The organism is Lysinibacillus sp. FJAT-14222 (assembly GCF_001278875.1).
Taxonomy (GTDB): Bacteria; Bacillota; Bacilli; order Bacillales_A; family Planococcaceae; genus Lysinibacillus; species Lysinibacillus agricola.
In genome coordinates this window covers 1-42027 of the sequence record NZ_LIYL01000013.1, presented here as the reverse complement: position 1 = coordinate 42027, position 42027 = coordinate 1, and the positions used below count along the sequence as shown (strand labels likewise).

47 protein-coding genes and 1 pseudogene are annotated in these 42027 nt (G+C 36.8%); 41 read left to right on the top strand and 7 right to left on the bottom strand.

Translation table 11 applies throughout. The annotated features are described in order from the left end of the window. The first annotated feature begins 133 nt into the window (after positions 1 to 133). Positions 134 to 454, top strand: coding sequence for a PH domain-containing protein (locus tag AN161_RS06270; RefSeq protein WP_053593513.1), 321 nt, complete (start codon positions 134 to 136; stop codon positions 452 to 454). Between the two features lie 379 nt (positions 455 to 833). Beyond that, positions 834 to 1832 (top strand): WYL domain-containing protein, encoded by a 999-nt coding sequence (locus AN161_RS06265; protein ID WP_053593512.1) that lies wholly within the window; start codon positions 834 to 836, stop codon positions 1830 to 1832. Between the two features lie 126 nt (positions 1833 to 1958). On the opposite strand, the gene AN161_RS06260 is transcribed toward AN161_RS06265, so the two are convergent. Further along, entirely contained in the window at positions 1959 to 2387 is a 429-nt protein-coding gene (locus AN161_RS06260) for a hypothetical protein (protein WP_053593511.1), read from the bottom strand. A gap of 93 nt (positions 2388 to 2480) precedes the next feature. Between AN161_RS06260 and AN161_RS06255 the strand changes: the two genes are divergently transcribed. The 7 genes from AN161_RS06255 to AN161_RS06225 all read left to right on the top strand — a co-directional run bounded on the left by AN161_RS06255 (position 2481) and on the right by AN161_RS06225 (position 9302). After that, positions 2481 to 4169 (top strand): AAA family ATPase, encoded by a 1689-nt coding sequence (locus AN161_RS06255; protein ID WP_053593510.1) that lies wholly within the window; start codon positions 2481 to 2483, stop codon positions 4167 to 4169. A gap of 623 nt (positions 4170 to 4792) precedes the next feature. Then, on the top strand, positions 4793 to 5317 hold the full coding sequence (locus AN161_RS06250) for a TetR/AcrR family transcriptional regulator (RefSeq protein ID WP_053593509.1): 525 nt from the start codon (positions 4793 to 4795) through the stop codon (positions 5315 to 5317). A gap of 87 nt (positions 5318 to 5404) precedes the next feature. Further along, positions 5405 to 5827: a DUF3995 domain-containing protein gene (locus AN161_RS06245; RefSeq protein WP_053593508.1), complete on the top strand. Its 423-nt coding sequence runs from the start codon at positions 5405 to 5407 to the stop codon at positions 5825 to 5827. Between the two features lie 40 nt (positions 5828 to 5867). Beyond that, positions 5868 to 6479 carry a histidine phosphatase family protein gene (locus AN161_RS06240; protein ID WP_053593507.1) on the top strand — a complete coding sequence of 204 codons (612 nt, stop codon included), beginning with the start codon at positions 5868 to 5870 and terminating at the stop codon, positions 6477 to 6479. Between the two features lie 89 nt (positions 6480 to 6568). After that, positions 6569 to 7408, top strand: a complete 840-nt coding sequence (locus AN161_RS06235; protein WP_053593506.1) for a serine hydrolase — start codon at positions 6569 to 6571, stop codon at positions 7406 to 7408. Between the two features lie 120 nt (positions 7409 to 7528). Beyond that, positions 7529 to 7867 (top strand): hypothetical protein, encoded by a 339-nt coding sequence (locus AN161_RS06230; RefSeq protein ID WP_053593505.1) that lies wholly within the window; start codon positions 7529 to 7531, stop codon positions 7865 to 7867. A 169-nt stretch (positions 7868 to 8036) separates the two neighbouring features. Continuing rightward, positions 8037 to 9302 carry a polysaccharide deacetylase family protein gene (locus AN161_RS06225; protein ID WP_053593504.1) on the top strand — a complete coding sequence of 422 codons (1266 nt, stop codon included), beginning with the start codon at positions 8037 to 8039 and terminating at the stop codon, positions 9300 to 9302. Between the two features lie 65 nt (positions 9303 to 9367). Here the strand turns inward: AN161_RS06225 and gltS are convergent, their stop codons facing one another. After that, entirely contained in the window at positions 9368 to 10552 is a 1185-nt protein-coding gene (gene gltS / locus AN161_RS06220) for a sodium/glutamate symporter (protein WP_053593503.1), read from the bottom strand. Further along, complete coding sequence (hutG, locus tag AN161_RS06215; protein WP_053593502.1) at positions 10549 to 11514, bottom strand: formimidoylglutamase; 966 nt, start codon at positions 11512 to 11514, stop codon at positions 10549 to 10551. The genes gltS and hutG overlap by 4 nt, the downstream gene beginning before the upstream one ends. A 139-nt stretch (positions 11515 to 11653) precedes the next feature. Between hutG and AN161_RS06210 the strand changes: the two genes are divergently transcribed. The 7 genes from AN161_RS06210 to AN161_RS06180 all read left to right on the top strand — a co-directional run bounded on the left by AN161_RS06210 (position 11654) and on the right by AN161_RS06180 (position 17208). Next, the gene (locus tag AN161_RS06210; RefSeq protein WP_053593501.1) at positions 11654 to 12532 is read left to right on the top strand and encodes a LysR family transcriptional regulator; all 879 of its coding nucleotides are present in this window, start codon (positions 11654 to 11656) and stop codon (positions 12530 to 12532) included. A 204-nt stretch (positions 12533 to 12736) separates the two neighbouring features. Continuing rightward, positions 12737 to 13972 (top strand): acyl-CoA dehydrogenase family protein, encoded by a 1236-nt coding sequence (locus AN161_RS06205; RefSeq protein ID WP_053593500.1) that lies wholly within the window; start codon positions 12737 to 12739, stop codon positions 13970 to 13972. Further along, the gene (locus AN161_RS06200; RefSeq protein ID WP_053593499.1) at positions 13969 to 14745 is read left to right on the top strand and encodes an SDR family oxidoreductase; all 777 of its coding nucleotides are present in this window, start codon (positions 13969 to 13971) and stop codon (positions 14743 to 14745) included. The genes AN161_RS06205 and AN161_RS06200 overlap by 4 nt, the downstream gene beginning before the upstream one ends. A gap of 145 nt (positions 14746 to 14890) precedes the next feature. Continuing rightward, positions 14891 to 15934 (top strand): phosphotransferase family protein, encoded by a 1044-nt coding sequence (locus tag AN161_RS06195; RefSeq protein WP_053593498.1) that lies wholly within the window; start codon positions 14891 to 14893, stop codon positions 15932 to 15934. Between the two features lie 331 nt (positions 15935 to 16265). Continuing rightward, positions 16266 to 16745, top strand: coding sequence for a DUF2975 domain-containing protein (locus AN161_RS06190; RefSeq protein WP_053593497.1), 480 nt, complete (start codon positions 16266 to 16268; stop codon positions 16743 to 16745). A gap of 12 nt (positions 16746 to 16757) precedes the next feature. Next, on the top strand, positions 16758 to 16976 hold the full coding sequence (locus AN161_RS06185; protein WP_053593496.1) for a helix-turn-helix transcriptional regulator: 219 nt from the start codon (positions 16758 to 16760) through the stop codon (positions 16974 to 16976). A 10-nt stretch (positions 16977 to 16986) separates the two neighbouring features. Continuing rightward, positions 16987 to 17208: a DUF3955 domain-containing protein gene (locus AN161_RS06180; RefSeq protein WP_053593495.1), complete on the top strand. Its 222-nt coding sequence runs from the start codon at positions 16987 to 16989 to the stop codon at positions 17206 to 17208. A gap of 57 nt (positions 17209 to 17265) precedes the next feature. Here the strand turns inward: AN161_RS06180 and AN161_RS06175 are convergent, their stop codons facing one another. Next, a complete protein-coding gene (locus AN161_RS06175) occupies positions 17266 to 17751 on the bottom strand; it encodes a tetratricopeptide repeat protein (protein WP_053593494.1) in 486 nt (161 codons plus the stop codon). 415 nt (positions 17752 to 18166) lie between these two features. On the opposite strand from AN161_RS06175, the gene AN161_RS06170 reads away from it, so the two are divergent. From AN161_RS06170 to AN161_RS06140, 8 genes are all read left to right on the top strand, one after another. Further along, on the top strand, positions 18167 to 19012 hold the full coding sequence (locus AN161_RS06170; RefSeq protein ID WP_053593493.1) for an alpha/beta hydrolase: 846 nt from the start codon (positions 18167 to 18169) through the stop codon (positions 19010 to 19012). Positions 19013 to 19752: 740 nt separating this feature from the next. Beyond that, positions 19753 to 20046, top strand: coding sequence for a hypothetical protein (locus tag AN161_RS06165; RefSeq protein ID WP_053593492.1), 294 nt, complete (start codon positions 19753 to 19755; stop codon positions 20044 to 20046). 212 nt (positions 20047 to 20258) lie between these two features. After that, positions 20259 to 20645 carry a hypothetical protein gene (locus AN161_RS06160; RefSeq protein ID WP_053593491.1) on the top strand — a complete coding sequence of 129 codons (387 nt, stop codon included), beginning with the start codon at positions 20259 to 20261 and terminating at the stop codon, positions 20643 to 20645. A gap of 79 nt (positions 20646 to 20724) precedes the next feature. Further along, entirely contained in the window at positions 20725 to 20871 is a 147-nt protein-coding gene (locus AN161_RS29495) for a hypothetical protein (RefSeq protein ID WP_158002986.1), read from the top strand. Between the two features lie 832 nt (positions 20872 to 21703). Then, positions 21704 to 22984 (top strand): helix-turn-helix transcriptional regulator, encoded by a 1281-nt coding sequence (locus AN161_RS06155; protein ID WP_053593490.1) that lies wholly within the window; start codon positions 21704 to 21706, stop codon positions 22982 to 22984. A gap of 255 nt (positions 22985 to 23239) precedes the next feature. Further along, positions 23240 to 23659, top strand: coding sequence for a hypothetical protein (locus AN161_RS06150; RefSeq protein ID WP_053593489.1), 420 nt, complete (start codon positions 23240 to 23242; stop codon positions 23657 to 23659). A gap of 13 nt (positions 23660 to 23672) precedes the next feature. After that, positions 23673 to 24470 carry a hypothetical protein gene (locus AN161_RS06145; protein ID WP_241774512.1) on the top strand — a complete coding sequence of 266 codons (798 nt, stop codon included), beginning with the start codon at positions 23673 to 23675 and terminating at the stop codon, positions 24468 to 24470. Between the two features lie 183 nt (positions 24471 to 24653). Next, entirely contained in the window at positions 24654 to 25106 is a 453-nt protein-coding gene (locus AN161_RS06140; protein ID WP_053593487.1) for a DUF6097 family protein, read from the top strand. Between the two features lie 39 nt (positions 25107 to 25145). Here AN161_RS06140 and AN161_RS06135 read toward each other — a convergent pair whose 3' ends face one another. Continuing rightward, positions 25146 to 25352, bottom strand: coding sequence for a hypothetical protein (locus AN161_RS06135; RefSeq protein ID WP_053593486.1), 207 nt, complete (start codon positions 25350 to 25352; stop codon positions 25146 to 25148). A gap of 587 nt (positions 25353 to 25939) precedes the next feature. Between AN161_RS06135 and AN161_RS06130 the strand changes: the two genes are divergently transcribed. The 11 genes from AN161_RS06130 (at position 25940) to ptsP (ending at position 35153) form a co-directional block, all read left to right on the top strand. Next, complete coding sequence (locus AN161_RS06130) at positions 25940 to 26686, top strand: GntR family transcriptional regulator (protein ID WP_053593485.1); 747 nt, start codon at positions 25940 to 25942, stop codon at positions 26684 to 26686. Positions 26687 to 26722: 36 nt separating this feature from the next. Continuing rightward, complete coding sequence (locus tag AN161_RS06125) at positions 26723 to 27451, top strand: amidohydrolase family protein (RefSeq protein ID WP_053593484.1); 729 nt, start codon at positions 26723 to 26725, stop codon at positions 27449 to 27451. Positions 27452 to 27503: 52 nt separating this feature from the next. Continuing rightward, the gene (locus tag AN161_RS06120) at positions 27504 to 27980 is read left to right on the top strand and encodes a PTS sugar transporter subunit IIB (RefSeq protein WP_053593483.1); all 477 of its coding nucleotides are present in this window, start codon (positions 27504 to 27506) and stop codon (positions 27978 to 27980) included. Positions 27981 to 28051: 71 nt separating this feature from the next. Beyond that, entirely contained in the window at positions 28052 to 28441 is a 390-nt protein-coding gene (locus AN161_RS06115; protein ID WP_053593482.1) for a PTS sugar transporter subunit IIA, read from the top strand. A 244-nt stretch (positions 28442 to 28685) separates the two neighbouring features. Then, a complete protein-coding gene (locus tag AN161_RS06110) occupies positions 28686 to 29438 on the top strand; it encodes a PTS sugar transporter subunit IIC (protein WP_053593481.1) in 753 nt (250 codons plus the stop codon). A 13-nt stretch (positions 29439 to 29451) separates the two neighbouring features. Then, positions 29452 to 30276: a PTS system mannose/fructose/sorbose family transporter subunit IID gene (locus AN161_RS06105; RefSeq protein WP_053593480.1), complete on the top strand. Its 825-nt coding sequence runs from the start codon at positions 29452 to 29454 to the stop codon at positions 30274 to 30276. An 87-nt stretch (positions 30277 to 30363) separates the two neighbouring features. Beyond that, positions 30364 to 31089: an amidohydrolase family protein gene (locus AN161_RS06100; RefSeq protein WP_053593479.1), complete on the top strand. Its 726-nt coding sequence runs from the start codon at positions 30364 to 30366 to the stop codon at positions 31087 to 31089. A gap of 132 nt (positions 31090 to 31221) precedes the next feature. Beyond that, the gene (locus AN161_RS06095) at positions 31222 to 32208 is read left to right on the top strand and encodes a hypothetical protein (protein ID WP_053593478.1); all 987 of its coding nucleotides are present in this window, start codon (positions 31222 to 31224) and stop codon (positions 32206 to 32208) included. After that, complete coding sequence (locus AN161_RS06090; RefSeq protein WP_053593477.1) at positions 32208 to 33014, top strand: BtpA/SgcQ family protein; 807 nt, start codon at positions 32208 to 32210, stop codon at positions 33012 to 33014. The genes AN161_RS06095 and AN161_RS06090 overlap by 1 nt, the downstream gene beginning before the upstream one ends. 136 nt (positions 33015 to 33150) lie before the next feature. After that, on the top strand, positions 33151 to 33417 hold the full coding sequence (locus AN161_RS06085; protein ID WP_053593514.1) for a phosphocarrier protein HPr: 267 nt from the start codon (positions 33151 to 33153) through the stop codon (positions 33415 to 33417). Then, positions 33417 to 35153 (top strand): phosphoenolpyruvate--protein phosphotransferase, encoded by a 1737-nt coding sequence (ptsP, locus tag AN161_RS06080; RefSeq protein ID WP_053593476.1) that lies wholly within the window; start codon positions 33417 to 33419, stop codon positions 35151 to 35153. Before AN161_RS06085 ends, ptsP begins: the two co-directional genes overlap by 1 nt. 541 nt (positions 35154 to 35694) lie before the next feature. Here ptsP and AN161_RS06075 read toward each other — a convergent pair. Continuing rightward, positions 35695 to 36360: a GntR family transcriptional regulator gene (locus AN161_RS06075; RefSeq protein WP_053593475.1), complete on the bottom strand. Its 666-nt coding sequence runs from the start codon at positions 36358 to 36360 to the stop codon at positions 35695 to 35697. 170 nt (positions 36361 to 36530) lie between these two features. Here AN161_RS06075 and AN161_RS06070 point away from each other — a divergent pair, with 170 nt between their 5' ends. The 5 genes from AN161_RS06070 to AN161_RS06050 are packed head-to-tail and all read left to right on the top strand — an operon-like array spanning position 36531 to position 40606. Then, complete coding sequence (locus AN161_RS06070) at positions 36531 to 37439, top strand: phosphate/phosphite/phosphonate ABC transporter substrate-binding protein (RefSeq protein WP_053593474.1); 909 nt, start codon at positions 36531 to 36533, stop codon at positions 37437 to 37439. A gap of 7 nt (positions 37440 to 37446) precedes the next feature. Further along, on the top strand, positions 37447 to 38232 hold the full coding sequence (gene phnE, locus AN161_RS06065) for a phosphonate ABC transporter, permease protein PhnE (protein ID WP_082339847.1): 786 nt from the start codon (positions 37447 to 37449) through the stop codon (positions 38230 to 38232). Beyond that, positions 38232 to 39056, top strand: coding sequence for an ABC transporter permease subunit (locus tag AN161_RS06060; protein WP_053593472.1), 825 nt, complete (start codon positions 38232 to 38234; stop codon positions 39054 to 39056). Before phnE ends, AN161_RS06060 begins: the two co-directional genes overlap by 1 nt. 10 nt (positions 39057 to 39066) lie before the next feature. After that, positions 39067 to 39834, top strand: coding sequence for a phosphonate ABC transporter ATP-binding protein (phnC, locus tag AN161_RS06055; protein ID WP_053593471.1), 768 nt, complete (start codon positions 39067 to 39069; stop codon positions 39832 to 39834). Between the two features lie 13 nt (positions 39835 to 39847). Next, on the top strand, positions 39848 to 40606 hold the full coding sequence (locus AN161_RS06050; RefSeq protein WP_053593470.1) for a tyrosine-protein phosphatase: 759 nt from the start codon (positions 39848 to 39850) through the stop codon (positions 40604 to 40606). 443 nt (positions 40607 to 41049) lie between these two features. Here AN161_RS06050 and AN161_RS30515 read toward each other — a convergent pair whose 3' ends face one another. Further along, the gene (locus AN161_RS30515; RefSeq protein WP_241774511.1) at positions 41050 to 41160 is read right to left on the bottom strand and encodes a hypothetical protein; all 111 of its coding nucleotides are present in this window, start codon (positions 41158 to 41160) and stop codon (positions 41050 to 41052) included. 372 nt (positions 41161 to 41532) lie between these two features. Between AN161_RS30515 and AN161_RS06040 the strand changes: the two are divergent. After that, a pseudogene (locus AN161_RS06040) lies at positions 41533 to 42027 on the top strand (hypothetical protein); the annotation flags it as partial.

Below are 42027 nucleotides of genomic sequence, written 5' to 3'. Positions count from 1 at the left end.
CCGACAAACAGAAGACAAAGGAACCTCTGGGGTGTTTTTAAAAAAAAGTGTTCAACTTGTAATTGCAATTTAGGATTCTGTTTTTTTCATAGTATTATCTTTACCACTCTTGTTAGATAGAAAGAATTTCACAATGATGGATTTTTATATAATATCCAGTATATTTTTAGTTTTAATTATTTTTCTTTTTTGGATAGCGATTGATATTGTCTATCGATTCGAGGAAGAACATTTATATTTGCGAGCAGGTTGTTTATTTACCCGGATTAAATATATAGATATTAGTTCTTATAGAGAATTAAATGGTTTGATGGATATACTTACAGGTTTTAATTTATTGTCATCTTCCAAGGGAATTGCGATTCTATCTGATAAAGTTATGCTAGGAGAAGTGAAAATTTCACCAGTTGACCAAGAAGGATTCATTCGAGAACTTGAAAGACGTATAAAATAAGGTGAAAACTAGATTTGAGAATCACTGAAAAATGATTACTTCAGCAAATTAGCATAACTATGAGGAGTCTGTTCTGTTAAAGGTTACAATTGTTGAACATTCGACTTCCGAATTTATTACAAAATAATACATAAGGTTACTAAAAAGCTCTCATGTAGATTTTCAAAATGAGGGCTTTTCTTCTGTCATTAAATCAACGTTCGAAGCTCCTATATAAACCAACTTTTTTACAAAGCAACATCAGCCACAGTTCACAACTTTTGGTGATGAACCAGTACCAATTATACCAATAATTTAGGAATTTTATAGTTAAAAGGACTAATAGTGTCCAACTCATTTTGTATAATGGGGAAGTAACGATGAAGAAAGAGTGGGATATATGGTAGATTCACAACAAAATAAAGGCTATCGTGTCATTTCGATGTTTGACAGATTGATGGATGGTCAAGGAATTAACAAAAAGCAAGAAGCATTTACACATAATGTTGGTGAAAAAACCATACAACGGGATTTGAATGAAATTCGAGCGTATTTGGAAAAAGCTAAATTAGGTTACCATTTAGAATATGTTCGGACAGAAAAGGTGTACAGGCTGACAAATAAAGAAGAAAGTATTTTATCGAAGGAGCAAGTTTTAGCGATTGTTAAAATTCTCATCGAATCAAGAGCACTGCTAAAATCTGAAATGAGCGATATTATAGATAAGCTTATTTCTATTGTTGCTCCCGATAAGCAGGAATTTATTCATAATATTATTTTAAACGAAAAGCATTTATACGTAGATTTAAATCATAAAAAGTCTCTATTGCATTTAATTTGGGTTCTTTCAGAGGCGATTCAAAAAAAGAAAATCATTAAAATTGATTATTTACGTGAAGGTGAAACGATTTCTACAGAAAAGATTTTAAAACCACTCGCCGTCATTTTCTCAGAATACTACTTTTATTTAATTGCTTATGATAATAAGCATGAAAAGGATTTGCCCATTGTCTGTAGAGTCGATCGTATACAACATTTTCATGAGCTCGATAAGAAATTTCAAATACCCTATGCCGAGCGTTTTCAAGAAGGAGAGTTTCGTAAGCGCATTCAGTTTATGCATGCTGGCGAGCTGATGCGTATGAAATTTATATTTAAAGGAACATCCCCGCAGGCTGTATTAGATCGCTTACCAACAGCAAAAATATTATCCCAAAAAGATAGGCAACATTTATTTGAAGCAGAAGTTTTTGGACATGGTATTAAAATGTGGCTGCTGAGCCAAGGGGCGAACATTGAGGTGCTAGAGCCAATTGAGCTTAGAGAAGAGATCATTGAAACGATTCAATCGATGCAGCAAAATTATAGCTATATAAAAGTTGAAACGGTCAATAAATAAAGTATGCTAAAAGTTATTCTATGAAATAAGGTAAAAATCCGCGTAGATTTGTGCCATGCTGGGCAGAGAATCGAAGCGGATTTTTACTATTAAGAATGTATTAGTTTTTGTATGCTTATCTATTTCTCAAAAAAATTCCTCGATAAAGGCCATATTAAAATCATCTAAAAGCTTGTAATCTTTCATATAGTTTTCCTCATATAAATAAACAAATAAATGTTTTGAGTCATCTAATCGTATACCAACTTCACGTTTATCATTAATACGTAACGTTAACCAATAAGCTTCGTCATATTTCGAATTGGGAAAATATGCTTTTCGAAGTGGCTGATCTTTAAATTGTTGCATAAGTAAATTGATTTTAGCTGTATCTGTAAAAGTGATTGTTTTGTCATCGGAGGCCCGGATCATTTCAATTTCCTTAATTTGCTCAATATCAAGTTGTTCAATTACCTCCTTATTAAAAGATGAATCACGAGTTAGTAGTAGTGTTGAAACATATAAAATGATAAGAGGTAATAGGATGCCGATTAATATTTTATATCTTTTTTTCATGTTAAACTCCTTAAATTCAAAAAATTCGCACATATGTATTCTTTTCCACGCTATAATTGAGCATATACTGAATTGATAAAGGATGGCAATAAAATGACACATAATCATGAAGAAAAAGAGATATTTTATCCAGACGGTACATTAATGTATCGTGGCGGTGTGAAGAAAAACGACTTTGGACATGACATCTATGATGGGAAGGGTACGCTATTTGATCAGGAAGGTGAACTGTTATTCGAGGGTGAATTCGTTAATCATATGAAGCAAGGTAATGGCATCATGTATTTAAAAGGACAAAGGATTTATCAGGGCGAATTTATTCAAAATAAAAAACAAGGTAATGGTCTTTTATATAAAGATGGTAAGGTCTATTATGAGGGACATTTTCGCAATGACTTAATGGATGGTTACGGAATTTTGTATTTTGAGGAAGATAGTATCGCCCCATTTAAAGAGCTTCGTACACAGTATCCACATTTAAATCAGCCGCAATATGAGGGTGATTTTGTCCATGGTATGAAGAAAGGCAAGGGAAAACAATACTATCCAAGTGGTTTTTTACAATATGAAGGTGATTTTATATGGCACCATATGCAAGGAGCAGGAAAGCTTTACTATGCACCAGAGTCGCCAAGTGCTGAGGAGCTTACAAATGGTGTAATAACACTGCAGTATGAAGGCTATTTCTTTGAGGATATGAAGCATGGAAAAGGAAAAATCTATTCCAGACAAGGTATTCTCGAAGCGGAGGGGCAATTTAAAGAGGATGCTATGACAGGACACGGTACGCTTTATTATGCTAATGGACAGGCTTCTTTTATCGGGGAACTTGTAAATGGAGAAAAGCATGGTCGAGGAGATTATTTTAATGAAGAAGGGAAGATCATTTATAGTGGTGAATTCATCAACGGTGAACGTTTACGAATAACACCAGAAATAGAGCGAGAGATTGAAAAATTACAGAAGCAGCTAGATGGACTTGTCGGTCTTCCAAATGCCAAGAAGGAATTACATAATCTTATCAACTTCATTAAAATCCAAAGCTTGCGTGTCGACCATGGCTTAACAAGCTTCCCAATAACATATCATCTTGTGTTCTCTGGGAATCCAGGCACTGGAAAAACAACAGTGGCACGAATAATAGGCCAAATATATAAGCATCTTGGCGTACTCTCAAGTGGACATTTTGTGGAAACAGATCGTGCGGGCTTAGTAGCGGGATATGTTGGCCAGACGGCTTTGAAAGTACAGGAAGTTGTGAATAAAGCGAAGGGCGGCGTGCTTTTTATTGATGAAGCCTATTCACTAATCAATGATAAGCAGGATGCATTTGGTAAAGAAGCGATTGATAGTCTATTAAAGGCGATGGAGGATTTACGTGATGATTTAGTGATCATCGTTGCTGGTTATACAGAGCTTATGGAAGAATTTTTGCTTGCTAATCCAGGTTTTAAATCACGCTTCAATCATTTTGTGAAGTTTGATAATTTTAGCACGGATGAGCTTTATAATATTTTTGCCATGCTATGTAAAAATAATGATTATCAGTATGGTGAGGCATTCGCACATCATATGAAGGCCCAATTACATCAAATTCCCGTCGAATCGATTCCAAACTTCTCAAACGGTCGTTATATACGAAACTTATTTGAAAAGCTTGTGACCATTCAATCAAATCGTCTAATTCAACAGAAAAATATTACGAAAGAAGAATTAATGGAATTTACAGAGGAAGATATTTTACTGGGCATTGCGGAAAATCTATTTGATAATACATTTTAGTTATTGTGTTAATGGCCAAAGTAATCTTCGAGAATTTGGTCTCAGCTTGTTAATAAAAGAATAAATTAATTTGTAGCAATAGAAAAAGGTTGATCTTCACACCGAGTTGGCGCTCTCCGCGAAAATCAACGGTTCCTCATCGCAGGAGGAGTTGACAATCCGAAATCAAAATAGTATATATGGCGGGGGCCGCCAATTAAATTACCAAACAGCTTTATGTAAACAAAATTAACGTTTGTCTACAGTCTGTGGCTAAGCTATGTATAAAAATTGGCCTTTTCCACATAGAAATGAGGGGAAGAAAATGAAAAAGCTTATAGCTATTATATTAGTATGTGCTTGTATTTTACCAAGGATAATGACTATAAATATTACGATTAACAACAACTTTAAAATTCATAAAAATAAACAGATTGAATAATTGACAAAAAATGAAAAAGTAGTAATATAAGGCTCATCATCAAAAGTTGTGGATGATATTTGTTAAGACGTCTGCCTTGTATATAAGCTGATTGGACGCCCCTAGGAAAGCACCAAATCGGAACGGAAATCAACCATACGTTATGGTGATGATCCTAATCTAACACAAAACATACGCTACCGTATCTTACTGGAGAGATGACATGCAATTAACGAGGGAAGATTGGATAAAAGCAGGATTACAACAATTAGCTGATGAAGGAATACATAAAGTTCGCATTGAAGCACTTGCTCGATGGCTAAAAATAAGCAAAGGGAGCTTCTATCACTATTTTCGTGACCGTCAAGAGCTACTAGATTCTATGCTCGACTATTGGGAAATACATGCGACGAAGCTGATTGTTCAAAGTATGGAGCAACAGGATGCCTCATTAGAACAGCTATTACAGATTAGTTTTAATCGAGATAAAAAAATCGAGAATGGTATTTATACTTGGGCTAAATATGATCCGGTTGTTGCAGCACGTTTAGTGGATATTGAAGAACAAAGAATTTTTTGTGTTGCAAAATTGTATCAAAAAATGGGCGTAGACGAAACAAAATCCATTGATCGAGCGAGACTTGCCTATTTAACGTATGTAGGATGGATGACAAGATTTGAAGAAAATCCTAATTTTAATGTTGATAAAATGATTGAGCTTTTAATACACGATAATAAATGTCCCTAATATGGTTATAGAAACCTGAAGGGACAAAATTATTATCATAACATACGGTGGTGTATGTTTTAGGATTATAATATTGGAGGTAAATATATGAAGTCGATTTTACCATTATTAGCTGTAGGTTTTCTGTGGTTTATCAGTTTTTTACATATGTATTGGGCTTTTGGAGGTCGATGGAGTTCTGCCGCTGTTCTTCCTGTAAGAGAGGGAGAGCATAAACCTGCATTTACTCCGAGAATATGGGGAACATTATTCGTAGCCTGTCTTATTCTACTGGCTAGTATCATTATTGTTGTTCAAGGTAATTATTTGCAGAGCTTCCGAGCAAATAGTTTATCTAAAATCGGAAGCATTGTTTGTGCTATCATTTTTATTATTCGGGCAATTGGTGATTTTAATTATGTTGGGTTTTTTAAAAAAATAAAACATTCACAGTTTGCTAGATACGATACTTGGATCTACAGTCCATTATGTTTGTTCTTTGGATTTGTCTATATCATTTTATTGTTTTAAAATGAGTGATAGTTAGGGAGAATTTATAGGGGGAAACATATTGAATCAAACGATATACTTACTACGTCATGGGGAAACTGAATATAATACACAAGGACGATACCAAGGAGAGCTCGATTCTCCATTAACAGAAGTTGGTGTAGATCAAGTACAACAAAATGCTCAAATGTTGAAAAGTTTAATTGGTGATCCTAACGAATGGAAAATTGTGTCAAGTCCATTAGGAAGAGCCATGCAAAGCACTGAAATAATTTGTGAAACAATTGGATATGATTTGAAGAATGTTGAAAAAGATAATCGTTTAACCGAGGTTGCAGTGGGACAGTGGGCTGGCTTAACAACGAAAGAAATTGAAAGTTCTTGGCCCAATCTTTTCCATAACACAGACGTGTATAACTGGTATTTTAATGCTCCAAATGGAGAAGCTTACGACTCCGTAGTGAGCAGACTAAGTGCTTGGCTAGAAGACATTCAACATGTACCGAAAGTGATCGTTATCTCACATGGTTTAACAGGTCGCATTTTACGAGGATTATATGCGGATCTAAAAAAGGAAGATGCACTGAAGTTAGAAGTATCTCAGGATGTATTTTTTAAATTAGCGAATAAAGACATAACGAGAATTTGTTCAGATTTTGATCATTTTTATTAAATAAAACCAGCTTTAAGAATTTCTTCATAAATTTCCTACAGGAATATTCATAAATGCCTCCTATTATAATGAGTGGGGGGCGTTTTTTTATGAAAAAATTTGTCTTATTTTGCTGTATATGTGCGGCTGCAATCTTTTTTTATTATACGAATAACACAACAACGGAACAAACGCAAATAGAGCTACCTTCGTTACATAGTAAAAATGCTTTATTACTCAATGAAAAAGGAGGTGTATTATACGAAAAAAATGCAGATGCCATTATTTATCCTGCATCATTAACGAAGATTATGACAGCGATTGTTGCTATTGAGGTAAGTGCTGATCTACAGAAGCAAACAATTGTTGAACCACAAACGATTTCTAAATTTACTGCTCAAAATGCTTCGATGGCTGGCTTTATGGCAGGCGATTTTGTGACGATAGAGGATTTATTATATGGTACACTGCTTGCCTCTGGGGCAGATGCTACGGGGACACTTGCTGATACGATTGCAGGTAGTGAAGAAGCATTTGTGACGTTAATGAATAATAAAGCGCATGAATTAGGGATGAACGATACGCATTTTGTGAATGCTAGCGGACTACATGATGACGCTCATGTCTCCAGTGTGCGTGATATTAGTAAGTTGTTTCATTATGCTATTAAAAATCCTACCTTTTATCAAATTTTGACTTCTAAAAGCTATATAACTCATGTACCGAATGAATTAACGATTACAAGCTCACTTTTAATGAAAGTTCCAGGAGGGGAAGGTGTAATATTGGGAGGGAAAACGGGCTATACACCTGAAGCTGGTCTTTGCTTAGCTTCCATTATCGAAAAAGATGGTAAACATTATATTTTCGTTACGACTAATGCAAATGGGCAGGCTTGGACACCACCATTCCATATTGAGGATGCTCTTACAGCGTATGATGCGTTATAGGAGGAAAAAAATATGAAAAAATTAGTAACTTTTTTAATTGTTTCAATCGTCTTATTAATAGGGTGCACTACACAAGTACCCGAAACAGAGAAGGCATTTTGGTAGCCTTTTAGAGACCATGTGAAAGTTGGTAAAATAGCTAACATGGTATTCATGCTTGGGGATACAATCAATCATTTTGATTTAAGAGGGGCGGTGCTACGCCAATTAAATAAATGGTTTTCATCATCTACTGCAAGAGATAATGCACTTGTTAATAACGCAATGATGGGCGCAATTTTAGTTCCAAATGCCAAGGGCTATGGTTTTGAGGTCGATGGGGAAATGTTTGAAATTTCTAGAGATATATTGATTGCTGAAATGGAATCAATATTGCCAACGCTACCACAGGGAAATGATCTTTTGGATGAAGAAAAAGTGAAAGTTTTTTTAGCTAACACTTCAACAATATGCCGTTGATCCTAGCTACCAAAAAACGTTAATAAAGAAATTTCCAATCACAAAAACTAGTTGATTCCTACTATTTTCTGGCATAATCTATTATTCTATAATTAGAGTCGAATCCTATATTTTTTCAGAAAAAACATATGAAAAAAGACATCTGTGATGAAAAGGGCGGTGTAGAAAAATGAAAAAACTTTTACCCTATGCTATTATTTTGACATTTTTTATCAGTTTCGTGTTTGTAGATTATGCTTCTGCAAATGCTGAGGGTACATCCGTTATTCAATCTGTAGCAAAAGACACAGCAGTTTATGTAGAACCTTCCGTAGAAAGTGCCGAAATCGGTCAAATAACGAAAGGTAGTTATGTAACAGCTACACCTGTAAATAAGAAATGGACTCGAATTAAAGTTCAACAGCTAGAGGGATATGTAGAAACGGCAGCATTAGTAAGCATTACATCTGAAAAATATTTAGTGACGCAAAAAGGTGGAACAACTTTATTTACATATCCTAGTCCAAATGCACAAAAAGCAGGACTGCTTAATGAAAACAGTATTATCTTTGTATATGGATCAGCACCTGGAGGTTGGTCATTTGTCCAATATGGTCATCAAACAGGCTATGTTGCAACAAATTCTTTAAAGAAACCTGTTGCGACAAAAAAACGAGTAAATGCTGCTAATGGCGCTGTGCTTCGTTTAACTGCTAGCCCAAGTGGCGAGGTTCTTGGTACGATTGCCAATAAAACAGTCGTTCAGCAATATACAACGCTAGTTGGCTGGGCCTATGTAGAAGCAGGTGAACAAAAGGGCTATGTGAAAGCTTCAGAGCTGGTAAATATCCAAATACCTGGTAACAAAGTATACAATAAAGGTGTACCAGTAGCGAAAGGGGAAAAGAAGCGTGTGGCTTTAACATTCGATGATGGGCCAGATGCAAAAGTTACCCCACAAGTTTTAGCGACTTTAAAGAAATATGATGCAAAGGCTACATTTTTTATGGTTGGGCCAAATGCCACTAAAAATTCAGCAGTCGTAAAGAAAGTTTATGAGGCTGGCCATGAAATAGGCAATCATACATGGAACCATCCAAAGTTAACAAGCTTATCGACAGCAAATGTTAAACAAGAGGTCGATCGAACTAGCAATGCTATTTATGCATCAATCGGTCAATATCCAACGGTTTTCCGTCCTCCATATGGTGCAACGAATGATAAAGTTCGTTCTGTCATTACGATGCCTTCTATTCTTTGGTCAATCGATACACTTGATTGGAAGCATCGCAATGCTGATAAAATTTTAGCGTATGTGAAAGCGTCAGTGAAAGATGGCAGCATTATTTTAATGCATGATATTCATCAAACGACAGCAAATGGTTTGGAAAACGTAATTCTTTACTTGCAAAAGCAAGGCTATGAATTTGTAACTGTTAGTGAAATATTACAATAATCAATAAGCTAAAAAAATAGGCCGTGCAACTGTTATAAAAAGACAGTTGCACGGCTTTTTCTAATCTATTTAAATAAATTGATTGTCGTAATAATAATTGGAATACCGAATACGTCGATTAAAAACGCACCTACTATTGGTACTACGAGGAATGCTTTTTTAGATGGACCGAAACGTTGGACAACCGCTGACATATTGGCCATCGCATTTGGTGTTGCCCCTAGACCGTGTCCGGCAAAACCGGCAACCATAACAGCAGCATCGTAATTTTTTCCAAGTAACTTAAACAATACAAAAATACTAAACACAACAATAAAGAATACTTGTGCGAAAACAATGATGAATAGTGGAAGTGCTAAATCGGCAATTTCCCATAATTTAATGCTCATTAGCGCCATTGAAAGGAAGATACCTAAAGTAACATCACCAATTAAAGAAATACTTTTCATGTTTATCGCTTCAGGTTTAAATTTATCCATAATATTACGCACTAATACAGCAACAAACATTGCACCAACATAGCCAGGTAGTACGAAACCAGTAGTTTCTGAGAATAATGTTCCAACATACGTACCTACTGCCATACAAAACGTAATAAAGAGAACTTGTGTAAAGAATGAATCGGATGTAATTTGTTCATTTTTATTTTCAAAATCAACTTCTTCAGCTTCTTGTACATCTGGCGTTAAATTATATTTTCCAACTAAGTACTTCACAATAGGGCCACCGATTAAGCCACCAGCGACTAAACCACATGTAGCCGCAGCCGCACCAATTGTCATAGCTGATGAAATACCTAAGTCTTCTAATGTTTGTCCAAATGCTGCAGCGGAACCATGACCACCTTCCATAGAAACAGTACCAGCCATCATACCGATTAATGGATGAATACCCATCAGCGATGCAAGTGATACACCAATAACATTTTGCATTAACGCTAGGAAACCACAAGCTAACCAATAAATAATTAATAATTTCCCACCCAGCTTAACAAGTTTAAAGCTTGCTCCTAAACCAATTGTTGTGAAGAATGTAATCATAAATAAGCTTTGTAATGAAGTATCAAGCGAAATTTCTAATACGTCCGTTGTCTTTAGAATAGTTGCCAAGGCGGCGAATAGTAAGCCCCCAACAACAGGTGCTGGAATACAAAAACGCTTTAAAAAACCGATTTTATTTATAAGCCAGCCACCCAATGCGAATAGGGCAACTGCTAGAAATACTGTTGTGATTTGATTGAATTCGATCATGAACCGTGCCCCCTAAGTAAGTTGTTAAGTGCTTCATAGACAAAATAAGCACCTAATTTAACCGTGCGTCCGTTCTCATCAAGCGAAGGATTTACTTCACAAATATCAAAAGAATGAGTATTTGGGTGTGAAGTTACTTTTTGAAGTATCGTACGTACAGTCGTTGGATCTAATCCAAACGGTGATGGAGCACTAACACCCGGTGCAACAGCAGCGTTAAGTACATCCATACATAGTGTTAAGAGAATATAATCATGATGATCCATAAATTGCTGAAGATCATGCATGATTTGTGCTTTGTTTTCTGGCGTCATATTTTCTTCTAACACATAATTCACATGCAATTCATCGGCTTTGTCAAATAATTCTTTTGTATTGCCAAAACGTTGTATGCCTAGGACAAAATAATCTGCATGTGGATCCTGCTCTAAAATCTGACGGAACATTGTACCAGACGATGGTTGCTCATCATATGGTCGTAAATCGAAATGAGCATCGATATTGACGATCCCGATTTTCGCTTCCGTTGGTAACGCTGCGCGAACGCCTAAATAATGTCCGTATAGTGTTTCGTGTCCGCCACCAAGCACAACACATTGTAATTTTTTACTTAGCAATGTTTTGACAATTTCACCGAGCTCACGCTGCGCTTCCTCTAAAGCATGATTTAGACAAAGAACGTTACCGACATCTATAATTTGCTGCTCATCATTAAATGTCCAAGGTAAGCCAGATAATGCTTCACGTAGAGCATTAGGTCCACTTGCTGCCCCAACACGTCCCTGATTTCGACGTACCCCCTCATCACAAATAAAGCCAACAATTCCGGCATGCTGATTATCTGAAGCGCTTACATCATTAATAGGAATTCTTTTTACTTTTTGATGTAACCGAAAACTACTAGAATTTGTAGTTGAATCTATACGGCCTTTCCATTGTTTTTGATCTGTCATTGTATACATATCCTTCTCAACTCCATTACCAATATTATTGTAGTGTAAATATTGTTGTAAATTTATTATATATTCGCATAATTATAATTACTAATATATAATTATTATTAATCTATAGCTTTTAACTATAAATGTGGGGGATGCTGTTTTGGATATTAAACAATTACAATATTTTTTAGCAGTTACGGAGCAAATGAATTTCTCGAAGGCAGCTGAAAAACTGCATATTTCTCAGCCTTCTTTAAGTAATGCTATTAAAAAATTAGAGCAAGAAATTGGTTCACCGTTACTTGAAAGAACTACGAGAAATCTTCAATTAACAGAAGCCGGCGAGCTTTTATATGAACGAGCAAAAGTTATATTGAAAAACATGGAAGTTTTAAAAATAGAAATGGATGAGGTAATTGTACAGGGTACAAGCGAAATAACGATTGGTATTATGGAGTCGATTAAGCATTGGTTACCACAAGTGATTACAGAATATAAAAAGGAATATCCACAAATGATGATTCATCTAGTCGATATTTTAGGAAGTAAACGTGTCACAAAATCGCTCAAAAGCTATAAAACCCATTTAATTATTACAAATCAGATAATGAATGATGATGAACTCGAAGTTAAGTGCTTATATGAAGAGCGACTTGTAGCCGTTTTACCATTAAATCACCCATTAGCGGAGAAGGATAAACTGACGATCGCTGATTTAAGTGATGTGCCTTTTATTATTAGTAAAGAGGGCTTTCAAACGAGACATGATATTTTAGATGCATTTGAAAAGGCTGGAAACAACATTAATATCCAATTTGAAATTGAACGTTTCGAGACAGCTGTGTCTCTCGTTCGTGAAAATTTAGGAGTTACCATTCTACCTGAAAATTATTTAAAAGGTCCTACAGCTAAAACTATTGTACAAAAAGAAATAGATTGTCCCAATTTACGACGTAATGTTTACTTAGTTTATTTAAAAAACCGTCATCTTCCTTTTGCCATTCGTCAATTGCTTACGGATATTATGCACTTCTTTTAGCACTAAAGGGTCATAATAAAGCTATTGTAAGAAAATTTTAACGTCTAAGTACTGCTCTTTTATGTATGAATTTTCTCTATAATTCAAATTTTTATTTAATAGATGATTGATTTACGAGAAATATAGCGGTAACATTTAATGTAAGAATAAAAATGAATAATCATTCATTTTTCATTTCGATGTTCAAACAAAGGGGGCTTTCTTATGAACTTTTCTTATAGCGAAAAAGTAGTAGAACTGCAAGAGAAGCTGACGAATTTTATGGAGCAATACATTTATCCAAATGAAACAGTGTATGCTGCACAGGTTGAAGCAATGGAGGATCGTTGGGGAGCGATTCCGCCGATTATGGAGGAACTAAAGCACGAAGCAAAAGAAGCGGGCTTATGGAATTTATTTTTGCCAGATAGCGAATATGGGGCAGGTTTGACGAATTTAGAATATGCACCTTTATGTGAAATTATGGGACGTTCTTTAATTGCTCCTGAAGTGTTTAATTGTAATGCGCCAGATACAGGGAATATGGAGGTGCTTGTGCGCTACGGCTCAGAACAGCAGAAAAAACAGTGGCTGGAGCCGTTATTACGTGGAGAAATACGTTCTTGCTTTGCAATGACTGAGCCAGCAGTCGCTTCTAGTGATGCAACAAATATCGAGGCAAGTATTGAACGTGATGGCGATTTTTATATTTTAAATGGACATAAGTGGTGGACAACAGGAGCTGGAGATCCTCGCTGTAAAATCGCTATTTTTATGGGGAAACATAAAGATTCTGCAGCACCTATCCATGAGCAGCAGTCGATGATACTAGTGCCGATGGATACACCTGGAGTGAAAATAGAGCGTATGCTAACTGCATTTGGTTATGATCATGCACCAGAAGGGCACGGCGAGGTGACGTTTACAAATGTTCGAGTTCCAGTTGAAAACATATTGTGGGGAGAAGGCAAGGGCTTTGCGATTGCGCAAGGTCGTTTAGGGCCTGGTCGTATCCATCATTGTATGCGTCTTATTGGAGCCGCTGAACGTGCATTAGAGGAAATGTGTGTGCGTGTACAGGAACGACATGCTTTCCATCGACCATTAGCAGACCAAGGTGTGGTGCGTGAGCGTATTGCGGAATCACGTATTGATCTTGAGCAGGCGAGACTATTAACGTTAAAGGCAGCCTATATGATGGACACGGTAGGCAATAAAGAGGCGAAGGCAGAAATTGCCATGATTAAAGTAGTGGCGCCGAATATGGCATTAAGAGTGATTGACCGAGCAATTCAAGCATTCGGTGCTGCTGGAGTAGGACCTGATACGACGCTTGCAGCACAATGGGCAAATTCCCGAACATTACGATTAGCAGATGGTCCAGATGAAGTGCATCGTAACACAGTTGCCAAGTTGGAGCTAAAGAAGCATGCCAAAAAACATGAGGAGCTGGTGAAATGACGGTACTAGATTTATTTAGCTTAAAGGGGAAAACGGCCATCGTAACAGGGGGAGGCCGCGGTCTTGGCGCTCAAATTGCACAAGGCTTTGCTGAAGCAGGTGCCAACGTTGTACTTTGTTCAAGAAAGGTTGAGGCATGCGAAGAAGTAGCGGCAGAATTAGCTGATTTAGGTGTACAAACATTAGCTCTTGCTTGTGATGTGACAAAGCCAGAGGATATCACGAATGTAGTGTCAAAAACGCTTGAAACATTCGGCCGAATTGATATTTTAGTCAATAACAGTGGGGCATCTTGGGGTACTCCTGCTGTCGAAATGCCATATGAGGCTTGGCAAAAAGTCTTCGATGTTAACGTCAATGGCACATTTTTAATGACGCAAGCTGTTGGTAAAATAATGCTAGAACAAAAGAGTGGAAAAATTATCAATATCGCTTCGGTTGCAGGGCTTGGTGGTACATTACCTGAATTCATGGATACAATTGGCTATAACGCAAGTAAAGGTGCAGTCATTACGCTAACAAAAGATTTGGCCGTAAAATGGGGGTCATATGGCGTCAATGTGAATGCGATTGCCCCAGGATTTTTCCCAACAAAAATGTCAAAAGTCTTAATTGAGCGCGGACAAGATTATTTAATGGGCGCGACGCCGTTAAAACGTTTAGGAACTGAAAATGACCTAAAAGGCGTTGCATTATTTTTAGCCGCAGCTGCCTCAGATTATATTACGGGCGATGTCATAGTCGTAGATGGCGGTATGAGCTCAATCATTTAAGTTCTTTCAGCGGTTGTCCAAACACCCGCTGAAAGAACTTAAAGCCTCCGGCGGATGTCACAGAATCGGAAAGGAGTTCTTTGTGCGAGCACAAAGCCGATTCCGGACGCAATTATGCCGAGGCATAATTGATAGGAGGGGTACAATGGATACGATACAAGTAAGGGCAAGTGAACGTATTGATGAAGTGAAATTACATTCATTTTTAAAGAGTCAATTTCCGGAATTACCAGAGGGGAAGCTAGAAATTTCACAGTTTAGTGCTGGACATTCAAATTTGACTTATTGCCTAAAAGTAGGCGAATTTGAAGTTGTTCTGCGTCGACCTCCACATGGACCAGTCGCCAAAAAAGCGCATGACATGAAACGTGAGTTTACGATTATATCTGCATTACATCCATTTTTAGCTGCAATACCTAAACCTTATGTGTACGTTGAAGATCGAGATATTATTGGCAGTGATTTCTTCCTAATGGAACGCAAAAAGGGTATCGTACTTGACACTCATTTTCCACCGGGTACTGAAAATACGGAGGAATTAGGACGTCTCATTTCGGAAAAGATGGTTGATTCCCTTGTAGCTCTTCATGCAATACCATATAAGGAAACGCAACTAAAGGATATGGTGAAGCCAGAAGGATTTATGGAACGGCAAGTACAAGGATGGATTGAGCGCTATGACAAAGCAAAAACGGCCGAGCATGCTGAAGTAGCAGCGTTGACAACATGGTTAAAGGATCACATACCTTCTAATCATGAAGCAACTATTATTCATTATGATTACAAGCTGAATAACGCCATGTTTTCAAGTGATTATTCTGAAATAATTGGACTTTTTGATTTGGAGATGACAACTGTAGGGGATCCATTAGCCGATTTAGGTGTGGCAATGAGCTACTGGATGCATGCAGATGATCCAAAAATGCTACTATACGCATTTGGAGAACCGCCAATAACGACTTTACCAGGGTTTTATACACGTCAGGAATTCATTCACCGCTATGCAGAGAAAAGCGGGCGTGATGTTTCTGCCATCGATTATTATATTACATTTGCCTACTTTAAATTAGCAGTAATATGTCAGCAAATCTATTATCGATATGTGAATGGTCAAACGAAAGACGATCGTTTTGCACAAATGGATAAAATGGTAGCTGCACTGATTCATCAAGCTTCCAAGGTCCTATAAACTATATTAAAAATGACGGTTGCTTTTACTAGCAGCCGTTATTTTTTTGCTACAACTACAGATTATCCGACAGTAGATAGTATAGTTTAGAATACATTCTCGCACCTAATTTATATTTATAACCCAAAATATTCCCGTGAAGAAAATCAAGGGAGAGGGAATGCATGTTCTTATTTTATCATAGTGCTCTAATTTTACAAGCATTTTGGTGGAAACGAAGGGGTGATTTATGTAATGACAATAATTTTTTATTGTTTTACGATAAAAAATTATTGACTTAGAATGAATGGAAAGCTATTATGTCATTAGCAAGTTATGAAAGAGGTGCTTTATGAAACAAAAAGAATTATCAAGATGGTTGAAATTGATAATTGTATTTTGTGCATTATTTGGTTTATTGTTCTGTATTTATGTTGGACCACAAACAGGGAAGGAAGTTTTAACGGATTCAGAAGAACTAAGAGCTTTGTATAAACCATTTATTGCATTCATTTGGATAACAGGGATTCCATATTTTATAGCATTAGCTTTAGGCTGGAAAATATGTACGGATGTTGGTTGCAATCAAGACTTTACGGTCGTGAATGCAGATAGATTAAAAATCATAAGTGTGTTAGCCATGATCGAGGGTGTTTTATATGTAGCTGCGTTACTTTATATTTTTGCGATTGGTAGCTACCACACGAATGTCCTAGTAATTCTGTTACTTATTTTATTCTTTGCAGTCGTGATTTCTGTCTTTACTTCAATGCTGTCTTATTTAGTAAGAAAAGCATGTGAGATAAAGCAGGATAACGATCTAACGATTTGAGGTGTGTAAACGTTGGTTATCATTGTAAATCTCGATGTCATGCTGGCTAAAAGAAAAATGAGTGTTACAGAATTATCGGAAAAACTAGGCATTACAATGGCGAATGTATCTATCTTGAAAAACGGAAAGGCAAAAGCCGTTAAATTTTCTACGCTAGAAAAAATATGCGAAGTTTTAGACTGCCAACCAGGTGACATTTTGGAATACAGAAAAAATGAGGATAATGAATAATGGGGGAAGAATGATGAAAAAGTATGTAATTGCAACTTTACCGATTTTAATAGGAGTTTTATGTTTAATTATGAAGGGAATTATTGGTGACGAATTAATGCCTGATGGAACACTTATAGAAAGAAACTTCTTTTTAATTCCATTAAGTTACTTATTTTTCTTTAGCGGTATAATTTCATTATTATTTGTTGCAATGTTTTCTACCATTAAAAAAACAAATTTAGCTAAGTAATATGAAAAGATCAGGTTCACAAATATGAGCCTGATCTTTTATGCGTTTTTTGTACTATTATTCCCACGTTTGATCTAGCTTATCACTGTAAAACTTAATGGCTTTGCTATAATCTTTTATTCCTTCATGTTTAGTAGTGAGAATTAATGTATTTAATAAAGTTTCCATAGCCTTTGAATGTTCACCAAGATTATAAAGTGTCATCGCATAGAAAACCTTTAAATGTTCAGCTTCAGGAAACTCACTCAAGGCTTGTTCAAAAATACGTTTTGACTGTTCATATTGACCCAATGTACGATATGTACTGCCTAGTCCTAAATAGGTACCCTCTAAATCTTCGCGCGCTAGCCCTAATTTGATTGCTCTTTCATAGTGAGGGACAGCTTCTTTTTCTTTTCCTATTGAATCGTAAGTCCAAGCGCAATGATAATGATAAAATCCATTTTCAGGCTCTTCTTGAACTAGTGCTACTATTAATTGATTTGCTTCTTCCAGTTGTCCGTTTTCTCTTAAAGTTATGATGTGTTGTAATCGCTTATCCATATTTTCTTATCCTTTGCTTAAATTTTTTAAACTGATTGCCTCTAACGAATCAGCAGACAACAGGATTTCCCAAGTATCGTGATAAGATTATTGCCCTACTGGTAATTAATTCTGTATCATGGTGTACGAAATTTTTGTATTTTCATAGTATAATTTTACTTTACACTGTTCATCATATGAAATAAAGGATATCGAAAAAAATTGCGAATTTTGAATTATTATTATATAATAATTTTTTAATTGAAAAATTCTACTTCTATTACATAAAAAATATTAAGTATTAATTGAGGTGAGCTAGAATGCTTGAGCGTTCAATGGAGAAAACACGGGAATGTAAAAAAGAAAGGGAGTGATAGAAAGAAGAGCACAAAAGTTGATAGCTCTTCTATATAAAAAAGAAAAGAGGACTATTATTATGAATAACTATCAAAGCATCTTTAGTGAAGGATTTGATTTAAAATATTGTGTGAAGGGGCAAGGTAAGCCAATATTGGTAGTGGGTAGCAGTGTATATTACCCACGCTTGTTCTCGGAAAACTTATATAAACATTTTCAATTTATTTTCTTAGATCATAGAGGATTTGTGGAGCCACCTCGTGCTTTAAAGCAAGAAGACTATACTTTGGATAAAATTGTAGATGATATCGAAACAGCAAGACAATTGCTCAAACTTGAGGATTTTATCATTTTAGGACATTCTGGCCACGCATTTATGGCCTTGGCATATGCCGAAAAATATCCTCAGAATGTTCAGAAGGTCATTTTATTAAATTCAGCACCGACAAACAGTCAAGAGAGACAACAGCAAAGCTTTTCATTTTTTAATGAGACTGCCAGTGCTGAGCGAACAAAGCAATTTGAGCATGATATTGCTTTCTTAGAAAATGATATAAACAATGATCCTGATAGACGATTTGTGCATATGTGTATTCGCATGGGAGCGCATAGCTTTTATGATTATACGTTCGATGCTGCTTATATGTGGGATGGCGTATATACAAACATGGAAGTTATTGATTACCTTTGGGGAGTAGCATTTGCTGAACGAAATCTAATCCAATCAATGGCTCGCGTAGATAAACCTATTTTTGTAGGGTTAGGTAGATATGATTATTTAGTCGCTCCTGTTTCGCTTTGGGAATCAATTGATCATTCTTATAAAAATGTGAAGAAGATCATTTTTGAAAAAAGTGGCCATAACCCAATGTTTGAAGAACCAAATACTTTTGATAGCGAATTAATCAATTGGGTTAATGAATAGAAGAGACTGATGACCAGTTGCTCATGTGGCTTAAAAGATCAATAACTTGTAATAAAGTTTGCTCAAAATCCAGTATTAAATAAAATGTACCCTATAAGATAGTCACTTAAAAAAAGTCTCTCTTATTGTTTTATTAAGAGTCAAAGTGAAAATCTATAGATAACAATATTTCTATAGAATGTGCAACATGATAATGAATAAAATAAAGAGGCTGGGACAAAAAAATGTTAGACCAAGATATAATCGGTCTAACATTTTTTTGATTTTAAATGGGAAATTCACTTTGATGAAGCAGAAAAGTTATTATCTCTTTTCGCCATTTTTCTAAATAAACGAGTTCTATCCCAGCCTCTTTATTTTGAATATAGATAGTAATTATGAAAGGATTAGCGGATAAAGATATTACAAAATTACATCAAGCGAACGATATTCTTATAAATCTTGATTACAACTACAACATAGAAATATTTAGTAAGAATGAACTGGAACAAATTAAAGCTAAACTGAAGTGAAAAAGGGAACAAATCATTTTTACAATTTTTATCTTCATACTTCGATTCCTAGTTTAATGAAAAAATTGAATGAGCATACATTACACATAGTAAAATTGTGAATAAATGTACTTAAACAAACGAGTGCAATTGTTCAATAGAGCGATCGCTTCTTGTGCTAACGTAAGCAGAATAGTTCACAGGGTTTTTAGTTCATATGGTAAAATATATTTATGGAGGAGGGGCTAAATGGATAGCTTTTTCATAATACTTATGGGCTTTTTTATCGTTATTGCAAATATTATTGGGTTTATATTTTACAGAAAAAAGAAAAATCTGTTTTTTTCTGCTTTTACAATATTACTACTAGCAGTCTTATTTGGTGCAATCGGTGGTGCATTAGCGATATTTATTATTCGCGATCCTTTTGCAATGTTTTATGGCATGCAACTAGGGTACTATTTAATGATAAATAGTGTCATCGTTTTTATTATTGCAATTTTAGCAACCGTCGTAAAAAAATATAACAGCAAAAACATGTGATTTACGACTATTCAACTCCCATGAAAGAACGTAATAATCTTTCATTTTTTGTGGTGAAGTGCTGATTTTTGCGCTTCATGGATGGCTAACGAGGGCGTTTCTACAACAAGTGGAGATGCTTTTTTACTTATGGTGCAGTTTAGTTTTAGAAGGACATTAAACCAATAAGAAGAGTAATAAAATATAAGAGCTATGTTCTTAGGAGGAGAAAAATGAAAAAAACATTAATCATTATTAGTATAGTTTTACTTACACTTTTAACAGCCTGTAATTCCTCTTCAAAAGTTGTTGATGACTATGATACAAGCCAATTAAGTGCTGATTTTGGTGACAATGAAGCTTATGAAATAGGAGCTAATGCTAAGGGAATGCCCGTTTTTAAAAATCATAAGAAAGCATTACAACAAGCTCAAATTGATTATAAAAAAGGGTTTGCTGCCACTGCTAAAGAACATGCTTTAAAGCCTATTAGCCAAAGAAATTATAAAAATTATATGTCCTATGCTTGGCAACTTGAAACTAATGATGAAACCGTTGTTCAACAAGGTGTAATGATAGCGAAATTCTTGGATATTTATGAAAATAGTTTCGAAAAATGAAAGATGAAATAGACTTGTTATAAGTAAATTAACTAATCAGTCTGTTCACAAGCTCTTCTTTTGATAATGGGTGGAACTTATGATCCGGACGCATGGACAGCAACAAATGTTTTCTGTAGCGGAAGCGACAGCAACAAATGTTTTCTGTGCGAAAGCGAAGCGACAGCAACAAATGTTTTCTGTGCGAAAGCGAAGCGACAGCCACAATTACGCCAAGGCGATATAGTAGTACCAAAACAAAAGAACCCGGAAATAATATTCCGGGTTTGATTACCACTTACATTTCTTCCTCCATGACACACTGCCTCGCTTCCGCATTGGCTCTTAAGATTTTCCTAAGATAACCGTACTTTAGCTTTCTTCAGTATTGATGGTCCTTCAGAGCTATCGATCAGCCTTACTCATCGGGTTAACCCTCCTAGTCACATTGGATTTGAAGTGAAATCTTTAATAGTATAGATCAACTAATATTTTTTATACGCATTATTTTTGTGAAATTAGAGTTCCTTTTATGTTATTTGGAATAGTGCGGGAAATGCCGTCAAGGGCTTACCGATCAAATTATTATGAAGGATCTGCAGTAATCGATGAAATAAAACTATTTGTCCCAATAACTAATCCTTGATAACATTCTTTAATCGAACTAGCATGGTGTAGATTTAAAAGAAAGATGTACCGTTTAAAAGAAAGTTATACCGTTTATAACAAAGTTGTACCGTTTTTCCCCTTTGGATATAATTGTCTAACCTTACCCAAATGATTTAAACTATATTGAAAATACAAGTACTGCAGCAATGAGAAATGAAGTATTCTATGTTGATTTAAAAAAGGATAACGGTTGGGGAATCGGAGTAATTATGGGGACAGCAGTTTTTCCTCGTAATGGAACTGCTACGCAAGGTAATTATGTTAAATAATGGATGATTTTCACGCAAGGGGCCACCGATGCATCCGATAGCAAACCTTTTCACCCATTTATCCTTATTCCAGGCCTTTTTTTCTATCTATTCATGGTATACTTTTACGGAGTTTTAGCGGAAAGGAGATTTCCACGCCCTATGTTAAAAGAACGAATCGATTTTTTATGCAAAAAGAAAAATATCACCCGAAAAGAGCTGGTTGAAGGTTTAGTGACGCAAACCCATTTTGCCAATATCCTCGCAGAGCGTTACCCTCTTGCCGCTGATTTGGCTGAACATATAGCCTCCCGTCTCAGCGTCTCTCCTGCTTATTTGCTGCAGGCTTCATCTCAATCGCCGGATACGTTGACAAAGGCAGAGAGCATTTTCGAAATGTTATCCCAATCCACTGCATCCATCGATGAACAGCAGGTTAACGATCTGCCGGACCGCGACGATGCTTTAACCGTTGAGTTGACCACAGCCTTAATGAAAGCCGTGTATTACCAGCAGCTTAATGACGCGGCAGCTCATGATTATTTGCACCGGAACTATTTGAATTATTACTTGGATAAATACGGTCGTCCTGACGACAATGATCTGCCCCTGCCAGCCAAAAAAGCGATGTTTTATTATAAAATCCAACTTTTCAGATCCAAACACCATTACCACGAGGCACTGCTTCAAGCACGAAAACTTGCGGAACTGCTCGCTCCAGGCAGCGAGCCATGGCTGACGGCGCATAATTTCATGCTTGAGGCCTTTATCTATTTGAAACAGTATGATCAGGCGAAACAGACGTTTGAGCAAATGATGAAGCATGTCTATGAACAAAGGCTCTTTCACCGTTTGAGCGGGTTCTATCTCACTTACAGCGGTTATCAGTTTACGGTCGGACTTGTTCAGGAAGCGCTGCTAGCCTTATCCATGGCGGAAGCACATTTGGTTTACACCTCCAGTCAGGGCGAAATGATGACATCCATAATGAACAACCGAATTATCATGCAAACGCTGCTGGGCGAATATGACAAAGCCGCATTGGAGATTGACCGCTTTAAAGAAATGATTCGGCGCGAACCAGAAGAAATTAGACAGAAGTTCCAACCGCTGCTCGATATTTACCGCTGCGAGTTGGCACTAAACCAAAAGCAATGGGCATTGCTCCCGCAGATGATCAAGGAGCTTGAAAGCAGCGCCGAAACAACCGATCAACAAATGTCGCTGCAGTTCTACCAAAGCCAACTCTCGTTTGCGCAGGGGCAGTTCGAACGTTCAATGGAGCAGGCCATGGCCTGTTTGCCTTATTTTGAGTCCATTCAGCAAACCAACCGCTTGGAGACTCTATATGAGTCGCTTGCCGTCGTCTCTGAGGATGCCAGAAAATACAAGGAATCAGCTGCCTATTACAAGAAGCTAGTTTACCTTCTGCGGAGCAAATAATAAACCGGATTTCAGTCGGAAAACCGCAATACGAATGGGCTGTTCCCAACGTTAAAAGGCGGATTTTCCGCTTTTTTTTGCACTAAAAGGGCGGATCTTCGCAAAATTCACTCCTTAAACCGGAAGTAAAACCGCTGATCACCGCCACCATATTGTATCCTTTCAAACCCGTTGTCACCTTTCCATCCGCTGTTTACAATTGTGATAGAGACATCGATGAACTCAAAAATACGATTGTAGCGAGGTGCTTAACATATGGGCTGGTTCGGTAAAAAGAAACATGCACAGGACAATTTGGAAAAAGCGGATCAATTATTAAATAAAGGCTTGAGCGGCATGATGATGAAGGGATTCATCCCCAAACAGCATCGCGAAGCCATGAATCAAAGCATTGAGCAGGCTAGGCAAGCGCAGATGGCCGCGGGAGGTTCCGTTCCTATCACTGCTACCGCTATCGTCCTTTCGGTATGCGATACCGGAAAACTGATTAATTTTGACCCGGTTGTTATTTTGGAGCTGGAGGTGACGGAAACCAGTGGCAGCCGTTATACGAAAACACTCGAAACGCTTGTATCCAAATTACAGATGCCACGGGCCGGGGACCACATCGGACTCGGACAGCATCCGGCCAATCCGGCGGAACTCATCTATGTTGGCCCCATGACTAGAATCTGACCCGGGAGGGATAATGATGCAAAAAAGCTTAACATCACTTGGCATGATTACCATGCTTGGCGTTTGCTTTTCCCCGCTGCTGGCTAATTGGATATGGGACGATCCCTTTATCATTATAGGTTCTTCTTGGTTTGTGCCAGCCATCTTTGCCAGTATTGCCCTGTTGATTCTTCCACCCATATTGAGTAACGTCTTTGGTGTCGGTACCGTCAAGAAGGGGCAGTCAGCAGTGGGACTAATTACGAATATCCGGCAAACCGGAACGGTGATTAACAACAAACCGGAAGTCAAGCTGGAACTGATGGTAATAAGACAGGGCCACGACAAATACCCGGCCAAGCTGCGGATGATTGTTTCTGTCGCGAATTTACCACAATTTCAGCCTGGATCTGTAATTCCCTTACTGATCTCGGTGAAAAATCCCAACAAGATCGGTTTTGATGCCAAAGGTCATATGAATCAAAATGATCTTCAATCGCTTTTTAATGAACAGCTTGTTAAACAAGGCTTGAGTCCGGAACTAGCGGATATTGCGCAAACCGGGGAGAAAGGTTTAGCTAAAGTAATGGATGTGGTACCACTGGGTATGGCCGCATCCGGAAAAGTTCAACTGCAGCTTACTCTCGCCGTTACCAAACCAAACAGGGAAACATTCAAGGTGACGGTACAAAAAGAACTGCTTGTCGTGAATTTTGCCCGGGTGCAGCAAGGTCAAATCATCAATGTCATCTATTCCCCGCAGGACCCTGCGAAGCTGACGATCGTGCTGCCGGTCACGGAGCAGGAAATCCGGCAGACGTTCGGTACATAAACATGGAAAAGCGTTAGCCTCCGGGTTGCAGCCGGACCTCTTCATTTTTAACTTTATTTATGGATGAATGAAACACTAATTAAAAACAATAATGGTAACATTCGGTGAAACTCAATCAACAGGCAAATAGAAACAACCTTTCATTTATGTACTATATACTAAATATTTTAAAATGAGAAAGAAGTGAGGAAACTGAATTACGGAAAAACGATGGTTGAATTTTTTTCTAGCGCGGAAGAACTTAAACAACTTCACAAAATAATTAGTGATTACAACTTACCTATTAAAAGTGAAGATACCTTTGAAAAACAAGCGGTGGAGGTTAGCGAATATTTAAATGAACCTACTTTTATCGAAGCTCGGAATAAAAAACGATCTTTAAACATTATCTCGGGTGTTATTGCATTACCAATCGTTGTCTTTATTGTTTATATGATATTAGGAAAGTTAAAAGTAATAGATCGAGGGGATATCTTTAAAAATGTACTTGATTGGTTTTTAGCTTATCCATGGGCGTTTATTCTGTACGCTTTTGTATTTGCTTCTATCGTAATTACACACAAATTAATAGAAAAGAAAATGTATTATAAAATATATCCTAATTTAAAGTCTAAATTATTGGACCAATTAAACTAAAATATTGAAAAGTAGTTTTTAACTAACTTTCTCTCCAAATCAATTGAAAAATACCTTTAAGGAGATAGGAAAGGGTGAGCGCTCTTTCCTATCTCTCATAATTCCAGTGCTTCCTTTTACAAACTCACCATTTAGTGAAATATCTTTTAAGTCTGATTCCCACTTAAACCATTCATTTATATTTGCGTATAATGACCAATTTTTGTCTGGTGTAGTATTAACTCCTAGTTCAAAAGTAAATTTCATAAACTACTTCCTTTTTTTCTATAATAAACATCAACAATAATTTCTTTACTTGAAAAACATTGTTATACAGAATCTTTGTCATATCCAGCCTGAACCATGTTTAATTAAGCAGAGGAAGCTAGCTTAACATAATTTTTCATGGTTGACCTTTAATTAATTTTTTATGCAACGCTAGTAATTTTTTACAAAAAAATGATGTATGCCGTTTCGCAAGGGTGGCTTAAAACGCCAAAGTTTCATTGATTCACAAGCGCATTCAAAAGACAAGATAGCACAAAGATATGTTGACAACCATTTTAAAAAGCTTTAAGGTTATATCAACTAGCAACTTGTTATAACGTTATATTAACTTCTCCAAAAGTGAAAGCGTTGACGTGATGTTATGATTAGTCTTTTGGTAATAAATACTAATAAAAAGTCATTTTAGACTTTATTATTTTACTCCAACTTGTTATAACGTTATATCCTTTTGGCATGAGGTATTTTTAAACAAATATTAGGTTTAAAGCTTAGTTAAGCCAAAAATAATTATACCTCAACTTCTTATAACGTTATATCGATTACTAATGATCGGATAGGTGAATATTATGAAACCCAATATAGACAAAGATTCGAAGGTGCCTTTGCACTTTCAGATTTATGAGGAAATTAAGAAAAAAATAGAAAGTAAACAATTGCTCGCCGGTGACATGCTGTTGTCTGAAACTGAACTACAGAATCTATACGGAGTCAGCAGAATAACCATCAGACGTGCCATTCAAGATTTAGAGAATGAGGGATTTGTAAAAAAGTCGCAAGGAAAAGGAACAATCGTTTGTACCCCGAAACATAAGTATGATCTAAAGCGGCTCACTAGTTTTAGCGAAGATACAACAAAACTTGGCGAAATTTCAAGCTCCATTATCCAGGAGTTCAACATTATAAAGTCTGATTTCAAGGTTGCTCAATCCTTAAATATCTTGGAAGGAGATGAAGTGTATTATTTAGAACGAATCCGGTTATGTGGTGATGCTATCGTAGGTTTGCACAAGGCGTATATCAGAATGTCCAATGAATTTACTCTCGATCCATCAGAGTTCGATGAAAGGACCTCATTATATGACACTTTGAATAAGAAAGGAGTCCAATTTAAATACGCCGACGAAATTTTAGAAGCGAAAACACCGGACAAGAAGCTGAAGGAGATTTTGGATATAAAAGATAACATCCCTATATTTTATAAAGAACGGGTCATGTATGATACATCTGGAATTCCTATCGAATATGTAAAAATGTATTACCGTTCAGATGTTTATCAATATAAAGTAACCCTTGATGTATTTGATGACAAATAATTTATAGCTGTAACTGAGTTAGGAGGAAATCAAATCATGAAAATATATGATATTCATTCACACTTAGGAAAAACAAGTTCAGGTGACGAAAATACACCAACAGATATTGTAGAGGAATTAGGAAGATACGGGATTACCAAAATTGGGATTAGCAGCTTATCAGGAACTTCCACAAGAGCTCAAAACGACACCATCTACAAAGCGATGCAGGAATATCCAGGCATCATTGAAGGCTATGGTTTTATTAATCCTAAAGCATCCGATGCGATTGAGGAAGTTCATAAATGTTTAGACGAATACAAAATGAACGGCATCAAGTTTCACTCATGGAAACACGGATACTATCCAGACAATACACCTAGTTTAAATGATATTTTCTTTGAAATCGCAAAATACGGCGTTCATGTTCAAACACATGTTGGTACAGCTCCAATTAGCACACCTTATGTATGGGCAGAATACGCGAAGAAATTCCCAAATATTGATTTTCTCTTTACCCATACTGGTTATTATGAATTTGGATTATCAACAATCGAAGCAGTTAAAGATTTGAAAAACGTTTGGGTGGAAACATCAGGTCAAATGAATTCCGAGGTGTTAAAAAAATCGATTGAAATTCTTGGACCTGAACGAATGGCATTCGGAGTGGATTGGCCTTACAAACTAGTAAACATTGAAATTGAGAAATTTTTTGAATTAAATATTCCTGAAGATCAATTAGAACATATCTTCCATAAAAATGCAGAGTACTTATGGAGAATGTAAAGACTCGAAATTACGTTACTCAGCAAAACTCATCAAAAAGGAGCGAAAAAAAATGAACATTACTGTTTTTAGAATCGACGAACGATTAATCCACGGACAAATTGTCACTGCGTGGATTGCCTACGCAAATGCAAACAGAATTATTGTCGCAGATGACAAAGCAGCCAATGATGAATTTCAAAAAACATTGCTCCAAATGGCAACGCCAAAAACAATTGAACTGCAAATCCTTGGAATGGACGAAACTATTCGTACCATTAAAGAAGACACAAGTGATACAAAGACCCTGTTATTAGTAAGAGGACCAAAGGAAGCACTGCAAATGATTGAAGGCGGCCTTGATTTAAAAGAAATAAATGTTGGTAACATCAACATGAAAAAAGGCAAAACGAAGATTTTAGGTAACCTTTGGATAGACGATGAGGATATTCGAAATCTAAACAAGATACATGAAGTAGGTGTTGCCCTTGAAGTTCGTACAGTACCAAACGAACGCAGTCAAGATGTAATTAAATTGATCAGCAAATAACTAGTGAATAATCACCTTTTATGAATACAGCTTTAGAAAAAACATTTGGAACCATCTGGGGAGGTTTTAAAATGATTAACATTTTAGTTGTTACGCATGGAAAAATGGCAGAAGGAATCATTCATTCTGCAAAAATGTTTACAAGTGAAGCGGACAATGTTGAGTTTCTATGTTTAATGGAAGATATGGGCCAAGATGAACTTTCCGATTTAATGAACGAAAAAATGAAAGGGCTTTCAAATGAAGAACAATTCTTAATATTTTGCGATATTATAGGAGGCACTCCGTTCAAAATCAGCAGCAAATTTTCTTTTAACAACGACAATGTAAGTGTTTTTTACGGGGTGAATTTACCAATCCTTGTTCATGCGATTTTAACAAGAGATGGAAAATGCCTTAGCAGCCTAACTTCTGAATTAGTAGAAGTAAGCCACGACAGTTTAGGATTAAGTGACATATAAAAGAGCGAAGCGAAAATGATTATGCGACCTTGGTATAAAAGAAATCAATGTTGGCAACATCAATATGAAAAAAAGTAAAACCAAAATATTAGGAAACTTTGGGTCGATGAGGAAGATATTCGTCACTCACATCAGTCAGCTGAAGCACCTCTTGAAGTACGTACAGTTCCATATGAACGCAGTCAAAACGTCATCCAACTAATCAATAAATATAAATTTCAGTCATAGGCAGGGGGACTTACACATGGACATTCTACTACAGGCAGTACTAGTTGCATTATTTGTTACCATTGCATTTATTGACTCTCATACTTTGCAAACACATATTTTTAGACCTATTTTTACAGGGCCAGTCGTTGGATTGATTATGGGGGATGTGACCACGGGATTAGCCGTTGGTGTAACAATTGAGTTAATGTTCCTTGCGGTAATCTTCGTAGGGACAGCAACTCCTCCAGACCCCACGCTCAGTACAGCCATTGCAACAGGAATAGCGATTCTTGGTGGCGGTGGAACCGAACTAGCTGTTGCGACTGCATTACCAGTTTCCTTTATCGGCCAAATTGCTACCACTTTCCAAAACTCGGTGATCAACATCTTCTTCATGCACCGAGCCGAAAGGGCGATAACCAATTTAAATACGCGTGGACTTGTATTAAATAATACGGTCTATCCGATGTTAATGAACTCTGTTTTATATGGAATACCTGCTTTCCTAGCAATCTACTTTGGAGCAGACTTTGTAAAGGGAATCATTGAAGCCATTCCTGAGAAATTGATTACCGGATTAGCAGTTGGCGGAGGATTAATAGGTGCAGTCGGATTTGCGTTACTACTAAGTACAATCCAGGTGAAAAAATTCTGGCCGTTTTTATTCTTAGGGTTCTTATTTGCTTCGTATTTAGAAATAAACATGATCGGAATTGCATTATTGGGTGTCATTTGTGTTGCATTGTATTACTACCTGAAGATAGATGAACAAAACACTAATGCATAAGGAGAGAGTGAATATGGTGCAAGAGAATGAAAAAAAATTAACCAAAAAAGATTTATGGAAAGTATTTTGGAACCAAATGACGATTCGTGCCACAAATAACTATGAACGTCAGCAAAATGCTGGTTTTACCCAAGCCATGATGCCTGTTATTGAAAAAGTATATGATGATCCTGAAGATAAAAAAGAAGCATATGAAAGACATATGGAGTACTTCTTAACACAAGACATGGTTTCGGCTATTCCTGTTGGAATCAGTGCAGCTATGGAAGAAAGATATGCCAATGAAAGAGACTTTGATCCATCTACGATTGGCTCTGTAAAAACAGCCCTAATGGGACCATTGGCAGGATTGGGCGACTCCCTTCTAAATGGAACCGCAAGACCTATTCTAGCGGGACTTGCCATCTCATTAGTCAGTGCTGGGACAGGCTGGGTCGGACCGATCATGTTCGTCATTTGTATGGCCATTCTTTCACTAGGAGTTCGCTATCTGGGCGTTTTTCAAGGTTATAAACAAGGGATTTCATTAGTTGGCAAATTCCAATCATCTGGTTTAATTAGTAGGATTTCAGAACTTGCCGGTATTGCTGCCTATATTATTGTCGGTGGATTCATTCCATTATTAGTGGTTGTAAATGTCCCAATCAAATATACGTCTGGAGAGACAACCATCAGTATTCAAGAAACATTAGATAATTTAATGCCTGGGGTACTTGGATTACTCTACACCGGTCTCATGTATTACCTCATCACAAAGAAAAAAGTATCACCCATTAAATTAATCTTCTTAACTATGATTTTTGGAATCGTCGGAGTATACGCAGGACTTTTAGGATAATAGAAGCGGCACCGTCCCTATCCTCCCAAAATCGCTGGAGGGAAGAAGCTGCCCTTACATGAAAATCAAACAAGAAGGTGAAGAAATTTGATTATCGATATACATGCTCATATCAAAAGGGATGAGACAACTCACGAATATCTCGAACAAGAATTACTAGATGATATGAAAAAAAACTATATTTCCTTAAGGGTTGTCTCTGCGTTAGAAGGAAAGTCAATCCAGGATCAAAATAACTATATTTCGGATCTTGTAACAAGGCACCCCAATCAATTAGTTGGCTGTGCCGTCATAAATCCAAAAGAAGACAGTTCAGTAGATGAAACGAAGAGAGTGCTTCAGCTTTCTGGAATCAAAATGATTGAATTTAATTCAATAGAACATGGCTACTATCCTGATAGCTGTTCTAATATCGACCAAATTCTCGATATTGTCGAAGAAACCCAAACACCAGTGAAAGTTTTCACAGGAATTGGCTCAATGTCAATGCCTCAGCAATGGGCTCTTCATGCAAAAAAGCACCCAAATATCACATTTATTTTCCTTCATATCGGTTGCTTTGACTACGGCTATAGCTGTGTAGATGTTGCCAATGAACACGACAATATCCTAGTTGAAACCTCTAACCAGTATGAAGTGCAAGTTCTTAGAAAAGCATTTTCCGTGTTACCAAAGGAAAAATTACTATTCGGTTCTTATTATCCTACAACGTTGACCAAATGTTCGATTGACCTTTTTGATATGTTTAACTTGGAAGAGGACTATCTGGGAAGTATCTATTATAAAAACGCTGAAGATTTATTAAAGAAATAAAGTCACCATGAATAAAGGATATTTTTTTCTTTAAACCTGCAGGACAAATATCCACTACAAATGGCTATTTGCACATGATTCGTAACAAAGTTTGTGTAAATAGCCTAGTAGACGAGAAGGAGACGGTTTTATATGATTCAGGCAGCAGAAAGTGTTAGAAATCTTTTGACTACAGACGTTCAATCATTATTTGATGATATTGTTGGACAAAAAGTATTGGGCGCAGGCAATCACATTTCCATAATCGGTGACATGATTGAATCGATAGCATTGGACGGAAAACAAAATAAATGTCACGTCAAAGAAATCATAGTAAAAATTCAATCTGTTAGCCAATTTTTTATCAAAACAAGAGGAGAAGCAAGTCAGGCGGTTAGCAATGCTATCTTACTGATGACAAACAACCTGGAAAGTCATTCAGACAAACCAATTGATGAAGCTGTTGAAGAAATCATTAATCAAAAGAATGGTTACCTTGAATATAACAAAGAAGCTACATTAAAAGTTATTGACTACGCCAATTTTGCTGTCAAAGATATGAAAAATATTTTGGTTTATGATTACTCAAGTACTGTTGATAAATTTTTGAAAAGAATAGGCGAAAATGAGCAAACCTATACCATATATATTCCCGAAAGCCGCATTATTGATGGTGGACTTCCTTATGTGAAAGTCTGCCAGGAAGCAGGTCATCAAATTAAGTTTTTCCCGGATGCTGCGCTGATGTATTACCTAAAAGAATGCGATGTCGCGCTAATGGGAGCAGAAACGTTTTTTCCTGATGGGACAGGCTTTAATACAACTGGCTCTGATATCGTAGGTTTAGTTTGTGACTATTATAAAATTCCATTGTATTTTCTAACCCCTTTGATTAAATTGGATATTCGCCCGATTTATGGATATAAGAAAATGTTAGTTGTCCAAGAATTAGAGAAGAAATTAACCAAAGATTGGCCGGATCAAAATCTTGTAGAAAATATAGACTTTAAGGCTCCTGAATTACTTGGGGTAACACCTAAGCATATATCAGGGTTTATTACTGAAGAGGGAATTATCCCGGTAAATCAAATTTTCAATGTCAGCATGAATTACTATAAAAAGTTAGGAGGAGCGATCTAATGGTAGCGTTCAAACCAAATTGTACCGTCTTATCGATGATTCAGCCGCCGCCACTTCCGGGAAGTTATCGACACACTGATCAAACAATTGATGAGATTGTGTACTATTCCTTAAAGGAAACCGTGATGGTGCAGGAAAATGGCTTTGACGGAATCATTATTCAAAATATGAATGATATGCCGGTTAAGCAGCATGCTGAGCCAGAAGCAATTGCCTATATGACTAGAATTGCTTATGAAATTAGAAAAGAGTTTCCTAACTTAACAATGGGTATTTTGATGAACTGGGATGGCGTTGCCGGATTATCTGTCGCCGATGCGGTGGGTGCAGACTTTGTAAGGGTAGAACATCTCTTTACCGGAGCAAATGTAACGAGCGCGGGCATTCTTGAAGCGCAATGCGTTGATATTGCTAGTCTTAGAAAAAGAATCAGAACTAAAGTGCCGGTTTTTGCCGATGTATACGAAGTCCATGGCGTGCCACTAGGCCGTAAACCGATTGAAAATGCCGCTTGGGAGGCCGTTCACGAGGCATTTGCAGATGGACTATTTATCGCAGGAAATAGCCCGGCTGAAAGCATTGAGATGATCGAGAAGGTAAGAACGAAATTGCCTGATACTCCTATCTTCTTAGGCGGCGGAGCAACTGGAGATAACATTTATGAACTACTAAAATACTATGATGGCGTATCGGTGGCTACATGGGTGAAAAAAGGCGATATGAAAAATCCAATTGATTCTGAACGAGCTCGCATTTTTATGGAAGAAGCGAACAAGGCGAAGGAAATTCGAAAAAACAAACAATAATTTTTGGAGTCTGACCCCCACTCCACAATAGCGTTACCGCAGTGGGGTACTAGAGGTGTTGGTGAATATATTCGGCGTTAAAGTTAGCCTTTATTCGTTTGAAGTAAAAGTAATAAGAAAAGGAGCAGGAAAAAATATGATTGAAAAACAATATCAGGTTATTGAAGAAACAGGAATTCATGCTCGCCCCGCATCTATTTTAGTAAAGGTTGCTGGGAAATATGATTCAAGTATTCAGCTTGAATATAACGAAAAGAGAGTAAACTTAAAATCCATCATGGGCGTAATGGCTCTAGGAATCGGCCAAGGTGCAGAAATCAAAATTATTGTTGACGGTACCGATGAAAAAGAAGCATTACAAAGCATAGAAGAAATTTTAAAGAAGGAAGGTCTAGCGTTATAATGAGTTCTTTTACAGATCGAACACCTTTATTAAACGGTATTGCGGCTTCAAGCGGAATTGCAATGGCAAAAGCATATCGTTTAGTAGAACCGGATCTTTCGTTTGAAAAAGAAATGATTGAAGACATCGAAAAGGAAATTCAACGTTTTCAATCTGCCATTGGAAATGCGAAAAAGGAGCTTGAGGAAATACGGGATCGAGCAAAAAAAGAACTAGGCGATGACAAAGCAATTATTTTCGATGCACACTTACTGATTCTAAGTGACCCAGACCTATTAAATCATATCAGGGATAACATTAAGACAACAAAGGTAAATGCTGAATATGCTCTTGATAATACTACAGATATGTTTATCACATTGTTTGAACAAATGGATAACGAGTATATGAAGGAACGTATTGCTGATATTCGTGATGTGAGAAAACGGGTGCTTTCACACCTATTAGGCGTAAAAATTGTAAATCCAAGTATGATTATGGAAGAGGTAATTATTGTTGCCGAAGATTTAACTCCTTCAGATACAGCACAATTAAACCGTACATTTGTAAAAGGGTTTACAACGGATATTGGCGGCAGGACATCCCATTCTGCCATAATGGCTCGTTCAATGGAAATTCCTGCTATTGTAGGCACTAAAACCGCAACTGAGGTGATTAATACCGGAGATTTTGTGATTGTGGATGGTCTAAAAGGGGAAGTACTTATTAATCCTTCTCAAGAAATGGTTATGCAATATAAGAGGAAACTAGCCGATTTTGAAACACGAAAAGAAGAATGGATCAAGCTTATGAATGAAAAGACTGTAACTTCAGATGGTCATCATGTGGAATTAGCTGCAAATATCGGAACACCTAAGGATTTAGATCGTGTTGTTCATAATGGCTCTGAAGCAATCGGTTTATACCGAACAGAATTTCTATACATGGGCAAAGATCAGCTTCCCTCTGAAGAAGAGCAATATCAGGCATACAAAGAAGTTTTAGAAGGAATGAATGGCAAGACGGTCGTAGTTCGGACACTTGATATCGGGGGCGATAAAGAATTGCCATACTTGAACCTCCCAAAAGAAATGAATCCGTTCCTTGGCTTCCGGGCAATTCGACTTTGCCTTGAAGAACAAGGGATGTTTCGAACCCAATTAAGAGCTCTCCTTAGAGCCAGTACAGCTGGTAATTTAAAAATCATGTTCCCGATGATTGCGACACTGGAAGAATTCCGCCAAGCTAAAGCAGTTTTGGAAGAGGAAAAGCAAAAATTAGTTTCTGAAGGGGTTTCAGTCTCTGATTGTATTGAAGTTGGAATTATGGTGGAGATTCCTTCAACAGCAATTCTAGCCGATCAATTCGCGAAAGAAGTCGACTTCTTTAGTATTGGAACGAATGATTTAATTCAATACACAATAGCAGCTGACCGTATGAATGAACGGGTTTCTTACCTGTACCAACCGTGCAATCCTGCCATTTTACGACTTGTCAAAATGGTGATTGACGCAGCGCATAGGGAAGGGAAATGGGCAGGAATGTGCGGAGAAATGGCAGGAGACGAGACCGCGATTCCATTATTACTTGGACTTGGTCTTGATGAGTTTTCTATGAGTGCCACATCTATTTTAAAAGCACGTTCACAAATTCTTCGCCTTTCCAAAAGGGAAATGGAAGGTTTAGTAGAAAAGGCATTACAAATGAGCACAACTTCTGAAGTGATAGAAGCAGTGGCGGAAGCTACTAAAAAATAAATGCTATTAAGGAATGCAAAAGGAAAATGCGAACGTTAAGAATTCCATCTTTGAATTAGCCATAGCAATGAAAACTTCTAACAATATACTTGAGGTTTCGAATGAGGTTGGGACAAAACCTCAATAAATAACAAGCAGCCCAGAAAATTTTACGGACAGTAGAATTTTCTGGGCTTTGTAGTTGGACATATAAATATTTTCAATTTCGTTATCAGTTTGTGCAAGAAAAGCTTATTGAGAATGAAGCGAACGCAAACAAATTCACGTATTTAAAATTCCATTTTGTTTTACATTTACTTTCATTCTTAGATTTTTCGGTTTTTTAATAAATAACCTCATCGTAACTCTTGCTGAGACCTCTGTTTCGTAAATTACTTTGTAGCTCCTTACCAAGACTTTCTATCAACTACGTCATCAGCTTTGAGGGGTACTATTTCAATTACAATTTGTTCGTTCTTTATTTTTGCCATCTGGTAATCTCCTCCTAATATAATGGTAGCAGTTCCACCACTATCCCACCACTTTAAGTCACCTATTTTTGTTAGGAGTCAGTATTCAAATGTTCACCGTGCACATTGAAAAGTTGTTGAATTTCGTTAATGCGCTTTTTGTTATGCAATAAATAATGATGAATACTCTTCGGATTTTGTTGTCTTAAACCTTCATTAAGTGCTTGGAACATGCTAATTGTTGAATAGTGCGGTTCTTGCTTCGTTAAGTTATAAATAATCATCGACATGCGTGTTGTGTTTTGACGCACATTTTTAAACGCTTGTAATAGTACTTCGTTATTATAGCTTTCAAATGTTTTTTCCATATAGTCGTATGTGCAAATTAAATATCGGTAATAATCATTTTGCTCGTGCGCTTTAATTTGTTCTGCAATGATGCCATCAAGTATTTCCAGCAGTTCCACATTATTTTTTTGAATGAGATCATTGAGGACAATTTGTTGTAAATCTGCTAGAAAAAAGCATGTATCCAAAAATGTCTTTTCAGAAAAACCTTTAACGATGATACCTTTTTTATCAATTGACTGAATGTATTTTTTACGAATAAGCCGGATAAGTGCAGTACGAATTGGCGTGCGGCTCATGTTTAAGTCATCGCTTAATCTATTTTCGGATAGTTTTTCTCCGGGCATATAGTCTGCTTTAATGCAGCGTTCTAATAAAATTTCATATGCTTGATCAGCTAAAGATGTCATAGTAGTACCTCTCTTTCTATTCATAGCGTAGTATATTTAGAAAAAGATGTCAGTCACATTTACAACATTATAGTAATTATCTTACATCAAATTCACAAATCATTAACATTCAGCTGTTATATTCATCTTGTATACAAGTTTTATAACTAAATTATTTTTTGGAGGTCAACATGAAAACGTACAAGAAGTCACTTTTATTAAGTTCGATGTTAGTTGGTGCGCTCGCTTTAGCTGGTTGTAGTGGAGAGAAGCAAGATGAGTTCATTATTGCCTACTTACCACAAGAAAACTCAGAACAAAAAGCAAAAGTAGACAAAGCATTTGAGGAAGATTTAGAAAAAATCTTAGGAATGGAAGTATCTTCTTATCAAGCAAATAGTTACAATGCTGCAATCGAAGCAATGAAAAATGACAAAGCAGATTTAGCATTATTCGGTGCATTTTCATATATTGTCGCAAGTGAGCGTGCAGGCGCTGAGGCATTAGCAGGTATTAAAACAGATACATCGCTGCCTATGAGCGTATTCATTACAGCAAGTGATTCAGATATCGAGTCATTAGAAGACTTAAAAGGTAAAACGATTGGATTTGCGGACCCTGTTTCAACGTCAGGTCACTTAATGCCAAAATCATATTTAATTGAAAGCCTTGGTTTAACGCTTGAAGAAGTTGAAAAAGAAGGTAAATTCTTTAAGAGTATTAACTTTGCTGGTGGACATGATAAAGCGGTAATTGGTGTTACGAACAAACAATATGATGTGGCAACTGTATCACCGGGTGTACTTAAAATGATGGAAAAAAACGGTGTCATCAAAAAAGATGATTACAAAATTATTGAAGAAGTCCCAACGATTGAAGTAGGTTCTGGCGGTGCGTATGCAATTCGTGACAATCACTCAGAAGAAACGAAGAATGATGTAAAAGAGTTCTTATTAACATATGATGACCCAACGTATTTAGAGGCATTAACAGGCAGTAAAGATACAAAATTAGTCGAAGTACAAGATAGCGATTTTGATAAGTTTAGAGAAGTTGCGGAATCGTTGAACTTAAGCCCTGAAGAATTATTAGCGCACTAAGGAGATCATGATGAATACAAGTTTAGATACAAAAACAAGCAAGATTAAAAAGTCGCTTAATATATTCTTATTCATCTCAGTCATTCTATTTTCGGTTTGGTATGTTGAATTCGATTTAATGGGATTTTTCTATGCCATTCCGACGTTTGTTCAGTTTATACTGACGGACTTCCTACCACCTGATATGAGTGAGATGAAGACCTTTATTGAGCCTGTCATTGATACGATTCTCTTAGCATTTATTGCGACAGGAATCGCCTGTGTTTTAGGGTTAGTTTTAGCGATTTTAATGGCGCAAAACACAGCGCCTTCAAAAACGGTCGCATTGGTATTAAAAGCAGCTTTAACATTTTGTCGAAATATCCCAGCGCTTGTTTGGGCGGCGATTTTAGTCGTGATTTTTGGGATTGGTAATTTACCGGGATTGCTTGCCTTAGTTGTCTTCGGTACAAGCTTTTTAGCACGTGTGTATTCAGAAGCAATTGAAGAACTTGATGGGCATGCAGAAGAAGCGATTGTGGCAGTTGGGGGGAACTACTTCCATGTATTAAAACATGCGGTGATTCCTCAATTTATGCCGAGCTTTTTAAACTGGTCGCTATTCATGGTCGAGATTGGCATTCGTGCGAGTGCAATTCTAGGGCTAGTAGGCGCTGGAGGACTCGGTACACTGATTAAACAAACAATGGATCTATTCCAATATGACAAAACAGCGATGGCAATTGTCATTATGATTGTGTTAATTATGATTGTCGAAACAACCTCACAAAAATTAAGGGAGCGAATTATTTAATGACAGCGAAACAAGAATCGATTCAGTTGCCAACTCGCAAGAAGAAAAAAATTCCGATTTCCCATGCTAAAACGAAACAGCAGCAACAACTATTTTTTGGTGTGAGTGGGCTTTTGTTCGTCATTAGTTTACTCGTTGTGGATATTGATTGGAAACAGTTTGTAACGGGTGTCGAAAAGCTACCTGCAACACTGTCAAATATGATGCAAATTTCAACGGCGATGTTGCCAGATTATTTACGTGAAATGCTAGCATCACTAGCTGTCGCGTTACTTGCCTTAATCTTCGGTTTAGTACTTTCGATTATGACCGCCTTTCTAGTTGCAAGAAACATTACACCTTCTATGATGTTAAGTCGTATAATTCGCTTCTCCATCATGATCATTCGCGCAGTGCCAACGACGGTTTGGGTATTAATTGCGGTCGCAAGTATTGGCTTCGGTTATACAGCGGGGATTTTAGGGCTTATTTTACCGACGGCTGCGTATTTAATTAGAACGTTTGCGGCACAAATTGAAGAAGTTGGCGATGACACTATTGAAGCGCTTCGTTCGGTTGGTGCATGTTGGATTTTAATTATTTTCAAAGGGTTACTACCAAAGCTAAAAACAATTTTTATCGCCACAATTGCCTTTAAGTTTGAGATGAATGTATCTGAATCAGTTGTATTAGGTATGGTTGGTGCAGGCGGTGTCGGTATGTTAATTCAAGACTCCATTGCATACTACAACTTTGGCGACATGACGCTTGGTATTTTAATCGTTTTTGTGACAATGTTTACGATTGAAACATGCACGGGCTTATTACGAAAAAAACTACGTTAGGAGTATTTAAATGAAACCTTTATTACAAGTTCAACAATTAGAAATGGAATATGCAGATGGAACAAAGGCACTTCGAGGCATTTCATTTGATGTGCATAAAGGTGAATTTATCGCCGTAATCGGCCCTAGTGGTGCGGGGAAATCAACATTACTTCGCTCAATTAATCGCCTTGTCACGCCAACATCAGGTGATATCGTCTACGAAGGTGAATCGCTAATGACAGCGAAAGGTACGGGCTTACGCAAACTTCGCTCAAATATTGGCATGATTTTTCAACATTATAATGTCGTCGACCGCTTAAGTGTACTAGAAAATGTACTACACGGAAATTTAGGGCGCATGAGTATTATGTCAGGGCTTTTCAATCGCTATTCAGAAGCACAAAAAGAAATGGCTATTCATTTATTGAAGAAAGTCGGATTAGAAAATGAAATTCGTAAGCGCGTTGATGAACTAAGTGGTGGTCAACGCCAACGTGTCGGCGTTTGTCGTGCATTAGCACAAAACCCTGCACTTATTTTAGCAGATGAACCAATTGCGTCACTTGACCCAAAATCGTCTGCAATCGTAATGGAGAGCATTTATGAAAATTGTCTTGAACAAGGCATTGCATGTTTAGTCAACTTACACCAAGTTGATGTGGCGAAAAAATATGCGACGCGCATTATTGCTATTCAAAAAGGGCAAATACTATTTGATGGCAAACCAGAAGATTTAACAGATGAGTTAATCGTACGTTTATATGAAGGAAAAGAAGACGAGTTACTAGCAAGCTGAGGAGGAGGAAAAAATGGTGCAACTATTAGAGACGTTTGAAGAAATTTATAATTTTCGTGATATGGGTGGGCGAGTAACGAAAGATGGGCGCCGTGTAAAAAAAGGTTTGCTATTTCGTTGTGGTGAACTAGGACATGCAACAAATGCCGATCTTACTCGTTTAAAAGATATGGACATTCAAGTGATTTTTGATTATCGTGATGATCACGAAGCAAGCAAAGTCGTAACTCCAACAATTGAAGGTGTCATCAACATTCGCGTACCTGCAAATACAAATTTAGACCACAGCTCAACATCGCTGGAAGATATGTTGAAAAATCCAATGTGGACACGAGAAAATGCCCTTGGTCATTTCTATGCGGACATGTTATTTGAAAATGAATCATATAAAGCACTACTAGCGTGTATTCGTGAGCAACAAGTTCCATTAGTACACCACTGTGCAGCAGGGAAAGACCGTACTGGTGTCGGTGCAGCTTTAATCTACTTATTGCTTGGCGTATCAGAAGAAGCAATTATTGAAGAATATCTCTTAACAAATGAGGCGACAGCTATAAAACCACCAATCTGGTTTACTAAAATGAAAGAACAAATGGCTGAATATCAAGTCATTTTTGGGAAAATGGCTGGTGTAGAAGCAGTTTATATGCAGACCGTTTTCGATCGTATTAAAGAAATCTACCCTACGTATGAAGCATATTTCAAAGAGGAGTTCGGCATCGATGAAGTGGAAATTGCTCGACTAAAAGATTACTACCTTGAAGTTATTTAAGTTGTTATGAAATAGTTAAGAGCCAACATGCTGTTGATATCACCAAGTATGTTGGCTTTTTTTTGGTTAAAAGGACATTCAATTTTATTTACCCATTATCAAATTAAAAACAGTCACATAAATGAACATATTAGTAAGGATCCATTTAGTTCAATTGTAACCCCAAGTATTGAAAACCTAGAAAAGTTATTTGAAGGTAACAATCACCATCATCCCCTGCATTATTTTATAGGGAATAAAACGATATACTTGAATCCTAGTTCCCTTGGTTGTAACAATCAACTGCACCTTATGCAATTATAGCATTTTCGAAAGAAGAAATTGGGATTAAACTGGAAAAATCAACTTGTGATAAAACTTCTTTTTTAGAATCGTATCATAAATTACAGGTACCAGAACGTGATTTAATAGTAAAAGTATTTCACGGTAATCAACTATAATTTTTAACTAGAGGGGCGAGATCGAATCAAATCTTCTACTAGAAAACCCTTGTCAAATATTAAAGCCCCGAGTGATGTCTCGCGAATCTGATTATTCCAGTCTTCCTGATACAACGGGCTAAATTCAATGCCGAAGCTAAACAAAACTGAACAAAATGACTGTGAAGATGCTCTTACGCACTAGCAACAATCGAAATCCGAAATAGATCATCATAGCCCATAGCATGTCTCCTGCGTTCTGCGCTACAAATGACGGAAGTAGAAGACTCCATTTTCTAAAAGCTAGGCCTAAAAACATGGTGATCACAGAATTGAGCTTCAGGAAGCCCCCTTCTTCAGAGGCGGGAGGAATGAAGTGCTTTTTCTTTATAGAACATATGTTTATATTGTATATTGTGAATAATCAAAAAAAGAAAGGAGTGACGGATAATGACGAAATGGAAGAAAGATTGTTTTATTATAGAACTCAAGTTAAGATACATGGNNTCCTATTAAAACGTTTTGAAATTGCCCGTACACTCTATAATACAACTTTGTCTTATGCAGTAAAACAATATACGTTCATGCAAGAATCAAAACACTATCGAAAACAATTACATAGCTATCAAAAAGCGAAAAAAACGAATGATTCAAAAGAATTGAAGCAGATCGCAAAAGAGTTAGATAACATTCGTCAATCTTTTGGATTAAGTGAATATCAACTGCATGCGTATATTAAAAAGCATCAACATAACTATAAAAAACATATAGATAGCAATACTTCTCAGAAAATCGCCTCTACTGTCTGGAAAGCGGTTCAAGATGTTCTATTTAAAGGGAGCAAAGCACACTTTAAACGTTACGGAATGTTTCATTCTGTAGAAGGGAAATCTAATAAAGCAGGCATTCGATTTAAAGAGAATAGTGTCTATTGGAATGGATTAATCCTTCCTGTTCGTATTCGCAAACAAGATTTGTTTGTAAAAGAATCCCTTGCCCTTC

Excerpts from the sequence above, each read along its gene's own strand:
- AN161_RS06200 (WP_053593499.1), top strand. The coding sequence starts at position 13,969 with ATGACGGTACTAGATTTATTTAGCTTAAAGGGGAAAACGGCCATCGTA.
- AN161_RS06190 (WP_053593497.1), top strand. The coding sequence starts at position 16,266 with ATGAAACAAAAAGAATTATCAAGATGGTTGAAATTGATAATTGTATTT.
- AN161_RS06180 (WP_053593495.1), top strand. The coding sequence starts at position 16,987 with ATGATGAAAAAGTATGTAATTGCAACTTTACCGATTTTAATAGGAGTT.
- AN161_RS06175 (WP_053593494.1), bottom strand. The coding sequence starts at position 17,751 with ATGGATAAGCGATTACAACACATCATAACTTTAAGAGAAAACGGACAA.
- phnC (WP_053593471.1), top strand. The coding sequence starts at position 39,067 with ATGAAACCTTTATTACAAGTTCAACAATTAGAAATGGAATATGCAGAT.
- AN161_RS06245 (WP_053593508.1), top strand. The coding sequence starts at position 5,405 with ATGAAGTCGATTTTACCATTATTAGCTGTAGGTTTTCTGTGGTTTATC.
- hutG (WP_053593502.1), bottom strand. The coding sequence starts at position 11,514 with ATGTATACAATGACAGATCAAAAACAATGGAAAGGCCGTATAGATTCA.
- AN161_RS06165 (WP_053593492.1), top strand. The coding sequence starts at position 19,753 with ATGGATAGCTTTTTCATAATACTTATGGGCTTTTTTATCGTTATTGCA.
- AN161_RS06070 (WP_053593474.1), top strand. The coding sequence starts at position 36,531 with ATGAAAACGTACAAGAAGTCACTTTTATTAAGTTCGATGTTAGTTGGT.
- AN161_RS29495 (WP_158002986.1), top strand. The coding sequence starts at position 20,725 with ATGATCCGGACGCATGGACAGCAACAAATGTTTTCTGTAGCGGAAGCG.
- gltS (WP_053593503.1), bottom strand. The coding sequence starts at position 10,552 with ATGATCGAATTCAATCAAATCACAACAGTATTTCTAGCAGTTGCCCTA.
- AN161_RS06265 (WP_053593512.1), top strand. The coding sequence starts at position 834 with ATGGTAGATTCACAACAAAATAAAGGCTATCGTGTCATTTCGATGTTT.
- AN161_RS06115 (WP_053593482.1), top strand. The coding sequence starts at position 28,052 with ATGATTAACATTTTAGTTGTTACGCATGGAAAAATGGCAGAAGGAATC.
- AN161_RS06225 (WP_053593504.1), top strand. The coding sequence starts at position 8,037 with ATGAAAAAACTTTTACCCTATGCTATTATTTTGACATTTTTTATCAGT.
- AN161_RS06105 (WP_053593480.1), top strand. The coding sequence starts at position 29,452 with ATGGTGCAAGAGAATGAAAAAAAATTAACCAAAAAAGATTTATGGAAA.
- AN161_RS06110 (WP_053593481.1), top strand. The coding sequence starts at position 28,686 with ATGGACATTCTACTACAGGCAGTACTAGTTGCATTATTTGTTACCATT.
- phnE (WP_082339847.1), top strand. The coding sequence starts at position 37,447 with ATGATGAATACAAGTTTAGATACAAAAACAAGCAAGATTAAAAAGTCG.
- AN161_RS06260 (WP_053593511.1), bottom strand. The coding sequence starts at position 2,387 with ATGAAAAAAAGATATAAAATATTAATCGGCATCCTATTACCTCTTATC.
- AN161_RS06125 (WP_053593484.1), top strand. The coding sequence starts at position 26,723 with ATGAAAATATATGATATTCATTCACACTTAGGAAAAACAAGTTCAGGT.
- AN161_RS06130 (WP_053593485.1), top strand. The coding sequence starts at position 25,940 with ATGAAACCCAATATAGACAAAGATTCGAAGGTGCCTTTGCACTTTCAG.
- AN161_RS06255 (WP_053593510.1), top strand. The coding sequence starts at position 2,481 with ATGACACATAATCATGAAGAAAAAGAGATATTTTATCCAGACGGTACA.
- AN161_RS06270 (WP_053593513.1), top strand. The coding sequence starts at position 134 with ATGATGGATTTTTATATAATATCCAGTATATTTTTAGTTTTAATTATT.
- AN161_RS06075 (WP_053593475.1), bottom strand. The coding sequence starts at position 36,360 with ATGACATCTTTAGCTGATCAAGCATATGAAATTTTATTAGAACGCTGC.
- AN161_RS06150 (WP_053593489.1), top strand. The coding sequence starts at position 23,240 with ATGGGCTGGTTCGGTAAAAAGAAACATGCACAGGACAATTTGGAAAAA.
- AN161_RS06205 (WP_053593500.1), top strand. The coding sequence starts at position 12,737 with ATGAACTTTTCTTATAGCGAAAAAGTAGTAGAACTGCAAGAGAAGCTG.
- AN161_RS06085 (WP_053593514.1), top strand. The coding sequence starts at position 33,151 with ATGATTGAAAAACAATATCAGGTTATTGAAGAAACAGGAATTCATGCT.
- AN161_RS06235 (WP_053593506.1), top strand. The coding sequence starts at position 6,569 with ATGAAAAAATTTGTCTTATTTTGCTGTATATGTGCGGCTGCAATCTTT.
- AN161_RS06090 (WP_053593477.1), top strand. The coding sequence starts at position 32,208 with ATGGTAGCGTTCAAACCAAATTGTACCGTCTTATCGATGATTCAGCCG.
- AN161_RS06095 (WP_053593478.1), top strand. The coding sequence starts at position 31,222 with ATGATTCAGGCAGCAGAAAGTGTTAGAAATCTTTTGACTACAGACGTT.
- AN161_RS06160 (WP_053593491.1), top strand. The coding sequence starts at position 20,259 with ATGAAAAAAACATTAATCATTATTAGTATAGTTTTACTTACACTTTTA.
- AN161_RS06120 (WP_053593483.1), top strand. The coding sequence starts at position 27,504 with ATGAACATTACTGTTTTTAGAATCGACGAACGATTAATCCACGGACAA.
- ptsP (WP_053593476.1), top strand. The coding sequence starts at position 33,417 with ATGAGTTCTTTTACAGATCGAACACCTTTATTAAACGGTATTGCGGCT.
- AN161_RS06145 (WP_241774512.1), top strand. The coding sequence starts at position 23,673 with ATGATGCAAAAAAGCTTAACATCACTTGGCATGATTACCATGCTTGGC.
- AN161_RS06050 (WP_053593470.1), top strand. The coding sequence starts at position 39,848 with ATGGTGCAACTATTAGAGACGTTTGAAGAAATTTATAATTTTCGTGAT.
- AN161_RS06135 (WP_053593486.1), bottom strand. The coding sequence starts at position 25,352 with ATGAAATTTACTTTTGAACTAGGAGTTAATACTACACCAGACAAAAAT.
- AN161_RS06195 (WP_053593498.1), top strand. The coding sequence starts at position 14,891 with ATGGATACGATACAAGTAAGGGCAAGTGAACGTATTGATGAAGTGAAA.
- AN161_RS06170 (WP_053593493.1), top strand. The coding sequence starts at position 18,167 with ATGAATAACTATCAAAGCATCTTTAGTGAAGGATTTGATTTAAAATAT.
- AN161_RS06155 (WP_053593490.1), top strand. The coding sequence starts at position 21,704 with ATGTTAAAAGAACGAATCGATTTTTTATGCAAAAAGAAAAATATCACC.
- AN161_RS06060 (WP_053593472.1), top strand. The coding sequence starts at position 38,232 with ATGACAGCGAAACAAGAATCGATTCAGTTGCCAACTCGCAAGAAGAAA.
- AN161_RS06250 (WP_053593509.1), top strand. The coding sequence starts at position 4,793 with ATGCAATTAACGAGGGAAGATTGGATAAAAGCAGGATTACAACAATTA.